The sequence below is a fragment of the Streptosporangium sp. NPDC023963 genome, assembly GCF_040639135.1.
In the GTDB taxonomy this organism is placed as follows: Bacteria; Actinomycetota; Actinomycetes; order Streptosporangiales; family Streptosporangiaceae; genus Streptosporangium.
The window spans coordinates 348,687-406,357 of the sequence record NZ_JBEZZK010000001.1 but is presented as its reverse complement, the minus strand read 5'-3'; the positions used below and the strand labels follow the sequence as shown (position 1 = coordinate 406,357).

Genomic DNA, 57,671 nt, shown 5'->3' with positions numbered 1-57,671 from the left:
CCTCGACACGCCCGGGATGTTCGGAGTGCTGGTGTCTGTCAGATCGGTGGGGCCACCCGGGCCGACGGGGTCGCTCGGTTCCATTGGGCCACCATAGAGCCCGGACCTGGAATGTTGCGCCACCGTTATGTGTTAAACGAACCGGGCGAACCGGCACTAATTCGGCGCGATCTCACCGGGTAGGTAGGTATCCGGCAGGGTACGGTAATCTCTACCCACCACGCAGCAGGGCCAACGTCGTCCCTTGCTTGTTCGAAAGAAGCAAGACGACGGGAGGGATTCAATGCCTGCTGCCCACCTCGGCTTTCCCGAGCCCCAGGGCCTGTACCACCCCTCGCACGAGCACGACGCCTGCGGTGTCGCCATGGTCGCGGACGTCGCCGGTCGCCGGAGCCACGACATCGTCGCGAAGGCATTGACCGCGCTGTGCAATCTCGACCATCGGGGAGCCCAGGGTAGCGAACCGGACACCGGCGACGGGGCCGGGATCCTGACGCAGATCCCCGACACCTTCTTCCGCGTGGTGGCGGACTTCCCCCTGCCCGCGGCCGGTGCCTACGCCGCCGGCATGGCCTTCCTGCCCGCCGAGGCGCAGGCCCGCGAGACCGCCGTGCGGCTGATCGAGGAGATCGCCGCCGAGGAGGGCCTGACGGTCCTCGGCTGGCGCGACGTTCCGACCACCCCCGACCTTCCCGGGCCGAGCGCCCGCGCGGTGATGCCGTTCTTCGGCCAGCTGTTCGTGGCCTCCCCGGACGGCGAGACCGGCCTGGAGCTGGACCGGATGGCCTTCTGCCTGCGCAAGCGGGCCGAGCACGAGGCGGACGTCTACTTCCCCTCGCTGAGCTCCCGGACCATCGTCTACAAGGGCATGCTCACCCCGCTGCAGGTCGAGCAGTTCTTCCCCGACCTGAGCGACGAGCGCTACGAGACCGCGATCGCGCTGGTCCACTCGCGTTTCTCCACCAACACCTTCCCCTCGTGGCCGCTGGCGCACCCGTACCGCTACGTCGCCCACAACGGCGAGATCAACACGGTCAAGGGCAACCGCAACTGGATGCGCGCCCGTGAGGCGATGCTGAAGACGGCGAACCTGCCGGGCGACCTGTCGAGGCTCTTCCCGATCTGTGACCCGGCCGGTTCCGACACCGCCTCCTTCGACGAGACGCTGGAGCTCATCCACCTCGCGGGCCGCAGCCTGCCGCACGCGGTGCTGATGATGATCCCCGAGGCGTGGGAGAGCCACACCGAGATGGACCCCGCGCGGCGGGCGTTCTACGAGTTCCACTCCACGATGATGGAGGCCTGGGACGGCCCGGCCTCGATCACCTTCTCCGACGGCACCCTCGTCGGCGCGGTGCTCGACCGCAACGGCCTGCGGCCCGGACGATTCTGGGTGACCGCGGACGGCCTGGTCGTGCTGGCCTCCGAGGCGGGCGTGCTGGACATCGCCCCCGAGGACGTGGTCCGCAAGGGCCGCCTGCAGCCCGGCAAGATGTTCCTGATCGACACCGAGCTCGGCAAGATCATCGAAGATGACGAGATCAAGGCCGAGCTGGCGGCCGAGCTGCCGTACGCGGACTGGCTGCACGCCGGGCTGGTCCGCTTCGAGGAGCTGCCCGCCCGCTCGCACGAGATCCCCTCGCACGAGGCGCTGATCAAGCGGCAGCAGACCTTCGGCTACACCGAGGAGGAGCTGCGGATCATCCTGGCGCCGATGGCCAGGGCGGGCATCGAGCCGATCGGCTCGATGGGCACCGACACCCCGGTCGCGGTGCTCAGCGAGAAGCCCCGGCTGCTGTTCGACTACTTCAGCCAGCTGTTCGCGCAGGTCACGAACCCGCCGCTGGACGCGATCCGCGAGGAGCTCGTCACCTCCCTGGCCAGCACCATCGGCCCCGAGGGCAACCTGCTCGACCCGGGCCCGGCCTCCTGCCGCCAGCTCGTGCTGCCCTACCCGGTGCTCGACAACGACGAGCTCGCGAAGATCATCCACATCAACGACGAGGGCGCGCTGCCGGGCTTCCACCCGCACGTGGTCTCCGGCCTGTACGAGGTCGCGGGCGGCGGCGAGGCGCTGCTGCGCCGCATCGAGGAGATCCGCGCCGAGGTCTCCTCGGTGATCGAGGGCGGGGCGCGGATCATCGTGCTGTCCGACCGCGGCTCCTCCGCCGCCCTGGCGCCGATCCCCTCGCTGCTGCTCACCGGCGCCGTCCACCACCACCTGATCGCCGAGAAGACCCGCACCAAGATCGGTCTGGTCGTCGAGACCGGCGAGGCGCGCGAGGCGCACCACATGGCGCTCCTGGTCGGCTACGGGGCGGGCGCGGTCAACCCGTACCTCGCCATCGAGACCGTCGAGGACATGGTCGACTCCGGCGTCCTGAAGGTCGACCGGCACAAGGCCGTGCGCAACCTCATCAAGGCGTACGGCAAGGGCGTGCTGAAGGTCATGTCCAAGATGGGCGTGTCCACGGTCGCCTCCTACACCGGCGCGCAGATCTTCGAGGCGCTCGGCCTGAGCCAGGAGGTCGTCGACGCCTGCTTCACCGGGACCACGTCCCGCCTGGGCGGCGTCGGCTTCGACGTCCTGGCCGAGGAGGCGGCGCAGCGTCACCTGCGCGCCTACCCCCGGGCGGAGAACGCCCACCGCCGCCTGGAGGTCGGCGGCGAGTACCAGTGGCGCCGCGAGGGCGAGCCGCACCTGTTCAACCCCGAGACCGTCTTCAAGCTGCAGCACGCCACCCGCTCGCGCCGCTACGAGATCTTCAAGGAGTACACCGGCCTGGTGGACTCCCAGGCGGAGAAGCTGATGACGCTGCGCGGCATGTTCAAGCTGCGCGAGGGCGTCCGCGAGCCGGTGCCGATCGACGAGGTCGAGCCGGTCAGCGAGATCGTCAAGCGCTTCTCGACCGGCGCGATGTCGTACGGCTCCATCTCGATGGAGGCGCACGAGACGCTCGCCATCGCGATGAACCGGCTGGGCGGCAAGTCCAACACCGGCGAGGGCGGCGAGGACCCCGAGCGGCTGCACGACCCGGCCCGCCGCTCGGCGATCAAGCAGGTGGCCTCCGGCCGGTTCGGCGTGACCTCGGAGTATCTGGTCAACGCCGACGACGTGCAGATCAAGATGGCCCAGGGCGCCAAGCCAGGCGAGGGCGGCCAGCTGCCCGGCCACAAGGTCTACCCGTGGATCGCCAAGACCCGGCACTCCACCCCGGGCGTCGGCCTCATCTCGCCGCCGCCGCACCACGACATCTATTCGATCGAGGACCTCGCCCAGCTCATCCACGACCTGAAGAACGCGAACCCGGCCGCCCGGGTGCACGTCAAGCTCGTGGCCGAGGTCGGGGTCGGCACGGTCGCGGCGGGCGTGTCCAAGGCCCACGCGGACGTCGTGCTCATCTCCGGCCACGACGGCGGCACCGGCGCGTCCCCGCTGACCTCGCTCAAGCACGCGGGCGCCCCCTGGGAGCTCGGCCTGGCCGAGACCCAGCAGACGCTGCTGCTCAACGGCCTGCGCGACCGGATCGTCGTGCAGGTGGACGGCCAGCTCAAGACCGGCCGCGACGTGGTCATCGCCGCGCTGCTCGGCGCCGAGGAGTACGGCTTCGCCACGGCCCCGCTGGTCGTCTCCGGCTGCGTGATGATGCGCGTCTGCCACCTGGACACCTGCCCGGTCGGCGTCGCCACCCAGAACCCCGAGCTGCGCAAGCGGTTCACCGGCAAGCCCGAGTTCGTGGTCAACTTCTTCGAGTTCGTCGCCGAGGAGATCCGCGAGTATCTCGCCGCGCTGGGCTTCCGCAGCATCGAGGAGGCCGTCGGCCACGCCGAGCTGCTGGACACCACCCCGGCCGAGAACCACTGGAAGGCCTCGGGGCTGGACCTGGCGCCGATCCTGCACCAGCCCGAGCTGCCCGAGGGCGCCTCGCTGCGCCGTACCGTGGAGCAGGACCACGGGCTGGCCAAGGCGCTGGACAACACGCTGATCCAGCTCGCCGAGGGCGCGCTCAAGGGCGGTTCCAGGGTCACGCTCGACCTGCCCATCCGCAACGTCAACCGCACGGTCGGCACCATGCTCGGCCACGAGGTGACCAAGCGGTACGGCGGCGCCGGGCTGCCCGACAACACCATCGACGTGCGCTTCACCGGTTCCGCGGGCAACTCCCTGGGCGCCTTCCTGCCCAGGGGGATCACCCTGCGGCTCACCGGCGACGCCAACGACTACGTGGGCAAGGGCCTGTCCGGCGGCCGGATCACGGTCCAGCCGCACGACGCGGCCCCGCTCGACGGGCACATCATCGCCGGGAACGTCGGCCTGTACGGCGCGACCTCCGGCGAGGCCTTCATCCGCGGCGTCGTGGGGGAGCGGTTCTGCGTCCGCAACTCCGGCGCCACCGCGGTGGTCGAGGGCGTCGGCGACCACGGCTGCGAGTACATGACCGGCGGCAAGGTGGTCGTGCTCGGCCCGACCGGCCGCAACTTCGCGGCGGGCATGTCCGGCGGCGTCGCCTACCTGCTCGACCTCGACGCCGAGCGGGTCAACCGGGAGATGGTCGAGATCGAGGAGCTGGACGAGGCCGAGTCCGAGGCGCTGCGCGAGATCGTCGAGTCCCACCTGGCCGAGACCGGCTCCACGGTGGCCAAGGCGATCCTCGCCGACTGGGACCCGTCCCGGTTCGGCAAGATCATGCCGACGGACTACAAGCGGGTCCTGCGGGCCGCCGAGTCCGCCCGGCTGGAGGGCCGCGACATCGACGAGGCCGTCATGACCGCCGCGGTCCAGGGGTGAGGCCGATGTCCGTTTCCACGTCGAAGACCGTTCATGTCGCCCATGTTTCCCGGGCTCTCCAGGCTTTTCACGGATAAGGGAGGTACGACCGATGGCTGACCCCAAGGGTTTCCTCGCTCACGGACGCGAGCTGCCGGCGCGCCGCCCGGTGGACGTGCGCATCCGCGACTGGCGGGAGGTCTACGAGGACTTCCCCAAGCCCGCGCTGACCAAGCAGGCCGCGCGGTGCATGGACTGCGGCATCCCGTTCTGTCACAACGGCTGCCCGCTGGGCAACCTGATCCCCGAGTGGAACGACCTGGTCTACCGGGACGACTGGCAGGAGGCCATCGAGCGCCTGCACGCCACCAACAACTTCCCGGAGTTCACCGGCAGGCTCTGCCCGGCTCCGTGCGAGGCGGCGTGCGTGCTCGGCATCAACTCCGACCCGGTCGCGATCAAGCGGGTCGAGGTCGAGATCATCGACCGCGCCTTCGACGAGGGCTGGGTCACCCCCCAGATCCCCGCGTCGAGGACCGGCAAGCGGGTCGCGGTCGTCGGCTCGGGCCCCACGGGCCTGGCCGCCGCGCAGCAGCTCACCAGGGCCGGGCACGACGTGGTCGTGTTCGAGCGGGCCGACAGGATCGGCGGCCTGCTCCGCTACGGCATCCCCGAGTTCAAGATGGAGAAGCGGCACATCGACCGCCGTCTCGACCAGATGCGGGCCGAGGGCACCGAGTTCCGTACCGGCGTCAACGTCGGGGTGGACATCACGGCGGCGCGGTTGCGCGAGGAGTTCGACGCGGTCGTCCTGGCCGGCGGCGCGACCCAGTGGCGGGACCTGCCCGTCGCCGGACGCGACCTGGCGGGCATCTACCAGGCGATGGAGTACCTGCCGCCCTCCAACAAGGTCCAGGAGGGCGACTTCCCGGTCTCGCCGATCAGTGCCGAGGGCAAGCACGTCGTCGTGATCGGCGGCGGCGACACCGGCGCCGACTGCATCGGCACCGCGATCCGCCAGGGGGCCGCCTCGGTCACCCAGCTGGAGATCATGCCCCAGCCCCCGGCGGACCGCCCCGGCAGCCAGCCGTGGCCCACGTTCCCCATCCTGTTCAAGATGGAGAGCGCCCACGAGGAGCTGGCCGACGGCGGCGGCGACCGGGTCTACGCGGTCTCCACCACCGAGTTCGTCGGCGACGCCGACGGCAATGTCCGGGCGCTGCGCCTGGTCGAGGTGGAGGGTCCCGCGGCCGGGTTCAAGCCGGTGCCCGGCTCCGAGCGGGAGATCCCGGCCGAGCTGGTCACGCTGTCGATGGGCTTCGTGGGCCCGGAGAAGAAGGGCCTGCTGGAGGAGCTCGCCGAGGTCGCCGGAGGCGAGTTCTTCGACGCCAGGGGCAACGTCGCCAGGGACAGGGGCTACATGTCCTCGGTCGACGGCGTCTTCGTCGCCGGGGACATGGGCCGCGGCCAGTCGCTGATCGTGTGGGCGATCGCCGAGGGCCGCTCGGCCGCCTCGGCCGCCGACCGCTATCTCACGGGCCGGACGGCCCTGCCGGTGGCGATCCCGCCGACGGCACGGCCACTGGTCTGAGCGCGCGGGGGGCCGGTCCGCCGGGCGGACCGGCCCCCCGCGCGGTGGAGCGCATCGGCACCTCGACATCCCACCCCGGCCGACCGGCGCCGGGTTCCTCCCGCCGGGCTCACCGCGCCTCGTCGAGCCGCTCCATCACCGACGCCGGGGCGTGTTCGGCCGTCGGCGGACCGCCCAGGCGGCCGGCCGTGGCCCACGTCCGGGTGATCGTCGGTCTTGGATGGCCGCCTGCTGACATGTCATGGCCGGTCCGGGTGTGTCATGGTTGGTTGTTGCATCCCCGGACCGGTTCATGCATGTCATGGCCGGTTCGTGGATGTCATGGCCGCCCCGGTCAGGCCGGGGCGGTCCGGCGGGAACGCGGCGGGTGCAGGCACGTCACGGTCCAACCGGGGGCGGTGCCGCCCGCCGCGTCCGGGAACCGTCCGGCGTGGCGGGTGTCTTACCGGCTGCTTCAGGTAAAAATGCGCAGAGCGTAGGTTCAGATTGCTTTGGCGTACATATGCCTGAAAAATAATTCTTCTTGATCAGGCCAGGTGCGGAGGATCGATGAATCGCGGGATCAGAAGCCTGACGGGCACGGCGACGGTGCTCGCCCTGGCGGCGACCCTCACGGCGGGAGCCCTGGGCGGCGGGGCCACGACAGGCGCGGCGGGTCAGACCCGCGAGTACCTGGTCTTCTACGCGGACGGAGCCCGCGACCGGGCGATCGAGGCGATCACCGCGAGCGGCGGCACCGCCCTGTCGACCGACACCAGGATCGGCTACGTCCTCGCCGACGGTCCCGGTCCCCGCTTCGTGGAGAGCCTGGCCGGCAGCGACGCCGTCGAGGGGGTCTCCTCCGACCGCAGGATCGGCTCCGCCACCGCGATCGCCCCCGTGACCGCCGCCCCCGCGGCCAGGACGCCGGGCACCGCGACCGCCGCCCCCGCGGCCGGGGTTCCCGGCACCGAGACCGCCTCCCAGGTCAGGACCCCGCTCGCCTTCCCCTCCGCGGACGCCCTCGGGCGGGCGGGCACCCCCGGCGCCTCCACGCCCTCCACCGGCACGCCCGAGCCGCTGGCCGGACGGCAGTGGGACATGAAGATGATCGGCGCCACCGTGGACGGCTCCTACGCCACCGAGCCCGGTGACAAGCGGGTGCTGGTCGGCGTCATCGACACCGGCGTCGACGGCAAGCACCCCGACATCGCCCCCAACTTCAACCGCGCCCTGAGCCGCAACTTCGTGACCGACCGGCCCAAGGACCCCAACGGCAAGACCCTCGACGGGCCCTGCGAGTTCAAGAGCTGCAAGGACCCGGTCGACTGGGACGACGACGGCCACGGCACCCACGTGGCCAGCACCATCGCCTCGCCGCTCAACGGCGTGGGCATCGCCGGGGTCGCCCCCCAGGTGTCCCTGGTGAACCTGCGCGCGGGCCAGGACTCCGGCCTGTTCTTCCTCAAGCCCAGCATCGAGGCGCTCACCTACGCCGCCGACGCCGGCATCGACGTGGTCAACATGAGCTTCTACGTCGACCCGTGGCTGTTCAACTGCAAGGCCAACCCCGCCGACTCCAAGGCCGAGCAGCTGGAGCAGCGCGGCATCATCACCGGCATGCAGCGCGCCCTCGACTACGCCCGCAAGCGCGGCGTCACCCTCATCAGCGCCATCGGCAACGGCGCCACCGACCTCGGCAGGCCCAGCAAGGACGCGACCAGCCCCGACTACCCCAAGGACACCGAGCGCACCCGCAAGGTCGACAACTCCTGCCTCAACGTCCCGGCCGAGTCCAGGGGCGTCATCTCGGTCACCTCGGTGGGCCAGAGCGGGCGCAAGGCCTACTACTCCGACTACGGCGTCGAGCAGGCCGACCTGGCGGCCCCCGGCGGGGACGAGTTCGACGGCGGCGGCAAGTACGACACCACCAGGGGCATCCTGGCCGCCGCGCCGGAGAACGCGCTCAAGGCCAAGGGGCAGATCGCCGCCGACGGGACGCCGAAGTCCCCGTCGATCATCCGGGAGTGCGAGGGCGGCACCTGCGCCTACTACCAGTACCTCGTCGGCACCTCCATGGCCGCTCCGCACGCCACCGGCGTCGCCGCCATCCTGATCAGCCGCTTCGGCAAGCCGGGCAAGGGCGGTCTCGCGCTGCCCGCCGAGGACGTCCAGCGCCTGCTGTACTCCACCGCCACCGAGAAGGCCTGCCCCTCGCCGCGCGAGTACGCCTACAAGATCGACCTCGTGGTGGACGAGGTCCACAAGTGCGAGGGTCCCAAGTCGCGCAACGGCTTCTACGGCCGAGGCGTCATCAGCGCCGCCAACGCCGCCAAGGCCACCGCCTCCACTCCCTAGCGCCGCCGCCGACGACGCCGATACGGCTGCCGCCGCCGACCGGAGCACGTCCGGCCGGCGGCGCCGGGCCTTCCTCCGGGAACCGGCGACGTTCATGGATCGGTCAAAAGAGACAGCGGGCAGGAGGGGGACGGGGCCGGCCGGGGAAGGAGGACGGTTGCGGTTCCATCCCGTCGCTCTCGCCCCTGTGAGGATCAATGAGGTTCCTGACGCGTCCGCACCAGCTTCCGCCCCGGGTCGCCGCCGGTCTGATCATTCTGAATTCGGGGCTGACCAAGCGGTCCGCGGGGGAGGAGGCCGCCCAGGGATTGCACGGGATGGCGGCCGGGACCTACCCGTTCCTGAAGGACGTCGATCCGGTGAGGTTCGTGAGGCTGCTCTCCGCGGCGGAGATCACCCTCGGTACGGCCCTGCTGGTCCCGGTGGTGCCGCCGCTGCTGGCGGGCGCCGCGCTGACCGCCTTCGCCGGAGGGCTGGTCGGCCTCTACCTCAGGACCCCGGGCCTGCGGGAGGAGGGGAGCCTGCGCCCCACCCAGCAGGGCGTCGCCATCGCCAAGGACGTCTGGCTGCTGGGCATCGGCGCCGGGCTGGTCGTGGAGGAGGTCGTCCGCGACCGATCCAGGACCGTTGTGGTCACGCGGAGGCGTTCCTCTCCACGCCTGTGACGAGACACGGGGCCGTGTCTCCCATGTCCTGAACATGTCCTTGACATGTCCTGAACACGTCCTGAACACGGCCTGATATGAGATGCGTCTCTCATGGCCTGAGATGAGATGAGATGCGAGGGCGCGTCGCTCCCGGCCTGTGACGCGTCTCTCCCCGCGTGTGACGCGCGCACCCGAGTGGCCGGACATCTTATGACATACGCCCCCTCATCTGGGCATATGGGGCGATTCGCAACCTGCCGTTCATCCAGGGTAGCTTTGTGTCACCGAATTTTTCATCGGCGCTATGACCAACGTCACGACCAAGTGGTCTGTACCAATTAGGGTGGGATCCGTGACTCGTCGCGCGAAAATCGTCTGCACTCTCGGCCCTGCCACCTCCTCTCCCGAACGCCTCCGCGAACTGATCGCGGCCGGGATGGACGTGGCCCGTTTCAACCTCAGCCATGGCAGCCATGAGCTGCACAAGGAGGTTTACGACAGGGTGAGGGAGGCCGCCGCCGAGCTCGGGCGTGGCGTGGGTCTGCTGGCTGACCTCCAAGGCCCCAAGATCCGGGTCGGCAAGTTCGGTGAGGGCCCCGTCCGCCTCGGCTTCGGTGATGTCTTCACGATCACCACTGAGGAGGTTCCCGGCGACCGTGACCAGGTCTCCACGTCCTATCTGGGGCTTCCCAAGGACGTCAGTCCCGGGGACAGCATCCTGGTCGACGACGGTCGCGTCCGGCTGGAGGTGACCCGGGTCGACGGCCAGCGCGTCACCACCCGCGTGATCATCGGTGGCATGATCTCCGACAACAAGGGCCTCAACCTGCCCGGCGTCAACGTCAGCGCCCCCGTCCTGACCGACAAGGACGAGACCGACCTTCGCTGGGCCCTGCGCACCGGCTTCGACCTGGTCGCCCTCTCCTTCGTCAGGCGTCCCTCCGACGCCGACGTGGTGCGCAACATCATGGAGCAGGAGGGCATCCGCCTCCCGCTGCTCGCCAAGATCGAGAAGCCGCAGGCCGTGGAGCGGCTTCCGGAGATCATCGAGGCCTTCGACGGCATCATGGTCGCCCGCGGTGACCTCGGGGTCGAGCTGCCGCTGGAGGAGGTGCCCATCGTGCAGAAGCGCGCCATCGAGCTCTGCCGCGAGAAGGCCCGCCCGGTCATCGTCGCCACCCAGATGCTGGAGTCGATGATCACCGCCCCGCGGCCCACCCGCGCCGAGGCCTCCGACGTCGCCTACGCCGTCATGGACGGCGCCGACGCGGTCATGCTCTCCGGCGAGACGTCGGTCGGCAACTACCCCGTCGAGGTCGTCGAGACGATGAGCCGCATCGCCACGACCGCGGAGAAGAGCTCCCTGCAGGCCACCCACAGCCTCGACCGGCTGCCGGAGACCACCGGCGGCGCCATCGCCCGCGCCGCGGCCGAGGTCGGCGCCATCGTCGGCGCCAAGGCGCTGGTGGCGTTCACCATGTCCGGTGAGACGGCCCGCCGCCTGGCCCGCTACCGCTCGCCGATCCCGCTGCTGGCGTTCACCTCCGCCAGCCACGTCCGCAACCAGCTCGCGCTGACCTGGGGCGTGGAGACCTTCGAGGTGCCGTTCGTCCACCACACCGACGACATGGTCCGCCAGGTGGAGGCCTCGCTGCTCGCCAACTCCCGTCTGGAGAAGGGCGACAAGGTCGTCATCGTGGCCGGTTCGCCTCCCGGCACCGCGGGTTCCACCAACGCCCTGCGCGTGCACACCATCGGCGCGGCGGTCTCCAACCCCGGCTGATCTGCGCGATCGCGTACGGCCACCGCTGCGGCGGTGGCCGTTCGCGTTTCCGGGGCCTCCCGCGCGGCCGCGGATTCAAAAATGCCGAAAAATACGCTCTTGTCGTGTCCGAATAGGTGTCAGAGGATCGGTGCACGGCGTGCCCGGACGGGGCTCGCCCGATGAACCGGACAAACTCAACGAAAGGCGCCGGATGATCCAGGGCAGTCGGCCGGTGGGAGCGGAGCGGCAACGCGAGGAGGCCGAGGGACGGCCTCCGGGTCCACCGGGGCAGCGCGTGTCGGCCGCCGACACGGTCGCGGAGATGATCGAGGCCCGCCTGGGCCGGACGGTCGACCCCGACGAGAACTTCTTCGAGGCCGGGCTCAACTCGATGGCACTGGTCGAGCTGCACGCGGACATCACGGGGGTGCTCGGCATCGACATCCCGGTCACCTCGATGTTCACCCGGCCGAACGTGCGGGCGCTCAGCCGCCTCGTCGAGGGCGCGCAGGAACCTGTCAGGAGCGAACCCGCGCGCCTGCGCCCCGTCGGGGGCAGCCGCAGGGACGTGCGCGCCCGCATCCGCCGGGACGGCGGGGCGCCTCGGTGACGAATACCGCGTCGATCGCCGTGATCGGCATGGGCCCGCGCGCCCCGCTCCCCCCTCCCGGTGTCGTCCTGGCGGAGACCCAGGAGGGTGCGCTGGAGAACGCCGGACACGACCCCGCGCGCTCCCCGGGAGTGTTCGCCACCTACGAGCCGGCCGAGGAGGCCTGCCTGGCCCTCGCGGTCGGTGACTGCGACCTCGTGCTCTCGGTCTCGGGACCGAGCCTCGACGCCCTCGCGGAACGGGGCACCACGATCGTGCTCAAGCGCCTGGACGACGCTCTCCTCGACGGCGACCTCGTGAGCGCCGTGATCGAGGCGGTGATCGAATCCCCGCCCGGCCTCGCTCCCGCCCGCATCGTTTCCACCAGGACCGTTCCCGCCCGCACCGTTCCCACCCGCAGTGGGCGCGGTGGCTGGCGCGGAGGAGGCTCGGCCGCGCGCCTGCGGGAACCGCTGAGGGTGAAGGAGGGTTTCCCGCCGGTCCACCTCCCGGGGGACTCCCGGCCCCGCGTCGTCGCCTGGTCGGGACGCACGCCGGCGGAGGCCGACGCCGTGAGGAAAAGCCTGGCGGGGTTCTTCGCCACCCTCGGCTCCGACCGGTTCGCCGACGCCGTGGCCGTCCTCCAGCTGGGCCGCACCCAGCATCCCGTACGGGGCGCGGTCGTGGCCGCCACCCCCGCCGAGGCGTCCGCGGCCCTCGCTGCGACTCCGGCGGCCGTCGCCGTGACTCCGGCGGCCTCACCCGAGGGAACGGCGCTCAGGCATGAGCCGCTTTTCAAGGATGCGGCGGGGGAGGTGAGGTTCGTCTTCCCCGCCGGAGGCGCCGGGCGGCTGGGGGCCTCGCTGTACGGGGCCGAGCGGCTGTTCAGCGAGGCGATGGACGTCTGCCTGGAAGGTTTCGAGCGGCACGGCGTCGATCTCTGCGACGCCTGGCTCGCCGGGGAGCGTGACGACGACCCGGTGACGTTCGCGGTGACCTACTCCCTGGCGGCGACTCTGGCCGGCTGGGGTGTCACACCCCTGGAATGCACGGGAGACGGCGTGGGCGAGCTCGCCGCCGCCGCCTTCTCGGGAACGCTGGAACTGGACGAGGCGATCGCCCGCGTCGCGGCCTCCGTCGTCGCCGTCTCCGTCGCGGTGCCCGAGCAGGCGCCCGAGCAGGCGCCGGAGCCGGTGGCCGAGCGGGCGCCCGGGCAGCTGCCCGAACCGGTGGCGGACGACGCGATGGCGGTGTCCGAGCCGGTGCCGGACGACCTGACGGTGCCCGAATCGGTACCGGCCGACATCGCGGCGCCCGAGCCGGTGGCCGGGCATGAAACGTTCCACGAAACGGAGACCCGTCGCGAGACGGTCACGGCGCAGGGAACCTCGCCCTGGGCGGGAACCGGACCGGGGACCACCGGCGCGGGAGACACGCTGTCCCTCCTGGTCGGGACGGCGGAGGCGCCCTCGGACGAGGGGACGATCGACTGCGGGGACGACCGCCGGGGCCTGCTCGCGGCGCTCGCCCGGCTGTGGACACTCGGCTGCCCGGTGGACTGGGCCGCCCTCGACCCCGACCATCCCCTGCAGCGCCTGCCCGTTCCCGGGGGGCACCGCTACGCCCCGGCGTCGATCTTTCCCGGTCCCTCGCCGCGTCCCTCCGCGCCGGCTTCCGCACCGGCTTTCGCGTCGGCTTCCGTGTCGCGGGAACGCGAGGGCGCGTCGCGGGTCCCGGAGGGCCTGCCCGAGCCCGCCGAGCCGCTCCGCAGGCCCGGGGCGGTCCCGTACTCGTTCTGGGTGCTGGAGCAGCTCGCCGGGTCGAGCGGGGTGTCCAACCTGGCGGTGGCGTTCAGGACCCGCGAGCCGCTGCGCAGGTTCCCGCTGCAGATCGCGGTGAACCGGCTGCTCAAGCGGCATCCGGCGCTGCGCCTGCGGTTCCCCGTGGTGGACGGCGCGCCCGTGCGGCACCTCACCGCCCCGCAGGACGCGCAGATCAAGCTGGTGAACGGGGAGACCACCGAGGAGACGCTCGTCTCCGACCTCCAGGGGTTCCTGGACGAGCCCTTCGACCTGGGACGCGACCTGCTCTTCCGGGCCGGGCACTTCGCGCTGCCCGACGGCGGCGGGAGCGTGGTCTGCCTGGTGGCCCACCACATCGTCATCGACGCCACCTCGATGCAGTTCCTCGTCGAGGAGCTGGGCGGCTTCTACGACGCGCAGACGAGCCAGGAGCCGCTCCCCGCCGCGCTCTCCGGCGTCGCGCCCATGCTGGAGCCGGGGGAGGCGTCCCGGAAGTCGCTGGACTACTGGCTCGACCGGCTCGGGGACGTCGATCCGGCCGCGATGGTGCTCCCCGGCAGCAGGCCGTCGCCCGCCCGGCCCACCTTCGCCGGGCACACCTGCTCCTGGGAGGTGGACGCGGACACGCGCCGGGCGCTCGACACGCTGCGGACCGGCCTGCGCACTACCGACAACATCGTGCTGGCCGCCGCGTTCATGCTCACCCTGCGCGCCCACGGCGCGGGTCCCGAGCTGGTGGCCGCGATGCCGGTCACCACCAGGACGGCCGCGATGCGCGGCCATGTCGGCTACGGCGTCAGCACCCTGCCGATGCGGGTGCGCGCCGACCCGGACGAGGGTTTCGCCGCCCTGGTCAGGCGGGTCGAGGACGTCTTCTTCGAGGGGGTCGAGCACGCGGACGCCTCGGTGGAGGCGGTGCTGGTCGAGCGCGGGCACGGCACCGGCGACTGGAGGGTGCCGCTGTTCCGGCACATGTTCAACTACCGGCCGTGGACCGACGACCAGGTCAGCATCCTGGGCTCCGTCCCCGAGTACGTCGAGGACCTGTTCGACCGCAGCCGCCTGGACCTGCAGTGCATCGCGGTGCAGGAGCCCGGCAGGCTCACGCTCAGGGTCTGGCACAGCACGGAGGTCCACGACGAGGCCGAGATCGCCGCGTTCGTCGCGCGGATGACCGCGCTGCTGCGGCGGGCCGCCGAGGACGCGCGGCGCCCGCAGCGGGAGCTGGACTCCCTCTCCGCGGCCGACCGGCGGCTGCTCGACCGGCTCAACGACACCGCGCGGACCTGGGAAGGACCGGCCACCCTGCTGGAGCGGATCGTCGCCCGCACCGGAGGCGTCCACGAGCCCGGTAGCGGCACGGGGATCCGTGAGGGCGACCGGGAGGCCCGCGCCGGCACGGCGATCCGCGACGGCGACCGGGAGGTCACCTACGACGAGCTGCTCACCTGGGCGGCCGCCGTCAGGGACACCCTCGTCTCGCACGGCGCGGGCCCCGGCGACATCGTGGCGCTCGGCCTGAGCCGTTCGGCGGAGACGGTCGCCGCGGTGCTCGGCGTCTGGGCGGCCGGGGCCGCCTACCTGCCGCTGGACCCGCGCCAGCCCGAACTGCGCCTGGCCTACCAGGTGGAGGACTGCGGGGCCCGCCTGGTCATCGCCGACTCCGAGGCTCCCTGGGCGGGGGAGGTCCCCGTGCTCTCCATGCCGCAGGCCCCCGGGGCCGGTGCGGCGGACCACGACGGCGCGCCCGCGCGCCGGCTGGATCCGGCCGAGGTCGCCGCGGCGGTCTCCGGGGAGTCGATCGCCTACGTGATCTACACCTCGGGATCCACCGGGAGGCCCAAGGGGGTGGCCGTCACCCACGGCAACCTGGCCAACCTCGTCCTCGACTTCGCCGACCGGCTCGGGGCGGGCGCGGCCGACGCGGTGCTGTGGTCCACCACGACCTCCTTCGACATCTCGGCACTGGAGCTGATGCTCCCGCTCACCGCCGGCGGCACCCTGGTCGTCGCCTCCGACGACGACCAGCTCCAGCCGCGCAGGTTCCTGGAACTCATCGCGGCGCGGGACGTACGCGTCGTGCAGGCCACCCCGACGGCCTGGCGGCTCATCGCCCCCGAGGCGCGCGACGAGCTGGCCGGGCGGATCGTGCTCTGCGGCGGGGAGCCCATGCCGGCCGCGCTCGCCACGGACCTGCTGGGCCTGGGCTGCCGGTTGTTCAACGTCTACGGGCCGACCGAGACGACCATCTGGTCCACCGCCGCCGAGATCCTCGGCCCTCCGGCCGACCCGGTGCCGATCGGGGTGCCGCTCGCCAACACCCGGATCTTCGTCAGGGACGCCGACGGGCGCGAGGCCCCGCCGGGCGTGCCCGGCGAGCTGTGCGTGGCGGGCGACGGGGTGAGCGCCGGGTACGTCAACCGGCCCGAGCTGACCGCCGAGCGGTTCGGCGAGCACCCCCGCCACGGGCGCTTCTACCGGACCGGGGACATGGCCAGGCTCAGGCACGACGGGGCCCTGGAACTGCTGGGCCGCGACGACCGCCAGATCAAGCTGCGCGGGCACCGCATCGAGCTGGGAGAGATCGAGGCGGTGCTGCACCACCACGACGCCGTCAAGGTCGCGGCCGTCATCGTCCACGACGACCGGCTGGTGGCGTTCGTGCAGCCCACGGACCTGCCCGACGGGGAGACCGGGGCCGCCCTGCGCGAGGAGCTGTGGCGGTACGCGGGGACGCGGCTGCCGGACTACGCGGTCCCCTCGGGGATCGTCCTGGCCGACGAATTCCCGACGACCGCCAACGGCAAGATCGACTACCGGGGGCTGACCGTTCCCGAGGACGAGTCGTCGTCCGCCTCCCGCGCCCCGGCGAGCTCGGAACTCGCCGAGGGGGTGCTGCGGCTCTGGCGGGAGGCGCTGCGCCGCCCGGGGCTCGGTGAGCACGACAACTTCTTCCTCAACGGGGGGCACTCGGTGCTCGCCGTACGGCTGATCGCCCCGCTGGAGGAGCTCGCGGGACGGGCGATCAACGTGCGCGCGGTCTTCGACCATCCCACCCCGGCCGAGCTGGCCGCGTTCATCCAGGAAGGGGCGGGCTCTTGACCCCCTCCCCACGGCAGGGAGGCCGGGCCCGCGTGCCCGGCCCCCCGGAGCCCACCCCCGACGTCTTCACGCTGGAAGGACCCAGATGACCGCCCCGTGGTTCGTACCGGTGGGGGAGCGGCCGGGGGGCCGGATCCGCCTGTACACCTTCCCCAACGCGGGCAGCGGCCCCGCCTCGCTCACCGGCCTGGCCGAGCGGTTCCCCGACGAGGTCGACGTGTGGTCGGTGAACCTCCCCGGCCGCCAGGCCAGGCTGGCCGAGCCGCCGGTCGAGGACCTCGACAAGCTGGTCGACGACCTGGCCCGCGACCTGCTGGCGACCGCCCGCGAGCCGTACGCGCTGTTCGGCTACTGCAGCGGCGCGCTCCTGGCCTACCTGGTCTGCCGCCGCCTGGTCGAACTCGCCCCCGGCGGGCCCGAGCCTTCGGCCGGGTCCGGGGAGCGGTGGCCCGAACGGCTCCTGGTGGGGTCCTTCGCCGCGCCGGACGTCACGCTCCTGCTGCGCAGGCTGCCGTCCCTGCCGTCGTGGCTGTTCTGGGACCAGCTGATCGAGCTGGGCGGGGTCCCGGCGGAGGTGGCCGAGCGCGAGGCACTCAGGCCGATCCTCGAACCCGCCCTGCGCGCCGACTTCGGGATGCTCGCCCGGTACCGGCACCGGCAGGGGCCGCCGCTGCCCGTGCCCGTCACCGTCCTGTACGGCAGCCGCGACGGCTCCATGTCGCGCGGCGGGCTGCTCGGCTGGCGCAGGCAGAGCGTTTCACGGCCGTCGATGCGCGAGCTCGACGCCTCCCACTGGCTGGCCGAGGAGACCCCCGACCTGCTCGCCGCCGTCATCGCAGAGGAGATCGGATGCGTCTCGGTTACAGCATGAGCTACTGGGGCGGCGCCGGGCTCGGTCCCGCCGACCACCTCGCCCTGGTCCGCGAGGCCGAGCGGCTGGGCTACGAGTCGGTGTGGGCCGCCGAGACATACGGCACCGACCCGGCGAGCCTGATGGCGTGGATCGCCGGTCAGACCGAGCGGATCGCGCTCGGCACCGGCGTGCTGCAGATGTCGGGCCGCAAGCCCGTGGTGGCGGCGATGACGGCCGCCACCATCGACCAGGTCTCCGGCGGCCGGGCCCGGCTGGGCGTGGGCGTGTCGGGGCCGCAGGTCGTGGAGGGCTGGCACGGGGAGCGCTTCGACCGGCCGCTGGCCCGCGCCCGCGACTACCTCTCGGTGCTGCGGCTGGCCCTGGAAGGCCGCCCGGTGAGCTACTCGGGCCCGACCATGACGCTGCCGCTCCCCGGCGGGCAGGGCAAGGAGCTGTCCCTGGGCGTCTCCCCGGTCCAGAAGCACCTTCCCGTCTATCTCGGCGCGATGGGCCCGGAGACGACCGCGCTCGCCGGGGAACTGGCCGACGGCTGGCTCGCGATCCACTTCCCGCCCGAGCACCTGGCCGAGCGCACGGCCCACCTGCGCGCGGGCGCGGCACGGGCCGGCCGCAGCCTGGACGGCTTCGACGTCGCCCCGATGATCCTCACCCTCGTCGACGACGACGAGGAACTGGCCTACGACATGATGCGGCCCATGCTCGCCCTCTACCTGGGCGGCATGGGCTCGCGCCGTACCAACTTCTACAACCGCCTGGCCCGCTCCCTGGGCTTCGAGAAGGAGGCGGAGGCGATCCAGGAGGCGTTCCTGGGCGGGCGCCAGGGCGAGGCGATGTCGCTGCTCCCGGACGGCCTGGTCGACGCGATGACCATGTGCGGGCCGCCCGGCAAGCTCCGCGAACGGGTCGCCGCCTACCGCGAGGCGGGCGCGACCTCCCTCGTCGTCGGCCTGGTCACCCCGACCCTCAGGCTCCGGATGGAACAACTGGAACTGGTCGCGGACCTGGTGGCTTGATCCTGCCGGGATCGTGCGGCCCGTGGTCCGTGCGATCCCGGCAGGTCGTTCCGTGGTTCCCCGGCCGCCGAGGGGAGCTCAACCTGTAGGAACTCCCGTGGGTTCCTTCTGAGGGTCTGTCCAGTTAACGGCTCTGGCACGAATGCGGTGGTGGCGGAGCGTGTGGGCTGGCAGGGTGATCTTGGTGTGCTTCGAAGATCTTGAGAGTGCTGTTCCCGCAGTTAGCCGATGTGGTCCTTGAGCAGGTCATCGCGGAACAGCAGGTTGTGCGGGTGCAAGCTCGGACACGATCAGTGCTGACACCGTGCCCTGCGTGTGGGGTCTTGACCCGCCGGGTGCACGCCTACCCCACCCGGCGTCTGGCGGATGTGCCGGTCGGTAGCCATACGGTGGTCCTCGACCTGCGCGTACGCCGACTGGTGTGCGAGGCCCGCGGCTGTGTGCGGCAGACGTTTCGTGAGCAGGTCCCGCAGGTGGCAGCCCGTTATGCTCGCCGCACCGCGGGGCTGGCCGCGCTGATTGTGGACCTGGCGGTGGTGCTGGCCGGTCGCGCGGGCGTGGCTGTGCTGTCCCGGCTGGCGGTGAAGGTCTCGCGGACCACGGTGCTGCGCTTGTTGATGAGCGTTCCCGCCCCCGCCGGGCCGGTGCCCGCGGTGCTGAGCGTGGACGACTTCGCGCTGCGGCGCGGCAACCGTTACGCGACCTTGCTCATCGACGCGGTCACCCACCGCCGCATCGATGTGCTGCCCGACCGCAGGGCCGCCACATTGATCGCATGGCTGCGCGAGCATCCCGGCGTCCAGGTCGTGTGCCGTGACGGCTCAGCCGCCTACGCCGAAGCCATCCGCCCAGGTGCACCGGACGCGGTGCAGGTCAGCGACCGCTGGCATCTGTGGCACGGCCTGGCCGCCGCGGTGGAGAAGACCGTGGTCGCCCACAGCCGCTGCTGGCATGCCGCAGGGCCCCGCCGCACCGGTGCGCTCGCCGAACGGACCCGCCGCAAGCATGCACAGGTCCACACTCTCCTCGATCAAGGGCTCTGCCTGGGCGAGTGCGCTCGACATCTGGGCTGGGGGTTCAACACGGTCAAACGCTACGCCCGCGCGGCCTCGGCCGAGGATCTCCTGCGTCCGCCCAAGTACGCAGCCACCCTGGTCGACCCCTACCGCGAGCATCTGCGACGCCGCCCGGCCGAAGAGCCCGGCGTGCCGGTCACTCATCTGCTGGCCGAGATCCGCGAGCGCGGCTACACCGGCAGCGCCAACCTGCTGGTGCGCTACCTCAACCAAGGGCGCACCGACCCCGACCGCACCCCGCCGACTGGTCTCCTGGCTCCTGAGCCGCCCCGAGGACCTGCCACCGCATCGCCGTCGGCACCTGGAGGAGCTGATCCCCGCCTGCCCGCATCTGACGGCTTTGGCAACGCGGGTGCGCGAGTTCGCCGTTATCCTCACCCAGCGTCGCGGTCACGACCTTGACGACTGGATCAGCACAGCACGCGCCGATGACCTGCCCGTCCTGCACAGCTTTGCCCTTGGCGTGGAGAAGGACAAACAAGCCGTCATCGCCGGGCTGACCCTGCCCTACAGCAACGGCCCCATGGAAGGCACCAACACCAAGGTCAAGCTCCTGAAACGCCAAATGTACGGCCGAGCCGGCTTCGCCCTACTCCGACAGCGGATTCTGCTTTCCCAGCAACGCTCTGTCACCACCGCATTCATGCCAGAGCCGAAAACCGTACAGCCCCGCGCGGTGCCCGGCGGGGCGAGTTCTCCCAGGTCGTCCTTCGCGGAAGTCCTGTCACAACCATGACGTTCTGCGAGACAGTTTTGCGCGGGCTTCTGCCCAGCGCAGACGTTCTACTCTGCCCCTGGTGACACGGACCCGAGCGCCGGGCCTATTTCCGTTGGATTTTCGAGCCAGCCGGTCGATTCTCGCTGGTACACGGAAAGCTGGCTTCCTAAGATCGTGGTCATGGGTTCGGGAGCGGGCCGAACAGGGTCTCCGCGTTCGTCTTCGCCGCCTTCCGCACCATCGCTTCCGACACCCCCCGCACCCCGCGCAGGTCCGCGCCAGCAAGGTTCGCACCAGCAAGGTTCGCGTCGGTCAGGTCCGCGTTTGTCAGGTTCGCGCGAGTCAGGTTCGCGTCGTTCAGGTCCGCGTCGGTCAGGTCCGCGCTGATCAGGCGCGCGTCGGTCAGGTCCGCGCCACCCAGTTTCGCGTTGATCAGGTGCGTGTTGATCAGGCGCGCGTTTGTCAGGTTCGCGCTAGCCAGGTTCGCGCCAGCAAGGTTCGCGTCGGTCAGGTCCGCGCCACCCAGTTTCGCGTTGATCAGGCGCGCGTTTGTCAGGTTCGCGTTTGTCAGGTTCGCGTCGCGCAGGTCCGCTCGGGTCAGGGTCGCGCGGGTCAGGTTCGCGTTTGTCAGGTTCGCGTTGATCAGGTTCGGCCCCTCGATACTGGTCAGGATCCCGTCGTGCTTGAGGAGGGTGACGGTGAAGACCATGGCAGGTGTCCGGATGCCGTGCAGATCGAGATCAGCCGCTTCGGTGGGTTCATTGGGTCGGCGGGCCAGGGTGGTGAGGGCGGCGTGGACATCGGTGTCGGGCTCTTGGGGGAGCTTGTCGTCCTTGACCTTGGAGGGATCGGGGTCGTGTTCGCGGACGTAGGCGGCCAGGACGTCGCGGATGGCGAGGCGGTCGCGTTCGGAGTCGCGGGCGATGCGTTCCAGGGCGTAGATGGCGGCGGTGCGGACTTCTCGCTTGTTGGAGCCGAGCTGCTCGACGGCTCTGGCGTACCGGTCGGTGACCTGGCCTTCGCGGGCGATGTTGAGCTGATCCTGGCCGCTGCGCAGGGTCAGCCCAGTTACCAGCAGAGTCCCTACCGTGGCGGCCACGCCTGCGGCCAGGATCCAGGTGTTGACCTGCCGGTGCCGGTTCTGGCGGTCTAGGTCGATCAGCTCCAGCCGCCGGTCGGCGGGCAGTGCGTCGAGTTCGGTCTGGGTCGGCAGGGCGGGTCGGGGCCTGCGCCGGAACCGGCGTTGCCGTCCCACAGGCGGGACGGCGTCCGCAGCTCTGGTGTTGGGAGCGGCCTCGCCGACGGAAGGGGCGGGGCCGGGCGCGGTGTCGGCCGGGGCGTCTGCGGAAGGCGTGCCGGGGGAGGGCTCGTCCGGAGGGAGGTCACTCATGTTGGTCAGACGCGCCGGGCCAGCTTTTCGCTCACAGGGGACCGCAGGGTGGACCTAACCCGTGGCTCTGCGAACGCGTGTACGTGGTGACACGAGTCTTTTAACAACCTCGCCGAACTGTTCGACATCTACCGCAGCACCCTCTGGAACGCGATCAAAGACGTCCAACCCATCCTCGACAACGACACCATCCCCGCACCCATTTCAAGATCAGCGGTTATTCAACACCCACTAAGAGGACAGACTTTCATGACATCGAAGGCCACGGAGGAACCGCCGTTGTTCGCAAACCCACGGCCTGACATGCCCCCATGAGGAGGGGCTTACCTTGGGTTCCGCACGGTGCCCCCTTCAGAATTCACGAACTCTCGGGGAACGGCCGGAGTGCGCAGGACCTCCCTCAAGCGCGCGGCATACGCGCGAGGGTGAGTGGTGTTGCCGTTGTGCCCGCCGGGGAACTCGGTGAGGCCGGTGCCGAGCAGGCCGGCCAGCTCCCGGGCGCAGTGGTGGTCGAAGACGGTGCGCGGGGTGGTTCGACCGATGGCGGGCACGATCCGGGTGCCGGTGGACGCCAGGCCGGTGACCGGGAGGGTGTCGCCGATGACGGCGGTGAAGTCGTGTTCGAGGAAGAAGTCGAAATTGGCGATCCGGTCGGGGGTCATCGGTTGCGGGGTCAGGTCCGGCTCGGCGTCGGGGGCGGCCGGGTCGATGCCCAGCACCTCGACGACGACCTTGAGCGCCGGGGCCAGCCCTTCACGGCGGTAGAGCCGCTGGACATCGGCCAGCTCGGCCTCATGGCGGGCGCGGTCGGCCGGGGGCAGCAGGCGGGGAGCCACCGGCTCGTGCGCGATGAGCGTGCTGAGCTGTCCGGGGTGGTGGAGTGCCAGGTGCGGGCCGACGGCGGCGCCCATGCTGCAGCCGAGCATCGCCGCCGGCTCGCCGGTCACCTCGGCCAGCAGCCGGTGGACGTCGTCGGCGTGTTCTTCCATGGTCACCCGGCGGCCCGGCCCATCCAGCGTGCTGCGGGAAAGGCCGCGCCGATCGTACGTGATCACGGTGTAGGCGTCGGTGAGGTGGTCGACCAGGTCGACGCTGCGGCCGGCATCGCCTTCGCCGCTCTGGGAGATCAGCAGCGGGGGCCGGTGCCGCGCACCTCGTAGTAGAGGGTGGCTCCGGGAACGGGCAGGTAACCGGTCGTCGTCGTGGTGGCCATCGCGGGTCCTCTCGCTCAGGAGTTCGCGATCGACCGTATTCCATCTTTCCTGATACATCAATACAGATGCATCAGGAAAGATGTATTGTGAAGCGCATGAACGGAGTCGACCTGTTCCTCCTCGGACGCACCCTGATGAAGATCGGCGAGGAGGCGTTGCCCACCGAGGGGTTGGGTGATCAGCCGGGCAGCGTACGAACCGTGCTGATCGTCGTCAGTGACGTCCGCACCCACCCGGGCAGCGCGATCGGTGAAATCGTCACCCGCACCGGCCTGCCCCAAAGCGCCGTCTCGGCGGCCGTGGCGCGGCTCCGCGAGGCGGGTGCGATCGTCACCGAACCCGATGCCCGCGATCGCCGCCGCCTGATCGTCCAGCCCGTCCCCGAGACTTCCGCCCGCGTGAAAGAGGTCCGCTCCACCTCCGTCGACACGGTCCTGGCCAAGGCCATGGACACCACCGACCCGCACCGAGTCGCCGACGTCGTCTCTCTTCTGGAGGAACTCGCGCGACACCTGACTCCTCAAGCCCTCACGCACCTACACGGGTGACATGGCCGGCGTGCCGACGCCGAAACCGAGTGACATCGCTTTCCCGATCGGAGGACCGGCGCTCCAGCCGACCGTCAACCGGAGCCGTTGCTCATTGGTAAATGTCACCGGCGCGGTGGCTTCACGTCGGCAGTACCGGCAGGAGGGAAACAATATCTACCGCGTCGATCTCGTCAAACTGCGCTTCTGGCCGCCGGAGAAGGACTCTCAATGATCGTGAGAACGAGCCGAAGCCGCCTGACCGTGTTCGGCAGGCGGGCGACGGCCTGATCGAGGAGCGGGCTCATCGCTCGGTGGCGCGGGGCCGGGCTCCGATTCGGAACCGGCCCCGCAGGAGATTCACACGTCGCTTTTTAGGTCTGTGACGAAGGCCGACCAGGTGCCGCGGGCGAAGACGAGCTGGGGGCCACCGGGGTCCTTGGAGTCGCGGACGGCCACGACGTCGCCCAGGTCCGCGACCTCCACGCAGTCGCCGTTACCTCCGCTGAGCGAGCTCTTGCGCCATGTGGCCTTGGTCAGGTCTACCGGGTCGGACATCGCGCGCCCCTTCGGCTGGACACTCACGCCAGGTTGTTCTGCGTGTCCATCAGCATAGTCGTGGTGTCGGCGGGGCTGAGGGCCGCTGCCCTGAGGTAGTCGAACACCGAGACGTACCGGCGGACGTCCGTTGCGTCCTCCAGGTACAGGCCGCTGGACATGTTCTCCAGGTAGATGACGTCCAGGTCGCTCGAAGCCGGAAAGCCCACGACGGTGAACGAACCGGTCATCGCCGGATGCGCTCCGGCCCGGTAGGGGAGGATCTGGAGCATCACGTTGGGCCGCCGGCCGACCTCGATGAGGTGCTTGAACTGGTCGGCGGTGATCTGGGCCGTTCCCACGTGCTGGCGCACCACGCCCTCGCCGAGAATGACGGAGAGCTCCAGCGGGTTGTCGTCGGTGAGCCGTTTCTGGCGTTCCATCCGTACCGAGACCCTGCGCTCGACCTCTTCCGGCGTGTCGCCGGGACGTGTGGCCGCGATGACTGATCGTGCGTAGTCCGCGGTCTGCAACAGTCCGGGCACCAGTGTCTGCTGGTAGGTCCTGAGAGACGTCGCCTCGGCTTCGAGACCGATGAGCGTCGCGTACTCGCCGGGGAGCACGTCCCCGTAGTTCTGCCACCATCCCCGCTGCCGTGCCTCCCTGGACAGGGCGAGCAGCGGTTCCCGGTCGGCTTCGGGAACCCCGTACATGTCGAGGAAGGCGCGGAGATCCCTCGGCCGGATGCCCCTGCGGCCCGTCTCGATCCGGCTGACGGAGGCCGCCGTGAGCTCCATGCGTTCCGCCACCTCCTGCATGGAGAGCCCGTGTTCGATGCGCAGCCGTCGCAGCTCGGACGCCAGGCGACGTCTGCGCACGGTGGGACTCGTGTCGGCGGCCATGGCCACCCCTTCCTTCGAGGATCGCGTACTGAAACTTCTTTTGGAAACTTCCAAAGGTAACTACCAAAGCCATACAACCTGCGGTAGCTTCCGAAATTGTAGTTGGTCAACTACAGAGAGGTGCGAAGATGGCGACACCGGCGCGAAAGCGCGATCCGCAGCAGGAGCAGTACATCCATCTCGTACGGCTGGGCTGGGATCTGCGGGCTCTCGGGATCTCCGCCTCGGTGGTCGTCCCCGCCGCCGGGCCGCCGGTGCTGGAGATCATGTCCGCGTCCGGGGTGCGGCTCCGGGTCTGGGTAGTTCACCGCGCGTGGGGCTGGGCCTTCACTTGGCGGCCGTGGTGGTCGGTGCTGTGGCGGCGGAGCGATTGGGTCTGGGCCGAGGCGGACAACGCGGCCGACATGATCGTGTCGGCGGTGCGCGTATGAACGCACACGGGCGGGTCGGCCAGGGCACGATGACCAAGCGCTGGGACGGCCTGCGCGTCGCCGGTCGGCGGGACTTTCCCGGTGTCGCGCGGTCGGCGGGGGCCGCTCGCAAGTGGGTGGTGGAACTTCTATGCGGTCAGATGGCCGCCGAGACGCTGGAAACGGCCGAACTTCTCGTCAGTGAGGTGGTCACCAACGCGATCCTGCACAGCGACTCGGGCGGGTCTGGCGGGCTCATCATGGTCCGGGTGGGGCTGAGCGGCGACCTCGTTCACATCGAGGTGGTCGACGACGGCTCGGTCACCAGCGTCCCTGCGATCCGGACCACCGACGACGACAGTCTCAGCGGACGCGGTCTGAGCTGGGTGGACCGGCTGGCCGTCATTTGGGGCGCCGATCGTGACGACGAGGCGGGCGGGGTGGTCTGGTTCCGGCTCCCACGTGATGGATCGGCGACCTTCTAGGTCCTTGCTTCCACGTTCACCATGTCGAGTTCGGGATCCGGTGGCCAGCGGGGGAGAGCCCCGCCGGCCGGGCGGGTGACTAGGGGATGACGTCGAAGCGGTCGACGAGCATGTAGGTGCCCGATCGTTTGACGCCGCGCAGGGTGTGTGTCCCCTGCGAGAGCCCGCGGACGCTGTAGACGACCTGCTGGGCCAGGCGGGTGCCGTTGGTGGTGTCGACGGTGGCCCGGAGGACGCTGTCGAGGTAGATGTCCACGAGGCCCTGGTCGGAGTTGCGTTCCGTCAGGAAGTCGACTCCGGTGCCGGTGAAGGTGAAGGTGAACGACGCGCCGTTGGTGGTCGTGTACCGCACGTCGTCGTTGTAGTCACCGAAACCCCGGCCGCCGCTGGTCGACCAGCCGGTGCCGTAGGTGGCCGCGTCGTCGTTGAACCGCTGGGTCGTGCTCACGGCGGGATACAGCTGCGACCGCGGCACGATCTGGGCCGGTGTACTTGGGCCGGCCCAGGCGAGCTTCATGAACGCCTCGCCGCCGCGTTCGGTGTGTTCCAGGCGGATGTCGTGGCGGCGGCCGGCGACGAGGGTCACGCTGCCCTGGTCGACCGCTGCCCCGTGCGGGGTGGTGTTGTCGATGACGAGCTGTCCGTCGATCCACAGTCGCACGGTGTCGTCGGAGGCGGTGGTGAAGGTGTAGCGCTCGGAGTATCGCGGTTCGATCGATCCGGTCCAGCGGCCGGAGAAGTCGTCGACGCCGATCGACGGCGCCGGGGAGCCGCCGAAACGCCAGGCGTAGTTGACGGTGGAGTCCGTGCGGGTGACCGCCGGTGTGCCGGTGAACGTGGCGTTGTTCCAGAACTCCGCCCTGAGCCCGGTGCCGGTGCCCGCCGCCGTCGGCGCGGGGGTGGTGATGTCGGCCTCGATGACGGTGGCGATGGCGTTGGTGGTGCCGCCGGCGGGCAGGAAGTCGTAGCCGTCCCCGGCGGCCCGTACGGTCACCGGTGACGTGCTGCCGAGCACCCGCGCGCCGGTGACCGTGAACGGCGAGCGCCGGCTGAGGTGCAGGGTGCCGGACCAGCTGTTGACGATCAGGTAGAGCTTGTCACCCTTGCGCGTGACGCGGCCCCAGGACGGCTGGGTGACCAGGCCCGTGTGGCCCGCGCCGGTGATGGCCGCCCCGTTGACGGCCATCCACGTCCCGATGCCGCGCAGGCCGTCGGCCTGCCCGGCGGTGACCGCGCCGGTGTCGGTGGGGCCGATGTTGAGCAGCAGGTTGGCGCCGTTGCTCGTCAGGGTCGCCAGGTCGCGCACCATCGTGGTCGGCGACTTGAAGTTGGCGTCCCAGGCCGCGTACCCCCAGGTGTTGTTGATCGTGATGCAGGACTCCTGCAGCTGGATCGACGGCGGGGAGTCGGCGAGCGCCTGTTCGGGGGTGCCGTAGTCGCCGTCGATCGCGCGGCGCTTGCCCACCCGGTTGTTGATGACGACCTGCGGCGAGATGCCGCGGACGAACCGCTCCAGGTCCTCGCCGTCCTGGGCCGACCACGGGTTGGCGGGGTTGGTCTCGGTCCATTCGCCGTCGAACCACAGCACCGCGGGGTCGTAGCCGGTCACCAGTTCCCGGAGTTGCGCCTTCATCGTGGTGACGTAGGCCGGGAAGTTGCCGACGAAGTCCGGGTCGTGCCAGTCCCAGATCGAGTAGTAGAAGCCGAGCTTGATGCCGTTGGCGGTCGCGACGGTCTTGAGCTCGCGCAGGAGGTCGCGGGAGAAGCCGGAATGGTCGCGGAGGTTCCAGCGGTTGACGGCGGTGGGCCACATGGCGAACCCGTCGTGGTGCTTCGAGGTGATGACGATGTACTTCTGGCCGGCCTGCTTGGCCAGCTGCACGATTGCGTTCGCGTCGAACGAGGCGGGGTTGAAGGTGGCGGCCTTCGCCTCGTACTCGCTCCAGGGGATGTCGCACTGCCGCTTGATCCACTCGGCGTCGCGGCACGCGTTGTACTGGCCCTTGTACATGGCGTACGGGCCGAAGTGGATGAACATCCCGAAGCGTGCCTCGTCGAACCAGCGGGTGCGCGTCGAGGTCAAGGCGTCGTCGGCGACGTAGTTGTCGCCCGGCCCGGCGGACGCCGGTGCCGACGGCGCGACGACCGTCATCGCCAGCGCGGTCAGCAGGGACAGTGCTGCTCGTACGAGTGTTGATCGCATGGGGTCCTCTCCTGTCGTGGATGCGATCAGCTCGCCACTGCGCGCACGCCGTTGCGGGCCGCAGCGAACCGGACGAAATGGGCGGGCACCTCCAAGCGGCCCGGGATGTTTCGATGAGATTTCCGCACATTGATAATTGATTGATCTCGCGAAACATCGGATCTGTCAAGGGTGTGGTCAGGGTTGCTTGGGAGGCCTGTACGCGCTCGTTCCCGGCCGCTTAGGCCGTACGTCGCGGCCTCGGCCGTGGCCGTCCCCTCGGCGGTTCGCTGCGCTGCGGATACACATCGGATGTATCGGGAGGGGTGGCGCGGTTGTCTTCCGCCCCTGCTGGCGGGCGTGATCCGCTGCGGACATGGCCGGGGGAGATCGGCGGTTAGGTGGATGTAACAGTCGGACGCGGGCATCTGTGACGTCCACGTAACGCCTGTTTCTTATGTTTCCGTCGTTGGATCCGCCCGATGCGGCTTCGGTGTCCCCGCTGTCCGGCGGAGGGTGTCACGGGCCCCTGCTCAGGGGAAGGGACCTATGGCGGCGTCAGAGAAAGTGAAGACGGTCTGCTCGTACTGCGGCGTCGGCTGCGGGATCGTCCTGGAGGTGGACGGGCGGCGCCGGGTCGTCAAGGCGTCCGGTGACAAGAGTCACCCGGCCAACGCCGGCCGGCTGTGCACCAAGGGAGCGACCACCGCGGACATGCTCGCCGCCCCCGGCCGCCTCGAGAGCGGGCTGGTCAGGCCCGACCGGGGAGCCGAGCCCGTGCCGACGAGCGTGGACGCGGCGATCAGCGAGACCGCCCGGCGTCTGCGGCAGATCCTGGACGAGCACGGGCCGGACGCGCTGTCGTTCTACGTGTCCGGCCAGATGACGCTGGAGGCGCAGTATCTCGTCAACAAGCTCGCCAAGGGCTTCGTCGGCACCAACCAGATCGAGTCCAACTCCCGGCTGTGCATGGCCAGCGCGGGCAGCGGCTACAAGCTGTCGCTCGGGTCGGACGGCCCGCCCGGCTCCTACGAGGACTTCGACCGCGCCGACCTGTTCTTCGTGATCGGCGCGAACATGGCCGACTGCCACCCGATCCTGTTCCTGCGGATGATGGAGCGGGTCAAGGCCGGGGCCAGGCTCATCGTGGTCGATCCCCGCCGTAGCGCCACCGCCGACAAGGCCGACCTGTTCCTGCAGATCAGGCCCGGCACCGACCTGGCCCTGCTCAACGGGCTGCTGCACCTGCTGGTCGAGGGCGGCCACGTCGACCACGAGTTCGTCGAGCAGCACACCGACGGCTGGGAGGCGATGCCGGACTTCCTGCGGGACTACCCGCCCGGGACGGTCGCCGAGATCACCGGCATCCCCGAGGACGACCTGCGCCGGGCGGCCGAGTGGATCGGCGCGGCGGGGGAGTGGATGAGCTGCTGGACGATGGGGCTCAACCAGAGCACGCACGGCACCTGGAACACCAACGCGCTGTGCAACCTGCACCTGGCCACCGGCGCGATCTGCCGCCCCGGCAGCGGCCCGTTCTCCCTGACCGGCCAGCCCAACGCCATGGGCGGGCGCGAGATGGGCTACATGGGTCCCGGACTGCCCGGCCAGCGCTCGGTGCTGGTGGAGGAGGACCGCCTCTTCACCGAGGAACTGTGGAACCTGCCGCCCGGCACCCTGCGCACCGACGTCGGCCAGGGGACCGTCGAGATGTTCTCGCGCATGGCCGAGGGCGAGATCAAGGCATGCTGGATCATCTGCACCAACCCGGTCGCCAGCGTCGCCAACCGCAGGACGGTCATCGCGGGCCTGGAGGCCGCCGAGTTCGTCGTCACCCAGGACGTCTTCGCCGCCACCGAGACCAACGCCTACGCCGACGTGGTCCTGCCCGGCGCCATGTGGGCCGAGACCGAGGGCGTGATGGTCAACTCCGAGCGGAACCTCACCCTGCTCAGGCAGGCCGTGGAACCGCCGGGGCAGGCGCTGCCCGACTGGCGGATCATCGCCCGCGTCGCCTGCGAGATGGGCTTCGAGGACGCCTTCTCGTACGACAGCGCGGAGGAGGTGTTCGAGGAGATCAAGCGGGCGTGGAACCCCAAGACCGGCTACGACCTGCGGGGCGTCACCTACGAGCGGCTGCGCGAGACCCCCGTCCAGTGGCCGAGCCCGCCGGGCGGCGGTGACCGCAATCCCGTCCGCTACCTCAACGACGGCACCAGCCAGGCGACGCTGACCCGGCCCGACGGCAGCCGCCCGCGCCTCGCCTTCGCCACCCCGAACGGCCGGGCCGCCTTCTTCCCCCGCCCGCACCTGCCCGCCGCCGAGCTGCCCGACGACGCCTACCCTTTCGTCCTCAACACCGGCAGGCTGCAGCACCAGTGGCACACCCTGACCAAGACGGGAAGGGTCGCCAAGCTCAACAAGCTCAACCCCGGGCCCTTCGTCGAGATCCACCCGGGCGACGCGGCCGGGCAGGGGATCGGCGAGGGCGACCTGGTGGAGATCGCCTCCCGGCGCGGCAGGGCCGTGCTGCCCGCCCGGCTGAGCGACCGCGTCATGCCGGGCAACTGCTTCGCGCCGTTCCACTGGAACGACCTGTTCGGCGAGTACCTCAGCGTCAACGCGGTCACCAGCGACGCCGTCGACCCCGTCTCCTTCCAGCCCGAGTTCAAGGCGTGCGCGGTCTCCCTCACCAGGGTCGCCTCCGAGGCGTCCCCGGCGGCCTCGGAGCCCGCGGGGACGGCGGGGTTCCCCGCGATCTCCGAGCAGGCCCGGGCGATCGCCTTCCCCGCGGGGCCGCAGTACGCGGTTCAGGAGGCCGCAGGAACGGCGCCGGAGGCCGCCCGGCCCGCCCCGATCGCCGCGCTGGCCGACCTGCTCGGGGTGGCCGACCTGACGCCGCCGTCGCTCGCCGACCACGAGCGCCGCTACATGGCCGGTTTCCTGTCCGCCCTCGACAGCACGGCATCCGTTCCCGACGGCGCGGCATCCGCCCCCGGTGGCACGGCGTCCGCCGGCACGGTCGTGCCGGTCCTGCCGGAGCACGCGCCCGTCGATCCCGCCCACGCCCTGTGGATCAACGGGGTGCTGGCCGGGATGTTCTCCCGCACCCTCGCGCCGCCGTCTCGGCGAGAGACCGGCGACCCGGTGCCGCCGGCGCGCGACATCGTCGTCCTGTGGGCCTCCCAGACCGGGAACGCCGAGGAGTTCGCCGCCACCAGCGTCGACCGGCTCACCGGCGCGGGGCGAGCCCCCCGGCTGATCAGCATGGCCGACTGCGCCCCGGACAGCATTCCCCGCGGCGCGGACCTGCTCGTCATCTCCAGCACCTTCGGCGACGGCGAGGCCCCCGACAACGGCGTCGGATTCTGGGAGGCCCTCATCGGGTCCGGCGCCCCCCGGCTCGACGGCGTGCGCTATGCCGTCCTCGCCTTCGGCGACTCCAGCTACGACGACTTCTGCGGCCACGGGCGACGGCTCGACCAGCGCCTCGAGGAGCTGGGGGCCCAGCGCATGGCCCCCCGCGTGGACTGCGAGCCCGACGACCATTCGCGGGCCCTGGGCTGGCTCGAGCAGTTGCTCACCACCCTCGCCGAGCCTTCCCTGCCGACCCCGTCTTCCCCGCCGGCCCCGCCTTCCCCGTCTTCCCCGCCGGCCCCGGCGGGTCCGGGGCCCGGGCCGGCGCGCGCGGGCTCCGGATCGACGCCGGGCCGCGGGCCGGCGCCCTCGGATCCCGGGCCGGCGCTTCCAGGTCCCGGATCGGCGTTCTCGGGTCCCAGATCGGCGCTCCCAGGTCCCGGGTCGGCGTCCCCAGGTCCCGGATCGGCGTTCTCGGGTCCCGAGCCCGCGAAGCCGGCACTCCCGAGCCTCGGGCCGGCGTCCTCGGGCCTCGGGCGGACGCCCCCGGCCCCCGGGACGACGTCCCCCGAGCCCGAGCCGGGGGCGGGGCCCGGCAGGGCCGCGCCGTTCAGCGCCCCCCTGACCGGCAACCGGCTGCTCAGCCTGCCGGGATCGGCCAAGGAGGTGCGGCAGTTCACCTTCGACACCGGTGGCGAGCTGGCCTACCAGACCGGTGACGCGCTCGGGGTGCTGCCGGTCAACAACCCCGGCCTCGTCGCCGAGTGGCTGGCCGTGACCGGTCTCGACCCCGACGACACCGTCGAGATCCCCGGCCTCGGCCCCGTCCCGTTCGGTGAGGCCCTGCGAAGTCACCTGGAGATCACCAGGATCACTCCCGGCCTGCTCAGGTTCGTCGCCGAACGTACCCGCGACCGCGATCTCACCCGGTTCCTGCGTTCGGGCAACGGGGGAGAGCTGGCCAAGTGGACCTGGGGCCGCCAGGCCGTCGACGTGGCCGGCGAGCTCCGCGTCCGGGCCACGGCCCAGGAGTGGGCGGACGTCCTCAAACGCCTGAAGCCGCGCCTGTACTCCATCTCCTCCAGCCCGCTGGTCGACCCCCACCGGGTGCGCCTGACGGTCTCGGTCGTCCGCTTCGACAACCCGCGCGGTACGGCGCGCAACGGGGTGTGCTCGTCCTTCCTCGCGGACAGCCCCGGGCACGCCTCCGTACCCGTCTTCGTCCAGCGCAACAGGCACTTCCGCCCACCGGCCGATCCGGCCACCCCGATGATAATGATCGGCCCGGGTACGGGCGTCGCGCCCTTCCTCGGCTTCATGGACGAGCGCCGGGCACTGGGCCACTCCGGCCGCAACTGGCTCTTCTTCGGCGAGCAGCGGCGCTCCAGCGACTTCTACTACCGCGACGAGCTCAACGAGTTGTACCAGGGCGGGCTGCTGACCCGGCTGGACCTCGCCTTCTCCCGCGACCAGCGCGCCAAGGTCTACGTCCAGGACCGGATGCGCGAGCACGGCGGCCGGCTCTGGTCCTGGCTCCAGGACGGCGCCCACCTGTACGTCTGCGGCGACGCCAGCCGGATGGCCAAGGACGTCGACCGGACCCTGCGCGAGATCGCCGCCGTCCACGGCGGCCTCGGCGACGACGAGGCCGCCGTGTACGTCAAGCACCTGGCCACCAGCAGGCGCTACGTGCGCGACGTGTACTGATCCTCGCCGTTCGCGCGGCCGGGCCGAGGCTGCCCGCGAGCGATGCGGCCGGGCCCGGGCCGGGCGGTCGTCAGAAGCCGGGGAACACCCGGCGGAGGTCGTCCAGGGTGACGCCGTCGCCGGTGACGGTCGCCGACGGCGGGGTGTGCTCGGGGGCCAGCCTGCCGCTGAGCAGGCGCGCCCAGGCCTCGCTGGGAAGCGCCAGGGTGACGTCGGCCGGCTCCGGGGCCTCGCTGAAGCCGACGGTCTCCCCGAGGGTGAGTCCCTGGAGGTTCTCGGGGTCGGTCGTCTCGACCCGGAGGGTGGTGGCCAGGCGCGGGTCCAGGCCGTCCGGCCTGCCGATGAAGCCGATCAGGAAATCGAGCGGTCCCGCGTACAGGTCGGTCAGCACCCCGGCGGCGTCCCGCCCGACGGCGGCCTCGGGATCGAAGGCGACCATGACGTCCCAGGCGTGCAGGGCGGCCTCGTTCAGGCGCATCCCGGCCACCAGCGCGACGCTGCCCGGCATGGGGAGGAATCCCAGCTTGATCTGCAGCCGCTCGCGGGCGCCGGCGTCGAGGCTCTCGAACGCCGAGACGATGTCGGCGTCGGCGGCGAGGAAGTCCTCGGCCTGCTCCCCGGGCTCCTTCGCGTTCCAGCGGTCCCACACCGGGTGGTTGAAGTCCTGGCCCGGGGCCTCCTCGCCGTCCTGCGCCGCGCGCAGCGTCGCCAGGGCGATCTCGGCGCCGCTGCCGAGGTGGCTGAGCACCTGGGCGACGCTCCACTCCGAGCAGCCGGAGGGCCGGGTGAGGTCGGCGGCGTCCAGCCCCCGGACGAAGGCCGCCAGCTCGTCGTGGGTGGTACGCAGAGCCGCGATGGTCCTGTCGGCGAGTGTGGTCATGGTTCTCCTACCGGGTGGAAGCGGGATGTGAAGGACGATGGCACCGTAGGTCGCGCGATCGAGCCGGGCGGCCGCCCGGGGCGTTCCCTCGGCCGTGCCCGCCCCCGTGCCCACCATCATCCTCTCCCGTACCGGCACCCGTCCTCGGTGGGGTCCGGGGACGGGTGCCGTCGCGCGAGCGGTCAGGTGCCGGGGATCTCCTTCACCTTCGGGATCGGGGAGAAGACCAGCAGCAGGATCGGCAGGATGGCTCCGGCGATCACCGCGAGCAGGATGGCCGGGCGCAGGCCGAGGGTCTCGCCGAGCAGGCCCGCGCCCAGGGCGCCGAGCGGGGCCGGGATCAGACCGAGGGAGTAGATCGTGCCGATCACCCTGGCCTGGAGGTGCGGCGGGGTGATCGACTGCACCAGCGTCATGTTGCTGACGAAGAAGACCTGGTTGCTCGCCCAGACGATGAACTGGGAGAGGCCGAGCATCCCGGCGGCCAGCCAGACCGGTCCCGACGCGAACGGCACCAGCAGCAGCGCGCAGTTGCCGACGACCGTGCTCCACAGCAGCGTCGGGCCGATCCCCATGCGGCGCATGGTCCGCACCGACAGGGTCGCGCCGAGGATGGCGCCGACGCCGCCGGTCGCCATGACGATGCCCACCCACTCCACCGGCAGGTCGGGGCCGCCCCGCAGCAGGAACAGCACGTAGATCGACTGCATCGCGCCCATGACGAAGAACGAGTACAGCCCGCTGGCGATGGCCAGCGGCCGGATCATCGGCTGGTCCATCACCCAACGGAAGCCCGCCCAGATCGCCCGGTGCACGCTCACGGCCGTCTCGTCGTCCGGGGTGGGCACCTCCTCGCGCTTGCGGATGAGCAGGATCGCGATCGCGGAGAACAGGTAGGAGAGCACGTCGATCATGATCAGCAGTGGCGCGGCCACCACCTTGATCAGCGCCGCCGCCGCGCCGGGACCGGCGGTCTGCGCCAGCGACTCGCTCAGCTGCAGCTTGCCGTTGCCGTCGCCCAGGTGCCGCAGCGGGACCAGCGACGGGAAGTAGGAGCGGTACGCGACCTGGAACAGCACCGACAGCAGGCTCAGGACGAACACGACCGCGTACAGCACCCCGAGCGTGAGGCCGTCCATCACGTACAGCAGCGGCACCAGGGCGAGTACCGCGGCCCGGCCCAGGTCCGACCAGATCAGCACGGGCCGCTTGCGCATCCGGTCGATGTAGACGCCGAACAGCAGGAACCCGAGCATCGGCAGCCGGATCAGCGCCCCGAGGACGCCCATCTCGGTCGCGCTCGCGCCCAGGGTGACGATGGCGATCAGCGGGATCGCCACGTACGAGATCTGCGAGCCGAACTGGGAGAGGGTCTGGCCGGTCCACAGCCGCAGGAAGTCCTGGTTGCGCCAGAGGCCGTCGTCGCCGCCGGTCCCCTCGGGCCGCTTCTCGCCTCCGGGGGCGCCGTGGTCCCCGGAATCCCCGGGCCCTCCGGGTCCTCCCGATCCTTCGGAGGTCACGGGACCGGCGGCTTCGGGAGGAGCCTCAGGGGCTCCGGCGCTCCCGGCGCTCTGGGTGCTCTCAGTGTCCGGTGACGCCATGGTCGATCCAACTCCTCAGCTTGGCGGCCGCCTCGGCGACCAGGGGTTCGAACAGGATGACCACGCGCTCGCCGGGAATCGCCTCGATCGCGAGGTTCCCCTTCACCACGCCGCTCCAGCCCAGATCGGGCCGGTCACCGGCGGGGGCGAACAGCGCCACGTCACCGTCGTACGGCTCGTGCCGGTAGCGGCCGACCGCGTGGGCGTTGGCCCGGAACACCCGCAGGAAACGCCGGGCCTGCTCGACGTCGGCGGTGTCGGGCGCCAGCCGCCGCTCCCGCCCGGCGGCGGCGATGACCGCCATCAGCATCTCCTCGGGGTCGAGGCGGGCGAACTCCGCGGTGTCCGTCTCCAGCGGCCCTCCCGCCAGCGCGTGGGTCATGAGCGAGGCGTCGTCCTCCAGCGAGCTGGTGATCACCGGCTCGTCCGCGTCGGAGTAGAACAGCACCAGCAGCGGTACCTCCTCGCCGAGGTCGCGCAGCCGCCTGGCCATCTCCAGCGCGATGTTCCCGCCGATGCAGAACCCGCCCAGCACGTACGGCCCGCTGGGGCGGACGGCGCGCAACCGGTCGACGTAGTCCTCGACCATGTCGGCCATGGTGGTGTGCGGTTCCTCGCCGGGTGCCAGGCCGCTGGCCGCGATCGCGTAGACGGGCTGGTCGGGGCCGAGCCTGCGGGCCATCGGGTGGTAGCGGAAGACCTGCCCGCCCAGGGCGTGCACCAGGACGATCGGGACGCGGTCGCCGTCCGCGTTGAGCGTCACCACCCGCTGCTCGCCCAGGTCCTCCGGGCGGCGCAGCACGTCCGCCAGGCCCGCCACGGTCGGCGAGGCCAGCACGGTCGCCACGGGCAGTTCCCTGCCGAACTCCTGCCTGATCCGCACGGCCAGCCGGAGCGCCAGCAGCGAGTGCCCGCCCAGGTCGAAGAAGTCGTCGAACACCCCGACCATGGGGACGTCGAACAGCTCCTCCCAGATCGCCGCGACCCGCCCCTCGACCGGGTCCCTCGGCGGCACCCGGAATCCGTCCGCGCCCGCCGCCGGGTCCGGCGCGGGCAGGGCCTTCCTGTCCAGCTTGCCGTTGGAGGTGAGGGGGAGCTCCTCCAGCGTCATCCAGGCCGACGGGATCATGTGGTCGGGCAGCGTGGCCCGCAGCCTGGCCCGCCAGTCGACCGCCGGCCCCGCCTCGCCGGTCACCACGTAGCCGATCAGGCGGTCGCCGTCGACGACGACGGCCGCCGCGCGGACCTCGGGCTCGGAGAGCAGCGCGGCCTCGATCTCGCCGGGTTCGACGCGCATGCCGCGGATCTTGACCTGGGTGTCGAGGCGGCCGAGGTATTCGAGCTCGCCGTCGGGCCGCCATCGGGCCCGGTCCCCGGTGGCGTACAGGCGGGAGCCCGGCGGGCCGTAGGGGTCGGGGACGAAGCGCTCGGCGGTGAGGCCCGGCCGGCCCAGGTAGCCGCGGGCCAGCTGGACCCCGCCGATGAACAGCTGCCCCGGGGTGCCCACGGGCGCCCGGCCGAACCGCTCGTCGAGCACCTCCAGGCGGGTGTTGTCGACCGGACGGCCGATCGGCACCGCCTGCTCGGCGGGGTCGCACCGGTGCCAGGAGACGTCGACCGCGGCCTCGGTCGGGCCGTAGAGGTTGTGCAGCTCCACCCCGGGAAGCCGTTCGGCGAAGCGCCGCACCAGGTCGGCGGGGAGCGCCTCGCCCGAGCACACCACCCTGCGCAGCCCGCCCGCGCCCGGCCCGCCCACAGCCGACCCGCTCACGTCCGGCCCGTTCACAGCCGGCCCGCTCACGTCCGGCCCGTCCACCCGGTCCATGACCGGGGTGTCCGCGTCCGGGACGCCCAGGGCCTCCAGGCCGGGAGTGTCGAGGAACGGGTCCAGCATGGACGGCACGAAGTGCGCCGTGCTGACCCTCTCGCGGGCGATCAGCTCGGTGAGGTAGCCGGGCTCGTAGTGCCCGCCGGGCCTCGCCACCACCAGCCCCGCGCCGGTGACCAGCGGCCAGAACAGCTCCCACACCGACACGTCGAACGAGACCGGCGTCTTGTGCAGGACCCGGTCGGCCGGGGTGAGCCCGTACGTCGCCTGCATCCAGCGCAGCCGGTTCACGATCGCCCGGTGGGACACCCCGACGCCCTTGGGCCTCCCGGTCGACCCCGACGTGAAGATCACGTACGCGAGAGAGTCCGGCGGATCCTCCCGCGAGGAGATCTCGGAGGGAGCCTCCGGGGAAGCCGCCGAGACGGTGGGCAGCAGGACGACCCGCGTACCCTCGGGAGCCTCGCCCGCCAGGTCGGCGGAGGTCAGCAGTATCGAGGCGCCCGCGTCGTCGAGCATGCCCCGCGTCCGACCGGCCGGGTGGCCGGGCTCCAGCGGCAGGTAGGCGCCCCCTGCGGCGAGGACGCCCAGCAGCGCGGCGGGCAGGTCCGCGCTCCGTTCGAGCAGCACCCCCACCGGCTGATCGCGTGACACCCCGGCGCGGCGCAGTTCCCCGGCGATCGCCAGGGCCCGGCCGGCCAGCTCGCGGTAGGTGGTCCACGAGCCCTCGAAACCCACGGCCGGAGCATCGGGCGTCCGCCCCGCCTGGGCGAACACCAGGCCGTGCAGCGTGCCGCCCGGGTGCTCGCGCCCGGTGGCGTTCCAGCGGTCGATCGCGTCGTTCTCCGCCTCGCCCACGCCCGGATCGCCGGTCAGGGCGTCGATCACCCGCCCGGCCAGGGACTCCATCTGCTCCGCCGGGAACTGGGAGGCGTCGTAGGAGACCGTGAGGGTGAGGCCGCCGCCGGGCACCCGGACGAAGGCCACCGTGCACGGCATGTCGGTCTGCTCGAAGAACTCCTGCCCGGTGATCGCCACGCCGTCACCGGACAGTCCTCCGTACACGTGGAAGTCCCGGAAGTCGAACAGCGTGTCCAGCAGCGGCGAGCGGCCCGCGATCCGCTGGATCTCGAACAGCGGGTAGCGCCGGTACGGCACCGCGGCCACCTCGGCCTCGAAGACCCGCCTGACCAGCCCGGCCCGGTCGGCCCGGTCGTCGGCGTCGAGGCGGACCCGCAGCGGCAGCGTGTTGAGGAACAGCCCCAGCACCTCGCCGCCCCCCTCGGTCTCCGGCCTGCCGTGGCTGAGCACGCCGGTCATGACCTCCCGCTCGCCGGTGACCAGGCCCAGCGCCGTCACGTACGCGGCCAGCAGGGTGGTGCGCAGCGGGACCCGCAGCTCGCGGCTCTGCCGCTCCAGCGCCGCCACCGTCTCGTGCGGCACCGGTACGGCGACCACCTCGGCGGCGCGCGGCCCGCCGGACGGGAACCCGGGCAGCCGGGGCAGGCGGCTCTCCGGGGCGCCCTCGACCCGCTCCCGCCAGAACTCCCGCGCCGCCGCCGAGCCCACCGCGGCCCGCTCGGCCGCCACGAGATCCCTGAACAGGGCCCGGGGCGGGGCCGGTTCGCGTGAGCCGCGGGCGGCGTAGCGGCCCAGCAGCTCGGTGACGAGCGCCGCGACGCTCCAGCCGTCGAGGACGGCGTGGTGGAAGCTGAGGCTCAGCGCGAACTCGTCGTCGTCCAGCACGTGCGCGTACGCCCGCAGCAGAGGCGGCGACGACCAGTCGAACCCGGTGTGCTTCTCGGCCTCCCGCCACGCGGCCAGCCGCTCCCGGGGGCCGTCCCCGTCCGGACCGTCCCCGTCCGATCGCAGGTCGGCGACCTCCAGCGGGATGGTCGCGGTGTCGTGGACGAGCTGCAGCGGCTCGCTGAACCCGGTCAGGTCGAACGAGGTGCGCAGCACCGGGTGCCCGGCCGCGACCCCGGCCAGCGCCCCGGTCAGCGCCGGGACGTCCAGGGCGCCGCGCAGAGTGATGGTCATCAGGTCGTGGTAGGTGGGACTGTCCGGTTCGAGCTCGCTGTGGTAGAGCATCCCCGCCTGCAGCGCGGCCAGCGGGTACGCGTCCTCGATCATCGCTCGCCCTTCCTGAGCTTGGCCAGATCCGCGGCGCCGAGCATGCCGAACGCCTCGGTCGCCCCGGTCGCGGCCTCCGGCTCCGGGGTCGCCGTCGCGGCGGGCCCGGTGTCCGGTGTGTCCAGTACGGAGGCCAGTTCGGCCACGGTCTGGTGGGTGAACAGCTGCTGCAGGTCGAGCCCGTAGCCCAGGTCCCGCAGCCGGGCCACCACCGAGAGGCTGCGGATCGAGTCGCCCCCGACGCCGAAGAACCCGTCGTGGCGGCCGACCTTGTCCAGGCCGAGCACGTCCTGCCACACCTGGGCGACGGCGCGTTCCGCGTCGGTGCGCGGCGGCTCCCAGGGGAGGTCGCCCCGGCCGGGCGGCGGCGGCAGGGCGGCCCGGTCGAGCTTGCCGTTGGGGGTGAGCGGGAGGGCCTCCAGCGTCACCCACGCGGTGGGGATCATGTGCTCGGGCAGCTCGCCCCTGAGCCACTCGCGGGGATCGACGTCCACAGCGTCCACAGCGTTCGCTATGTCCGCTGCGTTCGCTGTGCCCCGCGCCCCCTCGCGCCGCACCCCGTACCCGACCAGCCGGGCTCCGGCGCCGTCGTGCCACACGCCGACCGCCGCCGCGCTCAGGTCCGGGTGCCCGCCGAGCACGGCCTCGATCTCGCCGGGTTCGACGCGCATGCCGCGGATCTTGACCTGGGAGTCGAGACGGCCGAGGTACTCGATCTCGCCGTCGCGCCGCCATCGTGCCCGGTCCCCGGTGGCGTACAGGCGCGAGCCGGGCGGGCCGTAGGGGTCGGGGACGAACCGCTCGGCGGTGAGGCCCGGGCGGCCCAGGTAGCCGCGGGCCAGCTGGACCCCGCCGATGAACAGCTCGCCCGGCGTCCCGGCCGGTACCGGGCGCAACGCCCCGTCCAGCACGTACAGGCGGGTGTTGGCCACCGGGCGGCCGATCGGCACGACCTTCTCGCCCGGCGTGTAGCGGTGCCAGGAGACGTCGACCGCGGCCTCGGTCGGCCCGTAGAGGTTGTGCAGCTCCACCCCGGGCAACCGCCCGGTCAGCCGCTCCGCAGCCCCGGCCGTCAGCTCCTCGCCGCTGCAGATCACCCGGCGCAGCGAGCCGCACTCCTCGATCCGTTCCTCCGCGGTGAAGGCGGCGAGCATCGAGGGGACGAAGTGCACCGTGGTGATTCCCCGCTCGACGACGAGGTCGCGCAGGTAGGCGGTGTCCCGGTGGCCGTCGGGGCGGGCGAGCACCAGGCGGGCCCCGCTGATCAGCGGCCAGAAGAACTCCCACACCGACACGTCGAACCCGGCGGGGGTCTTCTGGAGCACGGCGTCGCCCGCGTCCAGGCCGTACGTCTCCTGCATCCAGCGCAGCCGGTTGACGATCGCCCGGTGCGGCACCCCGACGCCCTTGGGCCGCCCCGTGGACCCCGAGGTGAAGATGACGTACGCGAGCGAGCCGGGCAGATCCCTCGTCCGGCGGCCCGCGTCCGCCGGCTCCGCCGGGGAGCCGAGGGCGGCGGTGAGCTCCACGGCCCCGGCGTCGGCGAGCATGGCCTCGACACGGCGCTCGGGCAGCCCCGGGTCGAGGGGAAGGTAGGCGGCCCCGGCCTTGAGCACGGCGAGCAGCCGCACGGGCAGGTCGAGCGAGCGCTCCGCCCGCACGGCGAACACCCGCTCCGTGCCCGTGTCCGCACCGGCGCGCAGCCGCGCGGCGAGCAGGTCGGCGCGGTCGTTCAGCTCGGCGTAGGTCAGCGTCTCGCCCTCGAAGAGCACGGCCGGGGCGCCGGGGGTCCGCGCGGCCTGCGCCTCGACGAGACCGTGCAGCGTCTCCTCGGGCGGGTACGCGGTCCCGGTGTCGTTCCAGCCGGTCAGCACCAGGTCCCGCTCGCCGGGGGAGAGCATCTCCAGGTCGCCCACGCGGGTCCCCGGAGCGGCGACGGCCGCGCGCAGGAACGTCTCGAAGGACGCGGCGAGCCGCTCGACGGTCTCCGGCAGGAACAGGTCGCGGTCGTAGACGAACCTCGCAGCGAGGCCGTCACCGGTCTCCGAGGCGTACAGCTCCAGGTCGAACCGGGTCGAGGTGGTGTCCGGCGCGAACGGCCCGGCCACCGGCCCTCCGGCCCGATCGGCCGTGGACCCGGTCGTCCACCCGGCCGCCGCCGCGGCCCCGGTCCCCTCTCCAAGGGCGGACGCCACAGGCCCGGCCACCGGTACGGGCCGTCCCGCCGGGACCGTGCCGCCCAGGTAGCTCTGCAGGGCGAAGAGCACCTGCACCACGGGCGGGCGGGTGGCGTCCCTGGCCAGGTCGAGTTCGGCGACCAGTTTCTCGAACGGCAGCTCCTGGTGGCCGTAGACCTCCAGGGCCGCGTCGCGGGTGCGGCCGAGCAGCTCGGCGAACGTGGGATCGCCCGCCAGGCGGGCCCGGAGCGGCAGCAGGTTCACGAACAACCCGACCACGTCCTCGAACTCCGTCAGGTCGCGTCCGGCGACCGGCGAGCCCACCGCGAAGTCGTGCTGTCCCGACCAGCGGGAGAGCACGGCCTGGAACCCGGACAGCAGCGCCATGTAGAGGGTCGCGCCGCGTTCCCGCGCGAGTTCGCCGAGCGCCCCTGTGAGCCCGGCGTCCAGCCGCAGGTCGTGCCAGGCGCCCCGGTGCCCCTGCCTGGCCGGCCGGGGCCGGTCGAGGGGAAGGTCGAGCGGGGGCAGCGCGGCCAGCTCCTCCCGCCAGAACTCCAGGTGCCGTTCCAGGCGCGGTCCGGCCAGGCGCTCGCGCTGCCAGAGCGCGTAGTCGCCGTACCCGACGCGCGGCTCCGGCCGGCCGGCGCGCTCGTCGTGGCCGTCGCGGCCGTCGCGGCCGGAGAGCAGCTCGTCCAGCAGGAGCTCCGCCGACCAGCCGTCGGCCACGATGTGGTGGACGGCGACCAGCAGCACGTGGTCCTCGGGGGCGAGCCTGACCAGGGTCACCCGGAGCAGCGGGCCGTCGCCGAGGTCGAAGGGGCGTGCCGCGTCGGCGCTGACGACCCGCCGCGCCTCCGCCTCCGCCTCCGCCGCTCGGGAGCCGGCCGCCGGGACCGGTCCCGCCGAAGCGGTACCCGCCTCGACGACGCGGATCGCGATCCGCGCCTCCGGCGCCCCGGCCGGGACGACCCGCACCTCGGGCCTCCCGTCCGAGGAGGCGGGGAAGCGCATCCGCAGGCTCTCGTGCCGCGTCACGGCGGCGTCCAGCCGCGCGTCCAGCGCCGCGAGGTCCAGCGGCCCGCGCAGCCGTGCCGCCGCGGGCAGCACGTAGGCGCCGGTCCCCGGGCTGAACTGCTCCATGAACCAGAGCCGTTCCTGCGCGAACGACAGCGGTGGCGCCGTGCCCTCCGGACGCCGTACCGGTCCGGGCCCCGCCTCGGGACCCGCGCCGGGCCCGGCCTCCGCCAGCTCGTCCAGCGCCTGCGCCAGCCTCCGTGCGGACGGGTGGCTGAAGGCCAGCTTCAGCGGCACGTCCAGCCCGGTCGCCGCGGAGAGCCTGGCGATCGTCCTGGTCGCCAGCAGCGAGTGGCCGCCGAGCTGGAAGAAGTCGTCGAGTGCCCCCACCCGCTCCACTCCCAGGACCTCGGCCCACACCGAGCACACCAGCTCCTGCGTGGCGGTCTCCGGGGGCAGGTACCCCTCGCCCGAGCGGTGCTCGGGGGCTGGCAGCGCGCCCTGGTCGACCTTCCCGCTCGGGGTGAGCGGGATGCGCGCGACCTCCACCACGGCGCTCGGCACCAGGTGCGGCGGCAGCTCCGCCGCGAGGTACTCCCGCAGCTCCCCGTCGCCGGGCCGGTGCCCGGCCTGTTCGCGGGCACCTTCCGCCCGCCCGGTGCCGCCGTCCGTCCGCTCGCCGGCGGTCCGGTCGTGCCGTACGACGTAGGCGACCAGGCGGCGGTCGCCGGGGGTGTCCTCCCTGACCGTCACGGTCGCCCGGCCCACCCACGGATGGGCCAGCAGGCGGGCCTCGATCTCGCCGGGTTCCACGCGGTAGCCCCGGATCTTCACCTGGCGGTCGAGGCGGCCGAGGATCTCCAGGCGCCCGTCGAGCCGGAACCTGGCCCGGTCGCCGGTACGGTACAGGCGCGAACCGGCCGGGCCGTACGGGTCGGGCACGAAGCGTTCCGCCGTCAGGGCGGGCGAGCCCAGGTAGCCGCGAGCGAGCCCGTCGCCGCCGACGCACAGCTCGCCGGGCGCGCCGGCGGGCACCCGGGCGCCGTGCTCGTCCAGCACGTGGACGCGGGTGGCGGACAGCGGGTGACCCACGGTCGGACGCCTGGACGCCTCGGCGGGGTCGAGCTCCCCGGCGGTGGCGATGATCGTCGTCTCGGTCGGCCCGTAGCTGTTGACCAGGGTGACGCGCTCGCCGTGCGCCTCGTACCAGGCGGCGAGCGCCGGTCCCGGCAGCGGGTCGGCGCCCAGGATCAGCAGGCGCAGCGCGGGCGGCCAGGAGGTACGGGCGGCGACCAGCTCCTGCCAGTAGGAGGTGGGCAGGTCCATCACCGTCAGCGACGCGCCCCGCGGGGTCCGCAGGAAGTCGGGAAGCGGCTCGTCGGGGGCGAGCACCAGCTCGGCCCCCGAGGTGAGCGCCGGGTAGATCTCCTCGGCGTGCGTGTCGAAGCCCACGGAGGCGAACTGGAGCACCCGGTCGTCCGGCCGGATGCCGTACTCGGCGCGCATCCACGCCACCCGCGCGTCCAGCGCCCGCCGCTCGACCTGCACTCCCTTGGGGGTGCCGGTCGAACCGGAGGTGTAGATCACGTACGCCAGGTTCCCCGGCCCGCCGGGCCTCGTCGCCCGGCCGTCCCCGGCGGGCGTCCGGGCGCCTTGCTCGTCCGGCCCGTCGGTGCGGGCGCCGGACGGTGAGCCGTCTCCGGCGCCCTGACCGTTTCCGGTGGCGGAGCCGTCCGCGACGCCGTCGAGCGGGATCGTCGGCAGGTCGCACTCCGGCGTGCCGTCCTGGGACAGCAGCAGCGCGGCCCCGCTGTCGCGCAGCATCCAGCGCAGGCGCTCGGCCGGGTAGGCGGGGTCGAGCGGGAGGTAGGCGCCTCCCGCCATGGCCGTCGCCAGCAGCGCCACGACCAGCTCGGGACCGCGCCGGGCGCACACCGCGACCACGGTCTCGGGGCCGGCCCCCCCGGCGGCCAGCCGCGCCGCCAGCCGCGCGGCGCGCTCGCGCAGCTCGGCGTAGCTCAGCCGCCGGTCGCCGTGGCTGACCGCGACCGCGTCCGGCGCCAGCCGCACCCGCTCCTCGAACAGCTCGACCACCCCGGCGGGACCGGTGGGATCGGCGGGATCGAGGGGTACGGGCAGCGCGGTGGACAGGGACGCGGTGACGGCGGGCAGGCGGTCCTCGGGGAGCAGCATCGCGGCCCGCAGCCGGGACAGCGGGATGTCGGGGTCGTCGGCGACGGCCTCCAGCACGCGCTCGTACCTGCGCAGCATCCTGGCCACCGTGTCCGGTTCGAACAGGTCGGCGTTGTAGGACAGCAGCGCGTACAGCGAGTCCGAGCGGGGCGTCACGTCGAGCATCAGGTCGAACTTGGCCTGCCGCGCTCCCGGATCGAACACGTCGGTCTCGATGCCGGGCATGACCAGCTCGGACGCCTCCTTGTCCTGCATCACGAACATCGCCTGGAACAGCGGCGTGGTGCTCAGGTCGCGCTCGACGCGCAGCTCGTTGAGCAGCCGCTCGAACGGGATGTCCTGGTGGGCGAAGGCGTCGAGCACCGTCGCCCGGACGCGGCCCAGCAGCTCCCTGAAGCCGGGGTCGCCCGACAGGTCGCCGCGGAGCGCGAGCGTGTTGGGGAAGAACCCGACGATCTGCTCCAGCTCGGGGCGTTCCCGCCCGGCGATCACCGACCCCACGCACACGTCGTCCTGCCCGGAGTGGGCGCCGAGCAGCGTCTGGAAGGCGGCGAGCAGCACCATGAACTGGGTGCACCGCTCGTCCCTGGCCAGCCGGTCCAGCCGGGCGGTCAGCTCCCGCCCGATCCGCCGCGCCGCGTAGTCGCCGTTGGACGACTTCACCGGCGGCCTGGGCCGGTCGGCGGGGACGTCCAGCGCGGGCACCCCGGCCAGCTGCCCGCTCCAGTAGTCGAGCTGGCGGCGCACCCGCTCCTCGTCCAGCAGCCCGCGCTGCCAGGCCGCGTAGTCGGCGTACTCCAGCACCGGCGCCGGCAGGTCCGCCTCGCGCCCCTCCAGGTGCGCGCCGTAGCAGGCGGCGAGCTCGCCCAGCAGGATCTTCAGCGACCAGCCGTCGGCCACGATGTGGTGCAGCACCACGCACAGCACGTGGTCGGTCTCCGACATGGTGATCAGGTGGACCCGCAGCAGCGGCCCGGCCGCCAGGTCGAACGGGCGGTTGGTGAGGTCGGCGACCAGCTCGGTCGCGCGGGCCTCCCGCTCGGTGGCGGGCAGCCGGGTGAGGTCGATCAGGTCGGGCTCGACCGGCAGGGGCGGCCCGATCTCCTGCACCGGGCTGCCCTCGTGCGAGGTGAAGCGGGCGCGCAGGGTCTCGTGCCGCTCCACCAGCCGGCCGAGCGCGTACCGGAGCGCCCCGATCGAGACGTGCCCGCGCAGCCGCTGCACCATAAACATGTTGTACGAGGCGTCGGAGGGGTCCAGCTGCTGCAGGAACCACAGGCGCTCCTGGCCGAACGACAGGGGAGGCGGCCCCCCGCCGTCCGCGCGCCGGGGGATGCCCGACGGCCGCCGCGGCGGCGGTTGCCGCCGCAGCCTCTCCTCCAGCGCGGCCCGCTGTTCCGGGCTGAGCCGCGCCAGCTTAGCCCTCAAGTCACTCATCCGCGGGGTCCTCCAGCGCGGCGAGCAGAGCCGCCCGTTCCTCTTTCGCCCTCAAGTCACTCATCCGCAGGGTCCTCCAGCGCGGCGAGCAGAGCCGCCCGTTCCTCTTTCGCCCTCAGATCACTCATCCGCGGGGTCCTCCAGCGCGGCGAGCAGCGCCGCCAGCTCCTCGTCGTCGTCCCCGAGCTGCAGCTCCAGCACGGCGAGGGCGTGCTCGGTCACCGTGGTGATCTCGAAGCACCGCCGCAGCGGCATCTCCACGCCGTACGTCTCCCGGTAGCGGGTGACCAGCAGCACCGCCAGCAGCGAGTGGCCGCCGAGCTGGAAGAAGTCGTCCTCGACGCCGATGCGCTCGCGGCCGAGCAACTCGCTCCACAGCGCGCACAGCTCGGTCTCCAGCGGGGTGCGCGGCTCCGTGTACGGCGTGCCGAGGTCGGCCCGGCCCGAACCGGTCGGCGCGGGCAGCGCGCCCCGGTCGAGCTTGCCGCTGGGGCCGAGCGGGATGTGGTCGATCCCGACGAACGCCTGCGGGATGAGCGCGGCGGGCAGCTTCTTGGCGAGCGTCCTGCGCAGCTCCGCGGTGAGCGCCGAGGCGTCTCCCGACCAGTCGACGTAGCCGACCAGCCCGCGCCCGCCGGGGGCGTCGTCGCGCAGCGCCACGACCGCCCGGCGCACCTTGGGATGCTCGGCGATCACGGCCTCGATCTCGCCGAGCTCGACCCGCCAGCCGTGCACCTTCACCTGGTCGTCCAGCCGCCCCAGGAACTCGATGTCCCCGTCGGCGCGGACCCTGGCCAGGTCGCCGGTCGCGTACAGCCGCGAGCCGGGCGGCCCGTACGGGTCGGGCACGAACCGCTCGGCCGTCAGGCCGGGACGGCCCGCGTAGCCGCGCGCCACCTGGACCCCGCCGATGTGCAGGTGCCCGGGCACGCCGACCGGCAGCGGCCGGAGCAGGTCGTCCAGCACGTGCAGGCGGTTGCCCGGCATCGGCGGGCCGATGGGCAGCGTGTGCAGCGCGTCCACCCCCTCGGGCTCCACCCGCCAGGCGGTCACGTCGACCGCCGCCTCCGTCGGCCCGTACAGGTTGTGCAGCTCCACCCCGGGCAGCCGCTCGAAGAAGCGGGCGGCCAGGCGCGGCGGCAGCTCCTCGCCGCTGCAGATCACCCGCTTCAGCGAGCGGCACGACTCGATGCCGGTCTCCTCCAGGAACAGGGCCAGCATCGAGGGGACGAAGTGCGCGGTGCTCACCGAGTGCGCCTTGATCAGGTCGCGCTGGTGGTTGGGGTCGCGGTGCCCGCCCGGCCGGACCGGCACCAGGGACGCCCCGGTGACCAGCGGCCAGAAGAACTCCCAGACCGACACGTCGAAGCTCGTCGGGGTCTTCTGCAGGACCGCCTCGGCCGGGGTGAGGCCGAACCGGTCCTGCATCCAGGCGAGCCGGTTGACGATGCCCCGGTGGGTGTTGACGACCCCCTTGGGGCGCCCGGTCGAACCCGAGGTGTAGATCACGTACGCTGCGTCGTCCGGGCCGGTCGCCGGGAGCGGCGTTCCCGGGGGCTGCGGTCCCCAGGTGTCGGGCGCGTCCAGCAGCACCGGTTTGACGGCGCCCTCGGGAAGCAGGTCGCGCAGGTGACGCTGGGTCAGCATCACCCGGGCCCCGCTGTCGGCCAGCATGAACGCCAGCCGCGACGGCGGGTACTCCGGGTCGAGGGGGACGTACGCCCCGCCCGCCTTGAGCACCGCGAGCAGGCCGACGACCAGCTCGGCCGAGCGCTCGGCGCACACCGCCACCGGGCTGCCCCGCCGCACCCCGATCCCGCGCAGCCAGCGGGCCAGCTCGGTGGCGCGCCCGTCCAGTTCCGCGTACGTCAGCGTGGCGTCACCGGTGACCACGGCCGGCGCGTCCGGCGTCCTGGCCACCTGGGCCTCGATGAGCGAGGTCAGCGAGGTCGGCGTCGTACCGGCCACGGAGGCCACAGAGGTCCCGGAGTCCCGCGCGCCCGTCAGGACGTCCACGACGCGCCCGGGGTCCTCGCCGGCGCCGAGCGCGACGACGTGGTCCCGCTGGGCGGGGGTCAGCAGCGGCAGCCGGGAGATCGGCGTCCCCGGGGCGGCGACCGCGGCCTCGACCAGCGTCTCCAGGCAGGCGCCGAACCGCTCGATCGTGGACCGGTCGAACAGGTCGGTGCTGTACTCCAGGCGGGTGTGCAGCCGCCCCTCGCGCATGTTGAGGTCCAGCTGCAGGTCCACCTTGGCGGTGCCGTTGGCGATCTGGCCCTCGTTGGTGTCGGCGGCCAGGTTGAACATCACCTGGTAGATCGGCGGCACGCTCAGGTCCCTGGTCGGCTGCAGAGCCTCCACCAGCCGCTCGAACGGCAGCTCCTGGTGGTCCAGGGCCTCGGCGACCGTGGTGCGCACCCGCCCGGCCGCCTCGGCGAACGTCGGGTCGCCGGTCAGGTCGGCACGCAGCGCCACGGCGTTGACGAACATGCCGATGACGGGTTCGGTCTCGGGCAGCAGCCGCCCCGCGATGGGGGTGCCCACCACCACGTCGTACTGCCCCGACCAGCGGGCCAGCACGGTCGCGAACGCGGTGAGCATGACCGTGAACAGCGTCGAGTTCAGGTCCTTGGCCAGGCGCTCGATCCCGGCCGACACCTCCGGGGAGAACGCGCCCAGCTGCATCTCGCCCCGGTAGGAGCGGCTGCGCGGGCGCGGCCGGTCGGCGGGCAGGGCGAGGTCGGCCGGGATCCCGGCCAGCCGCTCCCGCCAGTGCGCCAGCTCCTCCTCGACGAAGTCCCCGGTCAGCCGGTTCCGCTGCCAGACGGCGAAGTCGGCGAACTGGATGGGCAGCTCCGCCAGCTTGGGCTCGCGCCCCTCGCCGATGGCGTCGTAGCACTCCTCCAGCTCGTTGACGAAGACGTGGCTGGAGACGCCGTCGAACACGGTGTGGTCGAACACGCAGATCAGCCGCAGGTCGTTCTCGCCCATCCGCACCTGCCGCAGCCGCCACAGCGGCGCCTGGTCCAGCACGAACGGCGTGACCGCGTCCGACTTGGCCAGCCTGGCGAGTTCGGCCTCACGCTCGCCGGCGGGCAGGTGGGTGAGGTCGGTCTCGGTGAGCCGCACCGGGGGGACGGCGCCGCTGACGATCTGCACCACCTGGCCGTCCCTGAACTCGAAGACGGTGCGCAGCACCTCGTGGCGGCGTACCACGTGGGCGACGGCGGCCTCCAGCCGGCGCGGGTCGACCGGCTGGCGGGCGCTCATCGGCATGAGCATGCCGATGTTGTAGACGGCGAGCTCGGGTTCGAAGCGGGCGAGGAACCACATCCGCTCCTGCCCGGAGGAGGACGGGAAGACGTCCACCACCTGTTCTGTCATCCCGCGTCTCCCGCTTTCATCGCCTCGCGCAGGCTGCGCGGACGCATGTCGGTCCAGACCTGCTCGATGTGGGCCAGGCACTCGTCCTTGGTGCCGGTGAAGCCCGCGTCGTGCCAGCCGTCCGGGTTGTCGCGACCCGAGGGCCAGATGGAGTACTGCTCCTCGTCGTTGAGGACGACCTTGGTGTCGGGAAGGGGTTCGCTCACTGCTGCTCACTCCTGCGGGGGAGACGGGGGATCATGGTCTGGCCGGCGGCCGGGGCGGCCTCCGCCGCCGGGGTGGCGGCGCGCGCCTGCTCGATCAGCGCGGTGACGCCGGCCACCGTGGGCTCCTCGAAGAGGCTGCGCATCGGCAGCCGCACGCCCAGCTCCTTGCGGATCAGGGCGATGAGCTGCACGGCGATCAGCGAGTTGCCGCCGAGCTCGAAGAAGTCGTCGTCGACGCCGATGCGCTCGCCGCCGAGCACCTCGCTCCACAGCCGGGCGATGGCGGTCTCGACGTCGCCGCGCGGCGCCACGTAGTCGTCGGCCGCCGCGCCGCCGGGACGGGGGCGGTCCGACACGGCGGCCGGGTCCAGCTCCGTCTCGACCGTTTCCTGGGTGACCGACCCGACACCGGCCAGGTAGGCGGCCACCGGGGTCGCGGCGATCACCACCTGCGCGCCGAGAGGGGTGGCCAGCAGCCGGTGGAACGCCTCGGCGCCCTCGGCGGGGCGGATGCCGACCGCGTCGGGGCCCCCGGCGGTCGTCGCGACCTGGCCGCCCTGGTCGGGGACGGCGACCGTGCCCGCCCGCTGGGCTCCGGCGTCGGCCGTCACCCCGGCCACCACGGCGTCGGTGTTGATGCGGCGCAGCACGTAGTCGGAGATCTCGGTGACGATCACGCCGTCGGAGTCGATGAGCGTCACGTCGACCGCCAGCACCTCGTCGGTGCCGCTGTCGCGGAAGCGCATGTGGCTCCAGAACCTGCCGGGCAGCCGGTCCCTGACGGTGATGCGGCCGTAGCCGAGCGGCAGGTAGTGGCCGACGACGTCGATCCAGGTGAAGGAGGTGGCGCTGTCCAGCAGTGCCGGGTGCAGGCCCCAGCCGCCCAGGTCCTCCGACAGCTCCTCCGGCAGCTCGAACAGGCCCAGGGCCTCGTTCTGGCCGATGTACCACTTGCTCATGTGGCCCCAGTGGGGGCCGAGCGTGAGCAGCCCGGACAGCGGCACGCCGCCCTGGTCGTCGGACGCGGGGGTGCAGCGTTCGATGATCGCCGCCACGTCGGCGTGCCCGGTCGTCCCGGCGTCGACCCTGGCCGCGGTGCCGCGCGCGTGGGTGCGCTGCTCACCGCCGATGACGCTGCGCACCTGGAAGTCCGCGCCGTCGGCCTCGGTGCTGAACGTCACCCGCACCTCCGCGGAGGACCCGTCGGCCACCGACAGCGGCTCGACGAACACCACGTCGCGCAGCTCGACGGCGCCGGGGCCGGGCAGCACCACCTCGCTGGCGCAGCGGGCCAGCTCCAGGTGGCCGGTGCCCGGCAGCACCGGCACCCCGGAGATGCGGTGCCCGCCGAGCGCCCAGTGGGTCTCGGGGGAGAGGCTGCCCCCGGCCCAGCCGAGCTCCTCGCCGTCGGCCTCGTGCCAGGCGGAGATCACCGGGTGGTCGACGGCCCTGATCCGGTCGCCGCGCTGCAGCGCCACGAACCCGGCGGGCGCGGCGACCTCGGCCGCCATGCCGACCTCCAGCCACTTGCCCCAGTTGGCGGAGACGACCGTGGCCGAGCCCCAGCCGTGCTCGCCCCTGGCGTGCGCGTCGAGGAAGTTGTTGGCCGCGCAGTAGTCGACCTGGCCGAAGCCGCCCGCGACCGCGGTGATCGACGAGCAGAGCACGACGGCCTCCAGGTCGAGGTCGCCGAAGGCCTCGCGCAGCGCGAGCGTGCCGACCACCTTGGGCGCCAGCACCTGCTCGGCGGCGGACCGCTCCTTGATCTCGGCCATGCCGCCGCCGGGCAGTCCCGCGGCGTGCACGATCACGTCCACCCGGCCGAACCCGGCGATCGTCTCCTCCCGCACCCTGCGCATGTCGGCGGGGGAGGTGACGTCGGCGGCGAGCACCAGGACCTCGGCCCCGGCCTCCTCCATCCTGCGGATCGCCGCGATCGCCCGGCCCGCGCGGCCGGCCTCGTGCGCGTCCCACTCCGCCCGGTCGGGCAGCCCGGCCCTGGACAGCAGGACGAGCCGTACCCGGGCCCGCGCGGCGAGGTCCTCGGCGAGCGAGATGCCGATGCCGCCCAGGCCGCCGGTGATCAGGTAGACCTGCCCGTCGCGGGGACCCGCCCCGATCGCCTCGGCCGTCTCCGAGGAAGCCGCGGGCACCTCCAGCTGCTCGTAGTGCTGCAGCCAGCGGCGGCCGCCCCTGATGCTCACGGTGGGCAGCAGCCCGGCCTCGTCCGGCTCGGGCCTCCTGCCCAGCTCCGCGGCGGCGTGCCTGGCCCAGTCGCGTCCCTCGACGTCGACGTGGCGCACCCGCAGCCACGGGGTCTCCAGCGGCACCACCCGGGGGAACCCGGCGAGGGTCGCGTGCTCGGGGCGGCGCAGGTCGCCGCCGGTGACGTCCTGGGCCCCCGAGGTGAGCAGCGTCAGCTCCACCCCGTCGGCGGGCTGCGCCGCGGTCAGCGCCTGCACCAGGGCCAGCACGCTGAAGAAGCCGCGGTCCTGGGCCTTCCAGGTGCCCTCGGTCCCGGCGGCGGGCTCACCGCCGACGGTCCACGCGTGGACCACCCGTCCCGGCACCTCGCCCACGGCCGCCAGCAACGCGTCGTAGTCGGCGCGCTCGGCGGGGCGCACGGTGTGAACGCCTTCCGGGTTCTCCGAGGAGAACCCGTCGCCGGGCCGCACCTCGATCACCTCGGTCCCCGTCGCGCGCAGCGCGTCCACCAGCCCGGCCGAGCCGTCGTCGGCGAACACCAGGGCCCGGGTGAGCGGCGACAGCGGCGCCGGTCCCGGCGGGACCTGCCGCCACACCGGCACGCTGAACCAGCGGTCCAGCGGCAGGTCGTCCTCGACCGGCGCGGGGTTGGCCACGCCGCCGACGAACGCGCCCTGCGGGTCGGGGTCGATCCAGGCGCGCTGGCGCTCCCACGGGTAGGTCGGCAGCGAGACCCGGTTGCCCTCCTCGCCGAACGCCTCCAGCGCGACGCCGTTCACCCACAGGGTGCCGTACGCCGCCGAGAACACGGCAGTGTCTCCGGTGCCGCCACCGGCGTCCTTGGGGCCGGGCAGGGAGGACAGCGGCGCGACCGCGCCCGGCGGCGTCTGCGCCCTGGCCAGCCCGGCGAGCTGCTTGCCGGGGCCGCACTCGATCATGATCCAGTCGCCGTCGGCGAGCAGGGCCGCCACGCAGTCGCCGAACAGCACCGGCTCGCGCATGTGCCGGGCCCAGTACGACGGGTCCGTCGCCTCGTCCGCGGTGATCCAGGTGCCGGTCACGTTCGACAGAAACGGCAGGCTCGGCGCCGACCGCTCGACCCCGGCGACCAGCGCGTGGAACTCGCCCAGGATCGGGTCCATCATCGAGGAGTGGAAGGCGTGCGAGGTGCGCAGCTCCATCCTGCCGACGCCCTCCTCCTCCAGCAGGGCCGACAGCTCGGCGATCGAGGCCGGGGGGCCGGCCACCACGCACGTGCCGGGTCCGTTGACGGTCGCCACCGACACGTCGTCGGGCAGCAGCGGCCCGATCTCGTCCGGCGCGAGCTGCACGGCGAGCATCGCCCCGGCGGGCATGCCCTGCACCAGGCGGCCCCTGGCGGCCACCAGCCGCAGCGCGTCCGGCAGGCTGAAGACCCCGGCCACGGTCGCCGCGACGTACTCGCCGATGCTGTGGCCGATCATCCCGGCGGGCTCGACGCCCAGCGAGCGCCAGAGCGCGGCCAGGGCGTACTCCACGGTGAACAGGGCGGGCTGGGTCAGCGCCGTCTGCCGCAGCCGCTCGCCGGCCTCCTCGCCGGTGGCGAAGATCAGCTCGCGCAGGTCCTCGCCCAGCACCGGCCGCAGGATCTCGGCGCACTCGTCGACCGCGTCCCTGAAGACCTCCTCGGTGCGGTACAGCTCGGCGCCCATGCCCGCGTACTGCGAGCCCTGCCCGGAGAACAGGAACGCCGGGCGCGGGGTGCGCCGCGAGGCGGCACCGGAGACCGTGCGCTTGGGGTCGCGGAGCGCGGCGACCGCGTCGGCGACGTCGGAGGCCACCACCGCGCTCCTGCGCGACAGCTCCCTGCGCCCCACCCGAAGGGTGTGGGCGACGTCGGCCAGGTCGGCGTCGGGGTGGGCCTCCAGGTGCGCGGCCAGGCGCTCGGCGGCGGCGGCCAGCGCGGTGTCGGTCCTGCCCGACAGCCGCAGCAGGTGCGCCGGGCGGGGCTCGCGCCCCTCGCGCTCCTGGCGGGAGGGCACCGGCGCCTCCTCCAGCACGATGTGCGCGTTGGTGCCGCCGATGCCGAACGAGCTGACGCCCGCCCGCCGGGGGAAGCCGTTGCGCTCCCACTTGGTCGGCGCCCCCGTCACGTAGAACGGGCTCCGCACGAAGTCGATCTTCGGGTTGGGGCTCTCGTAGTGCAGCGTCGGCGGGATCAGCCCGTTCTCCAGGGCCAGCACCGCCTTGATGATGCTGGCGATGCCCGCCGACTGGCCCAGGTGGCCGATGTTGCTCTTGACCGAGCCGATGCCGCACCACTGGGTGTCGTCGGTGTCCTGGCCGAACACGCTGCTCAGCGCCGCGACCTCGATCGGGTCGCCCAGCGCGGTGCCCGTGCCGTGCGCCTCGACGTAGGTGACGGTGCGCGGGTCGACCCCGCCCACCCCGAGAGCCTGGGCGATCACCGCGGCCTGGCCGTCCATGCTGGGCGCGGAGAACCCGACCTTGCTCGCGCCGTCGTTGTTGATCGCGTTGCCCAGGATGACCGCCCGGACGTTGTCGCCGTCCTCGATCGCCTCCGACAGCCGCTTCAGCACGATCACGCCGCCGCCGCTGCCCCAGATCGTTCCGGCCGCCTTGGCGTCGAAGGCCCGGCAGTGGCCGTCGGGGGAGACGATGCCGTCCTCGTCGTACACGTAGCCCTGACCCTGAGGCAGGTCGAGCATCGCGCTGCCCGCCAGGGCCATGTCGCACTCGCCGTTGCGCAGGGCCTCGGCGGCGACGTGGATCGCGACCAGCGAGGTCGAGCACGCGGTGTGCAGGGTGTAGCTCGGGCCGCGCAGGTCCAGCTTGTACGACGACAGCGTGGCGCAGTAGTCGACGTGGTTGCCGACCATGACGGCGAGCCAGCCCGCGTTCGCGTGGGCCTGCGCGTTGCTCCTGATGTTGATCCACTGGTAGAAGTCCCCGCCGGAACCGGCGTAGACGCCGATCTCGCCCGGATACCTGAACGGGTCGTACCCCGCGTCCTCCAGGGCCGTGTGCGACAGTTCGAGGAAGAGCCGGTGCTGCGGGTCCCGGATCTCCGCCTCCCTGATCGACATGCCGAAGAACGCGGCGTCGAACCCCTGGTGGTCGTCGAGCATCATCGCGGCCGGTACGAAGTCCGGGTCGTCGAGGACGTGGTCGGGCACGCCGAGCGCCCGCTGTTCCTCACGGGTGAAGTGCGTCAGCGACTCGACTCCGTCGGCGAGGTTGCGCCAGAACTGCCTGGCGTCCCCGGCTCCCGGCACCCGGCACGAGAGGCCGATGATCGCGATCGGTTCGACGGTGGGCTCCTCGGCCATGCGGGGGTCCCTTTCTTCCATGCCTGGCGCGGTCGGCGCCGGTGCGGGGGGTTGGACGGGGATCGGTGCGGTTTCCGGTGCGCGAGGTCGTGCGGGTGGCGACGGGATCGCCGGCTCGGTCGTCGGGTGGGTCACCGGCCGGGTTCGCGCTCCGGGAGGTCGTGCGGTAGCCGGTTCGGTCTCGGACGTGAGGGGGTGGACGGGTGTCGGTCCGGCCTCGGGGGCCGAAGGGGGTGCGGATGTCGGTCCGGGTGCGGGTCCTGGCCCGGATTCGGCTGCGGGGCCGCGTCCGGGCTCGGATTCGGGTGCGGGTGATTGCGCGGTTGTCAGCTCGGCTTCCTTGAGCGGTCCTTGAGGCGGTCCCGCCGCACGGCGAGCCGCCGTGCGGCGCGGTCGAGGCCGGGAGTGGGGCCTCCACCGTCGAGATGCGCGGCCAGCGCGCGGATGGTCGGGTGGCGGAACAGGTCCACGATCGGGATCTCCCGGCCGAGGGCCGAGCCCAGGCGGGCCTGGACGGCGGCGATCGCCAGCGAGTGGCCGCCGATCTCGAAGAAGTTGTCGGCCGCGCCCACCCGCGGCACGCCGAGCACGGCCCGCCACACCTCGGCCACGGCCCGCTCGGTCGGGCCGGACACCTCCCCGCCCGCCTCGCCTCCCGGCCGGGACGCGGGAGGGCGCAGCGCGGCGCGGTCGACCTTGCCGTTGGGGGTGAGCGGCAGCGTGGGCACCACGATCACCTCGGCGGGCACCGCGTGCTCGGGCAGCACCGCGCGCAGGTGGTCGAGCAGCCGCGGCGCGGCCAGCCCGGGCCTGCGGGGCACCGCGTAGGCGTGCAGCACCGTCTCGCGCCGCTCGTCCCGGTCGGCCACCGCGGCGGCGGCGCGGACCTCGGGGTGGGCGGACAGCGCCGCCTCCACCTCGCCGAGTTCCACCCGGAAGCCGCGGATCTTCACCTGGTCGTCGCGCCGCCCGGCGATCGTCACCGTGCCGTCGGGGTTGAGGCGGCCGAGGTCGCCGGTGGCGAAGGCGTCCCCGGTGAAGCGGAGCCGGGTGAGCCCGGCGTCGAGATAGCCGGTCGCCAGGTTGGCGCTGCGCACGACCACCTCGCCCAGCTCGCCCACCCCGGCCCGGCCGCCGTGCCCGGCGACCACGACCAGCTCGCTGCCCTCGATGCCGCGCCCCGCCGGAACGGGTTCCGCGCTCTCGCGCAGCCCGGCGGGGATCTCGTACCAGGCGTGGGCCTGCGGGGTCTCGGTGGTGCCGTAGAAGGCCACCAGGCGGGCGGCCGGGACCAGGCGGCGCAGCCGCGCGGCGTCGGCGTGGGTGAGCCGGTCGCCGCCGGTCGCGACCAGCCGGACCTCGGGCAGCACCGCCGGCGCCGCGCCGGTCCCGCAGAGCATCCTGGCCAGCTGCGGGGTCAGGTGCAGGACGGTGACGCGGTGCTCGCGCAGCCACGCGACCAGCCGGACGGGGTCGCGGAGCAGTTCCCGCTCCGGCACGCACAGCCGGGCGCCGGTGGCGAGCGGCACGAACACGTCGCGCAGCGCGGGGTCGTGCGCCAGGCCCGACAGCAGGGCGAAGCGGTCGGCCGGGGTCACCGCGAAGGTCGCCGCGTACCAGGCGACGAAGTGCGCGAGCGGCCCCTCACCGGTCACCACCGGCTTGGGGTCGCCGGTGGTCCCCGAGGTGAGCGAGAGGTAACCCCGCTCGGGGTGCGGGTCGCGCGGCGCCTCGCCCGTCTCCGGCGTCCACGAGCCGGACGGCCCGGTCCCGGACGGCCCGGTCTCCGGGAGCGTGATCTCCGGGAGGCCCTCCAGGGAGGGCGCGCCCGGGCAGCGCAGGGCCGCCACGGCCCCGGCGGCGGCGGCCTGGCGGGCCAGCACCGGCGCCGGGTGCGCCGGGTCGAGGATCACCCAGCGGGCCCCCGCGGCCAGCACGCCCAGCAGCAGCCCGGGAAGCTCGGGGACCCGAGCGGCGAGTACCGCGACCGCCTGGCCCGGCTCCACCCCGGCCGCGCGCAGCGCCGAGGTCGTGCGACGGCGCAGCGCGGTGAGCTCGGCGTGCCCGAGGACCCGCCCCGCGCCCTCCACCACGACGTCGCCGTGCAGGGTGTCCAGCGGCCCGGGACCGTCCCAGACCGGCAGCGCGGCGGGCGGTTCCTGCGGGGCCAGCCGGGCCTCGCGCGCGGCCCCGCCCGGGTCGGCGAGCAGGTCGCCCAGCAGGTGCGTGTAACCGGCCAGCAGGGCGTCCATCCTGGCGGCGGAGAACAGGTCGGGGTTGTAGACGAGCTG

28 protein-coding genes and 1 pseudogene (2 of these 29 cut by a window edge) are annotated in these 57,671 nt (G+C 72.5%); 15 read left to right on the top strand and 14 right to left on the bottom strand.

All coding sequences use genetic code 11. The features are described from left to right. Positions 1–9 carry the start of a bis-aminopropyl spermidine synthase family protein gene (locus AB0F88_RS01635; RefSeq protein ID WP_362676218.1) on the bottom strand. It extends 1,770 nt beyond the left edge of the window, so the window shows 9 of its 1,779 coding nt (coding positions 1–9); its start codon is at positions 7–9; its stop codon lies beyond the left edge, outside the window. Positions 10–283: 274 nt separating this feature from the next. On the opposite strand from AB0F88_RS01635, the gene gltB reads away from it, so the two are divergent. The 10 genes and pseudogenes from gltB to AB0F88_RS01585 all read left to right on the top strand — a co-directional run. Then, positions 284–4,789, top strand: coding sequence for a glutamate synthase large subunit (gene gltB, locus AB0F88_RS01630; RefSeq protein WP_362676216.1), 4,506 nt, complete (start codon positions 284–286; stop codon positions 4,787–4,789). 91 nt (positions 4,790–4,880) lie between these two features. Further along, positions 4,881–6,359, top strand: a complete 1,479-nt coding sequence (locus AB0F88_RS01625) for a glutamate synthase subunit beta (RefSeq protein ID WP_362676214.1) — start codon at positions 4,881–4,883, stop codon at positions 6,357–6,359. Positions 6,360–6,908: 549 nt separating this feature from the next. Further along, entirely contained in the window at positions 6,909–8,696 is a 1,788-nt protein-coding gene (locus tag AB0F88_RS01620; protein ID WP_362676212.1) for a S8 family serine peptidase, read from the top strand. Positions 8,697–8,893: 197 nt separating this feature from the next. Continuing rightward, positions 8,894–9,361 (top strand): hypothetical protein, encoded by a 468-nt coding sequence (locus AB0F88_RS01615; RefSeq protein WP_362676210.1) that lies wholly within the window; start codon positions 8,894–8,896, stop codon positions 9,359–9,361. Between the two features lie 334 nt (positions 9,362–9,695). Beyond that, entirely contained in the window at positions 9,696–11,126 is a 1,431-nt protein-coding gene (pyk, locus tag AB0F88_RS01610) for a pyruvate kinase (protein WP_362676208.1), read from the top strand. A gap of 193 nt (positions 11,127–11,319) precedes the next feature. Continuing rightward, positions 11,320–11,718: an acyl carrier protein gene (locus tag AB0F88_RS01605; protein WP_362676206.1), complete on the top strand. Its 399-nt coding sequence runs from the start codon at positions 11,320–11,322 to the stop codon at positions 11,716–11,718. Continuing rightward, a complete protein-coding gene (locus AB0F88_RS01600; protein WP_362676204.1) occupies positions 11,715–16,601 on the top strand; it encodes an amino acid adenylation domain-containing protein in 4,887 nt (1,628 codons plus the stop codon). The genes AB0F88_RS01605 and AB0F88_RS01600 overlap by 4 nt, the downstream gene beginning before the upstream one ends. Positions 16,602–16,686: 85 nt before the next feature. Further along, a complete protein-coding gene (locus AB0F88_RS01595; RefSeq protein WP_362676202.1) occupies positions 16,687–17,472 on the top strand; it encodes a thioesterase domain-containing protein in 786 nt (261 codons plus the stop codon). Next, positions 17,451–18,488, top strand: a complete 1,038-nt coding sequence (locus AB0F88_RS01590; protein WP_362676200.1) for an LLM class F420-dependent oxidoreductase — start codon at positions 17,451–17,453, stop codon at positions 18,486–18,488. The genes AB0F88_RS01595 and AB0F88_RS01590 overlap by 22 nt, the downstream gene beginning before the upstream one ends. A 209-nt stretch (positions 18,489–18,697) precedes the next feature. Further along, positions 18,698–20,177, top strand: a pseudogene (locus AB0F88_RS01585) (ISL3 family transposase); the annotation flags it as partial. A 283-nt stretch (positions 20,178–20,460) separates the two neighbouring features. Here AB0F88_RS01585 and AB0F88_RS01580 read toward each other — a convergent pair. Further along, positions 20,461–21,537: a pentapeptide repeat-containing protein gene (locus AB0F88_RS01580; RefSeq protein ID WP_362676198.1), complete on the bottom strand. Its 1,077-nt coding sequence runs from the start codon at positions 21,535–21,537 to the stop codon at positions 20,461–20,463. Between the two features lie 458 nt (positions 21,538–21,995). Further along, positions 21,996–22,943: an alpha/beta hydrolase gene (locus tag AB0F88_RS01575; RefSeq protein WP_362676196.1), complete on the bottom strand. Its 948-nt coding sequence runs from the start codon at positions 22,941–22,943 to the stop codon at positions 21,996–21,998. An 8-nt stretch (positions 22,944–22,951) separates the two neighbouring features. Here AB0F88_RS01575 and AB0F88_RS01570 point away from each other — a divergent pair, with 8 nt between their 5' ends. Together AB0F88_RS01570 and AB0F88_RS01565 are read left to right on the top strand one after the other, a co-directional pair. Continuing rightward, the gene (locus AB0F88_RS01570) at positions 22,952–23,434 is read left to right on the top strand and encodes a MarR family transcriptional regulator (RefSeq protein ID WP_362676194.1); all 483 of its coding nucleotides are present in this window, start codon (positions 22,952–22,954) and stop codon (positions 23,432–23,434) included. Between the two features lies 1 nt (position 23,435). Then, positions 23,436–23,648, top strand: a complete 213-nt coding sequence (locus tag AB0F88_RS01565) for a hypothetical protein (protein ID WP_362676193.1) — start codon at positions 23,436–23,438, stop codon at positions 23,646–23,648. A gap of 125 nt (positions 23,649–23,773) precedes the next feature. On the opposite strand, the gene AB0F88_RS01560 is transcribed toward AB0F88_RS01565, so the two are convergent. Further along, a complete protein-coding gene (locus AB0F88_RS01560) occupies positions 23,774–23,971 on the bottom strand; it encodes a DUF397 domain-containing protein (RefSeq protein ID WP_362676191.1) in 198 nt (65 codons plus the stop codon). Between the two features lie 23 nt (positions 23,972–23,994). Beyond that, a complete protein-coding gene (locus AB0F88_RS01555) occupies positions 23,995–24,852 on the bottom strand; it encodes a helix-turn-helix transcriptional regulator (protein WP_362676189.1) in 858 nt (285 codons plus the stop codon). A 128-nt stretch (positions 24,853–24,980) separates the two neighbouring features. Between AB0F88_RS01555 and AB0F88_RS01550 the strand changes: the two genes are divergently transcribed. Next, the gene (locus AB0F88_RS01550; RefSeq protein ID WP_362676187.1) at positions 24,981–25,283 is read left to right on the top strand and encodes a hypothetical protein; all 303 of its coding nucleotides are present in this window, start codon (positions 24,981–24,983) and stop codon (positions 25,281–25,283) included. After that, positions 25,280–25,747: an ATP-binding protein gene (locus AB0F88_RS01545; RefSeq protein ID WP_362676185.1), complete on the top strand. Its 468-nt coding sequence runs from the start codon at positions 25,280–25,282 to the stop codon at positions 25,745–25,747. Before AB0F88_RS01550 ends, AB0F88_RS01545 begins: the two co-directional genes overlap by 4 nt. 79 nt (positions 25,748–25,826) lie before the next feature. Here AB0F88_RS01545 and AB0F88_RS01540 read toward each other — a convergent pair whose 3' ends face one another. After that, entirely contained in the window at positions 25,827–27,950 is a 2,124-nt protein-coding gene (locus AB0F88_RS01540) for an alpha-L-fucosidase (protein WP_362676183.1), read from the bottom strand. A 528-nt stretch (positions 27,951–28,478) separates the two neighbouring features. Between AB0F88_RS01540 and AB0F88_RS01535 the strand changes: the two genes are divergently transcribed. Further along, positions 28,479–32,993, top strand: a complete 4,515-nt coding sequence (locus tag AB0F88_RS01535) for a molybdopterin-dependent oxidoreductase (RefSeq protein WP_362676181.1) — start codon at positions 28,479–28,481, stop codon at positions 32,991–32,993. A gap of 70 nt (positions 32,994–33,063) precedes the next feature. On the opposite strand, the gene AB0F88_RS01530 is transcribed toward AB0F88_RS01535, so the two are convergent. The 8 genes from AB0F88_RS01530 to AB0F88_RS01495 form a co-directional block, all read right to left on the bottom strand. After that, entirely contained in the window at positions 33,064–33,873 is an 810-nt protein-coding gene (locus AB0F88_RS01530) for a maleylpyruvate isomerase family mycothiol-dependent enzyme (protein WP_362676179.1), read from the bottom strand. Positions 33,874–34,055: 182 nt separating this feature from the next. Then, positions 34,056–35,393, bottom strand: a complete 1,338-nt coding sequence (locus AB0F88_RS01525; RefSeq protein WP_362676177.1) for an MFS transporter — start codon at positions 35,391–35,393, stop codon at positions 34,056–34,058. A 61-nt stretch (positions 35,394–35,454) separates the two neighbouring features. Beyond that, positions 35,455–39,435, bottom strand: coding sequence for an AMP-binding protein (locus tag AB0F88_RS01520; protein ID WP_362676175.1), 3,981 nt, complete (start codon positions 39,433–39,435; stop codon positions 35,455–35,457). Beyond that, complete coding sequence (locus AB0F88_RS01515) at positions 39,432–46,256, bottom strand: amino acid adenylation domain-containing protein (RefSeq protein WP_362676173.1); 6,825 nt, start codon at positions 46,254–46,256, stop codon at positions 39,432–39,434. The genes AB0F88_RS01520 and AB0F88_RS01515 overlap by 4 nt, the downstream gene beginning before the upstream one ends. A 120-nt stretch (positions 46,257–46,376) precedes the next feature. Further along, positions 46,377–49,640 carry an amino acid adenylation domain-containing protein gene (locus AB0F88_RS01510; RefSeq protein ID WP_362676171.1) on the bottom strand — a complete coding sequence of 1,088 codons (3,264 nt, stop codon included), beginning with the start codon at positions 49,638–49,640 and terminating at the stop codon, positions 46,377–46,379. Continuing rightward, a complete protein-coding gene (locus AB0F88_RS01505) occupies positions 49,637–49,846 on the bottom strand; it encodes an MbtH family NRPS accessory protein (protein ID WP_362676169.1) in 210 nt (69 codons plus the stop codon). The genes AB0F88_RS01510 and AB0F88_RS01505 overlap by 4 nt, the downstream gene beginning before the upstream one ends. Continuing rightward, complete coding sequence (locus AB0F88_RS01500; RefSeq protein ID WP_362676167.1) at positions 49,843–55,380, bottom strand: SDR family NAD(P)-dependent oxidoreductase; 5,538 nt, start codon at positions 55,378–55,380, stop codon at positions 49,843–49,845. The genes AB0F88_RS01505 and AB0F88_RS01500 overlap by 4 nt, the downstream gene beginning before the upstream one ends. Before the next feature lie 326 nt (positions 55,381–55,706). Further along, positions 55,707–57,671: the end of an amino acid adenylation domain-containing protein gene (locus AB0F88_RS01495; RefSeq protein ID WP_362676165.1), read on the bottom strand. Its footprint extends 3,129 nt past the window's final position; 1,965 of the gene's 5,094 nt are visible here — the last part of the coding sequence; its start codon lies beyond the right edge, outside the window; the stop codon is at positions 55,707–55,709.

Excerpts from the sequence above, each read along its gene's own strand:
- AB0F88_RS01625 (WP_362676214.1), top strand. The coding sequence starts at position 4,881 with ATGGCTGACCCCAAGGGTTTCCTCGCTCACGGACGCGAGCTGCCGGCG.
- AB0F88_RS01540 (WP_362676183.1), bottom strand. The coding sequence starts at position 27,950 with ATGCGATCAACACTCGTACGAGCAGCACTGTCCCTGCTGACCGCGCTG.
- gltB (WP_362676216.1), top strand. The coding sequence starts at position 284 with ATGCCTGCTGCCCACCTCGGCTTTCCCGAGCCCCAGGGCCTGTACCAC.
- AB0F88_RS01500 (WP_362676167.1), bottom strand. The coding sequence starts at position 55,380 with ATGGCCGAGGAGCCCACCGTCGAACCGATCGCGATCATCGGCCTCTCG.
- AB0F88_RS01620 (WP_362676212.1), top strand. The coding sequence starts at position 6,909 with ATGAATCGCGGGATCAGAAGCCTGACGGGCACGGCGACGGTGCTCGCC.
- AB0F88_RS01615 (WP_362676210.1), top strand. The coding sequence starts at position 8,894 with ATGAGGTTCCTGACGCGTCCGCACCAGCTTCCGCCCCGGGTCGCCGCC.
- AB0F88_RS01545 (WP_362676185.1), top strand. The coding sequence starts at position 25,280 with ATGAACGCACACGGGCGGGTCGGCCAGGGCACGATGACCAAGCGCTGG.
- AB0F88_RS01550 (WP_362676187.1), top strand. The coding sequence starts at position 24,981 with ATGGCGACACCGGCGCGAAAGCGCGATCCGCAGCAGGAGCAGTACATC.
- AB0F88_RS01595 (WP_362676202.1), top strand. The coding sequence starts at position 16,687 with ATGACCGCCCCGTGGTTCGTACCGGTGGGGGAGCGGCCGGGGGGCCGG.
- AB0F88_RS01570 (WP_362676194.1), top strand. The coding sequence starts at position 22,952 with ATGCATCAGGAAAGATGTATTGTGAAGCGCATGAACGGAGTCGACCTG.
- AB0F88_RS01560 (WP_362676191.1), bottom strand. The coding sequence starts at position 23,971 with ATGTCCGACCCGGTAGACCTGACCAAGGCCACATGGCGCAAGAGCTCG.
- AB0F88_RS01510 (WP_362676171.1), bottom strand. The coding sequence starts at position 49,640 with ATGACAGAACAGGTGGTGGACGTCTTCCCGTCCTCCTCCGGGCAGGAG.
- AB0F88_RS01555 (WP_362676189.1), bottom strand. The coding sequence starts at position 24,852 with ATGGCCGCCGACACGAGTCCCACCGTGCGCAGACGTCGCCTGGCGTCC.
- AB0F88_RS01590 (WP_362676200.1), top strand. The coding sequence starts at position 17,451 with ATGCGTCTCGGTTACAGCATGAGCTACTGGGGCGGCGCCGGGCTCGGT.
- AB0F88_RS01530 (WP_362676179.1), bottom strand. The coding sequence starts at position 33,873 with ATGACCACACTCGCCGACAGGACCATCGCGGCTCTGCGTACCACCCAC.
- AB0F88_RS01605 (WP_362676206.1), top strand. The coding sequence starts at position 11,320 with ATGATCCAGGGCAGTCGGCCGGTGGGAGCGGAGCGGCAACGCGAGGAG.
- AB0F88_RS01535 (WP_362676181.1), top strand. The coding sequence starts at position 28,479 with ATGGCGGCGTCAGAGAAAGTGAAGACGGTCTGCTCGTACTGCGGCGTC.
- AB0F88_RS01565 (WP_362676193.1), top strand. The coding sequence starts at position 23,436 with ATGGCCGGCGTGCCGACGCCGAAACCGAGTGACATCGCTTTCCCGATC.
- AB0F88_RS01520 (WP_362676175.1), bottom strand. The coding sequence starts at position 39,435 with ATGATCGAGGACGCGTACCCGCTGGCCGCGCTGCAGGCGGGGATGCTC.
- AB0F88_RS01515 (WP_362676173.1), bottom strand. The coding sequence starts at position 46,256 with ATGAGTGACTTGAGGGCTAAGCTGGCGCGGCTCAGCCCGGAACAGCGG.
- AB0F88_RS01575 (WP_362676196.1), bottom strand. The coding sequence starts at position 22,943 with ATGTATCAGGAAAGATGGAATACGGTCGATCGCGAACTCCTGAGCGAG.